Genomic DNA, 56,677 nt, shown 5'->3' with positions numbered 1-56,677 from the left:
CACTTTCGTGTCGATCCGATCGAGCTGCGCATGCGCAGCCATTACGAAGAACGCTACGGCAAAAGCTTTATCCCCAAGGACATGACCATCCAGGACTTCGGCGTCAGCTATGAAGAGCTGGAGCCGTTCTTCGATTTCGCCGAGAAAGTCTTCGGCACCTCCGGTCAGGCCTGGACCGTGAAAGGCCAACTGGTTGGTCAGGGCAAAGGCGGCAACCCGTACGCACCGGATCGCTCGAATCCGTTCCCGCTGGAGGCACAGAAGAACACCGTTTCCGCACAACTGTTCGGCAAAGCGGCGGCAGAGGTCGGTTACAAACCCTACAACCTGCCCTCCGCGAATACTTCAGGCCCGTACACCAACCCCTACGGCGCACAGATGGGCCCGTGCAACTTCTGCGGATTCTGCAGTGGCTACGTGTGCTACATGTACTCCAAGGCTTCGCCGAACGTGAACATCCTGCCGGCGCTCAAACCGCTGCCTAATTTCGAGCTGCGCGCCAACGCCCATGTGCTGCGGATCAACCTCGACAGCACGAAAAGCAAAGCCACCGGCGTCACCTACATCGATGCTCAGGGCCGCGAGATCGAGCAACCGGCGGATCTGGTGATCCTCGGCGCGTTCCAGCTGCACAATGTGCGCCTGATGTTGCTGTCGGGCATCGGCAAACCCTACGACCCAATGACTGGCGAAGGCGTGGTCGGGCGCAACTTTGCCTACCAGAACATGGCGACCATCAAGGCGTTCTTCGACAAGGACACCCACACCAACAACTTCATCGGTGCCGGCGGCAACGGCGTGGCGCTGGACGATTTCAACGCCGACAACTTCGACCACGGCCCGCACGGCTTCGTCGGTGGCTCGCCGATGTGGGTCAACCAGGCCGGCAGCCGACCGATTGCCGGCACTTCGAACCCGCCGGGCACCCCGGCCTGGGGCAGCGCGTGGAAACGCGCGACCGCCGATTACTACACCCACCAGGTCTCGATGGACGCCCACGGCGCACATCAGTCCTACCGTGGCAACTACCTCGATCTCGATCCGGTGTACCGCGACGCCTACGGCTTGCCGCTGCTGCGGATGACCTTCGACTGGCAGGAAAACGACATCAAAATGAACCACTTCATGGTCGAGAAAATGGGCAAGGTTGCCCAAGCCATGGGCCCCAAAGCCATCGCGGTGATCGGCAAGCAGGTCGGTGATCACTTCAACACTGCGGCCTACCAGACCACCCACCTCAATGGTGGCGCAATCATGGGCACCGACCCGAAGAAGAGCGCGCTGAACCGCTACCTGCAGAGCTGGGATGTGCATAACGTCTTCGTTCCGGGCGCGTCGGCGTTCCCGCAAGGGCTGGGTTACAACCCGACCGGGTTGGTGGCCGCGTTGACCTATTGGTCGGCCAAGGCGATCCGCGAGCAGTATTTGAAAAACCCCGGCCCGCTGGTTCAGGCATAAGGAGCGATGACCATGAAAAATCTCGTTATCGCCACCTTGGCCCTGCTCGGCAGCGCCTCAATTCAAGCGGCCGAAGTTGATCAAGCGTTGATCAAACAAGGCCAATACCTCGCCCGCGCCGGTGACTGCGTGGCCTGCCACACGGCCAAGGGCGGCAAGCCGTTCGCCGGCGGCCTGCCGATGGAAACCCCGATCGGCACGATCTACTCGACCAACATCACGCCGGACAAAACCGGCGTCGGTGATTACAGCTTCGAGGATTTCGACAAAGCGGTGCGCCATGGCGTCGCCAAAAACGGCAGTACGTTGTACCCGGCGATGCCGTATCCGTCCTACGCCCGTGTCAGCGCAAGCGACATGCAGGCGCTGTACGCCTACTTCATGCACGGCGTCGAACCCGTCGCGCAGGAGAACAAGGCCAGCGACATTCCATGGCCACTGAGCATGCGCTGGCCACTGATGGGCTGGCGCTGGATGTTCGCGCCGAAGGTCGAAGACTACAAGGCAACCTCGGATGATCCGGTGATCGATCGCGGCGCCTATCTGGTCGAAGGCCTCGGCCATTGCGGCGCCTGCCATACGCCTCGTGCCCTGACCATGCAGGAAAAATCCCTGAGCGCGGCTGACGGGAAAACCTTCCTCGCCGGCAGTGCGCCGCTCGAAGGCTGGATCGCCAAGAGCCTGCGCGGTGATCACAAGGACGGTCTCGGCGGCTGGAGCGAAGCGCAACTGGTGCAGTTCCTCAAGACCGGACGCAGCGACCGCAGCGCGGTATTCGGGGGCATGAGCGATGTGGTCACCCACAGCATGCAATACATCACCGACGCCGACCTGACCGCGATTGCTCGCTACCTCAAATCGCTGCCGGCAACCGATCCAGACGATCAGCCGCACCAGTACGACGAGAAAGCGGCAAAAGCCCTGTGGAATGGCGACGACAGTCAACGCGGTGCAGCGGTGTACATCGACAACTGCGCGGCCTGTCACCGCACCGACGGCCACGGCTACACCCGAGTGTTCCCGGCGCTGGCGGGTAACCCGGTGCTGCAATCGGAAGACCCGACCTCGCTGATTCACATCGTGCTCAAGGGCGGCACCCTGCCCGCCACACACACAGCGCCATCGACCTTCACCATGCCGGGCTTTGCCTGGCGCCTGTCGGATCAGGAAGTGGCGGACGTGGTGAGCTTCATCCGTGGCAGTTGGGGTAACAAAGGGGCGCCGGTCAAGGCTGATGAGGTCAGTCATTTGCGCACCAGCGACATGACGACCACCTCGGCAGATGATCTGGGTCAGATCACCCACAGCCATTAACTAAAAAAGCCCTGCGCGCATTAATTCGCACAGGGCTTTTTATTTAACGCCACAACCAGTGCAGCCATGAATTTATATTACGGATTCATGATACTTACATAAGCCTTGGCCAGTGCCAGCAACTTGGCCTTGTCATCTGCATCAATATCACCGTCGCCATCGATATCCTTTTCATTGCGCATATCGAAGGTTTTACCACCATCGTAAGAAGCGGCAATGATGATCTGCGAATCCAGCAGGGACTCAGTCGGTACGGCATTCTCTGCATCCCAGCCAGATTGTTTCAGGGCAAACTGCATGGACACCAGCACTTCATCTGGATCAACCGGAGTTGGGCCAAGTTTCTGCAGAAAGATGCCACGATGATTGAAGTTCGACACATTTAATTCCTTTTAAATATTGAATAGCAGAAGTGCAACAGGGCGAATACTAACGACATCGCGAGTTTTACTGCTACTTGAAAGATGTGTCCCCGGGTTGCAATAAAAACTGCAATCAATAACCGGAATGACGTGTATCTGACACCCCGAGTCGCCGAACGGCACTGGCTGTTTACTCGCGCCAGCGATACTGTATGTGCATACAGCCATAAGGACACCTGCGATGCACACGCCCTTGCCACCACGCGGTCGCGGCACCGCCACCAACCCGCACAACCGCTTCGCGCCAAACCGTTCGGTGGCCGAGGATGACGGCTGGTATCAGGAAGTACCCGAGACGCAGAACACCGAGGTGATGATCGAAACCGCGAAAACCATCATCACCCGCAACACCTCGCCGGACCTGCCCTTCGATCGCTCGATCAATCCCTATCGCGGCTGCGAGCACGGTTGCATCTATTGCTATGCACGGCCCAGCCACGCCTATTGGGACATGTCGCCGGGACTGGATTTCGAAACCAGGCTGATCGCCAAGACCAACGCCGCCCAGGTGCTGGAAGAACAGCTTGGGAAAAAAGGCTACCAGTGCGCGCCGATCAACCTCGGCTCCAACACCGACCCGTATCAGCCGATCGAACGCGAACACAAAATCACCCGTCAAATCCTGGAAGTGCTGCTGCGCTATCGTCACCCGGTGACCATCGTCACCAAAGGCTCACTGATTTTGCGCGACCTCGACCTGCTCACTGAACTGGCGCAGCAACGGCTGGTGGCGGTGATGATCAGCCTGACGACGCTGGACGACGAGCTCAAACGCATCCTCGAACCCCGCGCAGCAGCGCCCAAGGCCCGGTTGCGGGCGATCCGGGTGATGCGCGAAGCGGGGATTACGGTGGGGGTGCTGTGTTCGCCGATGATCCCGATGATCAACGACAGCGAGATCGAAAGCCTGCTGACCGAGGCGCATGCCGCCGGTGCGCAAAGCGCCGCCTACATGATGCTGCGCCTGCCGCTGGAGGTGGCGCCGCTGTTCGAAGAATGGCTGCAGGCGCACTACCCGCAGCGCGCGGCCCATGTGTTGAGCCTGGTGCGCCAGAGCCGGGGCGGCGAGCTCTACGACAGCCGTTTCGGCGCCCGCATGCGCGGTGAAGGACCGTTCGCCGACCTGCTGGCGCAACGTTTTGCCAAAGCCATTAAACGCCTCGGCTTGAACCACCGTGAGGGCTATGAGCTCAATTGCACTGCCTTCTGTCCGCCGGGTCGCCAGATGTCGTTGATTTAGCGACAATTAGCCTATGGTTGAGGGGTTGGAATCCTTCCGTCGAAATGTCCCAGTCACGTTTTTTGTGACCTGGAACACACGTTCTAGAGCGCTTGATTCAGTTTGAGTTAAGTTTCGGCGGCTACCTTGTTCATCGAGTGACTGATGGGTCTGGATGACCCGGATGTTTTAAACAGCCACTGGCTTCACACCGGAATACACGGGAATGACTCCCCGAATCCGCCAAAGAGGATGAATCATGAGTGACAAGGATAAACAGCCGTTGGCTGCGTCGGCGCAAGCCGTCCCTGGGGCGGAATCCGCCGATGCAGCGCTGCGACAGATCGTTGACGGCTTTTTGCATTTCCATCATGAGGTCTTCCCGCAGCAGGAAGAACTCTTCAAGAAACTCGCCACAGCCCAGGCACCAAAGGCGATGTTCATCACCTGTGCCGACTCGCGCATCGTGCCGGAACTGATCACCCAGAGTTCGCCGGGCGATCTGTTCGTGACCCGTAACGTCGGCAACGTTGTACCGCCTTACGGCCAGATGAACGGCGGCGTTTCCACCGCCATCGAGTACGCGGTACTGGCGCTGGGCGTGCAGCACATCATCATCTGCGGCCACTCCGATTGCGGCGCCATGCGCGCAGTGCTCAATCCGGACAGCCTGGAAAAAATGCCGACGGTCAAAGCCTGGCTGCGTCATGCGGAAGTGGCGAAGACCATGGTGCATGACAACTGCAACTGCACCGACGAAAAAGAGAGCATGCCGATCCTCACCGAGGAGAACGTCATCGCCCAACTGCAGCACTTGCGTACCCATCCTTCGGTAGCTTCGCGCATGGCGAACGGTCATCTGTTCATCCATGGCTGGGTCTACAACATCGAAACCAGCGAAATCAAAGCTTACGACGCGGATCAGGGACGCTTCCTGCCGCTCGATGGCAGCCATCCGATTCCGGTGGCGACGCCCAAAGCGCGCTTCTAAATCCTCCTAAAAATCTGTGTGGTTTGACGCCGGCCGCTGTTTCAGCGGTTCGGCGAAGCCATGCCTGAAGAAAACGTCGGGAGAGTCACCATGCGTGCTGCTCAATTGAAAGCGGTTCTGCCACGGGAGCTGCTGGCTTCGGTGGTTGTGTTCCTGGTCGCCCTGCCGTTGTGCATGGGTATTGCGATTGCTTCAGGGTTGCCTCCGGCCAAAGGTCTGATCACCGGGATCATCGGCGGTCTGGTGGTGGGTTGGCTGGCGGGCTCGCCGTTGCAGGTCAGCGGGCCGGCGGCGGGGCTGGCGGTGCTGGTGTTCGAGCTGGTGCGCCAGCACGGTATCGAGATGCTCGGGCCGATTCTGTTGCTTGCCGGTTTCCTGCAACTGGTGGCCGGACGTTTGAAGCTCGGATGCTGGTTTCGGGTGACGGCGCCAGCGGTGGTGTACGGCATGCTTGCCGGCATCGGTGTACTGATCGTGCTCTCGCAAGTGCACGTGATGCTCGATGCCAAGCCACAGCCCTCCGGCCTGGATAACCTCACAGCCTTCCCCGGCGCGGTGGCGCAAGCGTTGCCGTCGTTCGGCTGGCAGGCCGGGTTGCTCGGGCTGGCAACCATCGCGGTGATGTGGCTGTGGGAGAAATTTCGTCCGCACTCGCTGCGCTTCATTCCCGGTGCGTTGCTCGGCGTCGGCCTGGCCACAGGTGCCAGCCTGCTGCTGGCGTTGCAGGTCAAACGGGTCGAGGTGCCAGCGAATCTGGCCGAAGCCATCGACTGGCTGAAACCGGCGGACTTGCTGAGCCTGGCCGATCCGACACTGCTGATCGCCGCTTTCGCCGTGGCGTTTATCGCCAGTGCGGAAACCCTGCTGTCAGCGGCGGCGGTGGACCGCATGCACAACGGCGTGCGTTCGGACTTCGACCGCGAGCTGTCGGCGCAGGGCGTCGGCAACATGCTCTGCGGTCTGGTCGGTGCGCTGCCGATGACCGGAGTGATCGTGCGCAGCTCGGCCAACGTTCAGGCCGGTGCGACCACCCGTTACTCGACAATCTTCCATGGCCTGTGGCTGCTGGCGTTCGTGCTGCTGCTGTCGAGCGTGCTGCAAAGCATTCCGGTGGCGAGTCTGGCCGGGGTGCTGGTGTATACCGGCTTCAAACTGGTCGACCTCAAGGCCTTTCGCGGTCTGGGCCGTTACGGACGGATGCCGATGTTCACCTACGCCGCCACGGCGCTGGCGATCATTTTCACAGACCTGTTGACCGGTGTGCTGATCGGTTTCGGTCTGACCCTGGTGAAACTGGCGTTCAAGGCTTCGCGCCTGAAGATCAGCCTGATCGACCTGCCGCAGGACGGCGAGATGGAGTTGCGCCTGATCGGTGCGGCGACCTTTCTCAAGGTTCCGGCACTGACCCAGGTGCTGGGCAGCATTCCCGCAGGTACGACGGTGCATGTGCCGCTCAATAACCTGAGCTACATCGACCATTCGTGTCTGGAGTTGCTGGAGGAGTGGGGCCGGGCGAATGCGGCGAAGGGGTCGAAGCTGTTGATCGAGTCGCGTGGGTTGAAGCGACGGCTTGAAGGAAGGGTTCGCACTAACACCGGCATCGGCGCGGCCGGATAAATCCCGCGCTGGCAAAGAAACCCTGTGGGAGGGAGCAAGCCCCCTCCCACAATTGGGATTTGTACCGGGCGTTGAATCAAGCGGCGGGTTGATCCAGCTCCAGGCCCACACCCAGGCGGCGGCCCATGCACGGCCAGCGCTTCCACGCGGCACCGGTATCGGGGCTACTCAATTTGTCGCGATAGGCCTCTACCGACTCCAGCGCAAAACTCTCGTCGTCGAGCATCTCGTCGATAGTGTGATGCACGACTTCGTCCAGTTGATTGGCAAATTCCTCACCGAGCAATTGGTGAGCAATCAGATTGGCGACCGTCATGTCCAAGGGGATCAGTGGCTGGCCGAGATGCTTGATGTACAGGTCATTGACCTCTTCGACAAAGCGATGCGCCAGATAGGCTTCGTCCAGCAGGCTGTCCAGGCCGACCGGCGGCTGGAGGAAGTACTGCTCGGCGATTTTCAGCACCGGTTTGATCTGCGACTCGATTCCCGCTTCCCTGGCGACTTCATTGGCTGCATCCAGCATGTCTGGTACTTCGTCGATATAAGCGGTGACGAAACTCGTCAACGCTTCTTCGCGGTTGGCGTCCGGCAACTGGATGGCCGAATGCAGATGAGGCAACTTGGCTTCAAGCTGACGCTTGAGCCGTCCGGTTTCGTTTTCGGTTTGTCGGGCTTTTTGGATCTGCTCGCGCAATGCGGCGGTGTTCATGAAAACTCCAGGGTACAAGGCAATGAAATAGGGAAGACATAACTTAGCTGGCTTACGAAAAATGCTAAGACGCATTTGTCATAATTATTTCATCCTTGATGCACCGGCGTTATATCGGTTTGCCACCACTCGTCTGCATCCTTCTCCATTCGTGGTCCGGAACGCAAGTGCCAGCTGTTTCAGATGATTTACGCGATCGCGTTGCAATTCCCGGTGGCTGTCTATACTCGCCATTGAATGGAGTTAGCTGATGACGCCCGACTGCACCCGCAGCAAGGCCCGGCGATTCAAGTTCGTAGTCTGATGCAGCCGCTCCCTTGCCGCAGGCGAAAGCCGGCGGGATAACAAGAACGATAAGGGGAACCCGCAATGATGCGACATCCACACGTCTGGATGGGCCTCCTGTTGTGGTCGATTTTCAGCCAGGCCAACGCTGCCTGGACTGTGAATATGGCGCCTGGAGCGACTGAAATCAGTCACGCAGTATTCGACCTGCACATGACCATTTTCTGGATCTGTGTGGTGATCGGGATCATCGTCTTCGGCGCCATGTTCTGGTCGATGATCGTGCATCGCCGCTCCACCGGGCAGGTCGCCGCAAAATTCCACGAAAGTACCACCGTCGAAATTCTCTGGACCGTCGTGCCACTGCTGATTCTGGTGGCGATGGCCGTTCCGGCGACCGCCACCCTGATCCGCATGTACGACACCAGTGAGCCGGATATCGATATCCAGATCACCGGTTACCAGTGGAAGTGGCACTACAAATACCTGGGCCAGGACGTCGAGTTCTTCAGCAACCTGGCAACCCCCGCCGAACAGATTCACAACAAGGAAGCCAAGGGCGAGCACTACCTGCTCGAAGTCGACAAGCCGCTGGTGCTGCCGGTCGGCGCCAAGGTGCGCTTTCTCGTGACCTCCGCCGACGTCATTCACTCGTGGTGGGTGCCGGCGTTCGCGGTCAAGCGTGATGCGATCCCGGGGTTCGTCAACGAGGCCTGGACGCGTATCGACAAGCCCGGCATCTACCGTGGCCAGTGCGCCGAGCTGTGCGGCAAGGATCACGGTTTCATGCCGATCGTGGTCGACGTCAAGGAGAAGCCCGACTACGAAAAATGGCTGGCCGACCGCAAGGCTGAAGCGGCGCAGCTCAAGGAGCTGACCAGCAAGGAATGGACACTGGACGAGCTCAAGGAGCGCGGCGACAAGATCTACCACACCACCTGCGTGGCCTGTCACCAGGCCGAAGGCCAGGGCCTGCCGCCGATGTTCCCGGCGCTCAAAGGCTCGCCGATTGCCACCGGCCCCAAAGCCGACCACCTGCACCGCGTGTACTTCGGCAAGCCCGGCACCGCCATGGCGGCGTTCGGCAAACAGTTGTCGGAAGTCGATATCGCAGCGGTCGTGACCTACGAACGTAATGCCTGGGGCAACAACAAGGGCGACATGGTCACGCCAAAAGAAGTGCTGGAGCTCAAACAGGCGGAAAGCAAATGAGCCGGTCCATCGCGTACTTCGTGAACCGGCCGGGGCAGCGCGCCCCGGCCAGCCCAGCCCACTCACGTAAAGGAGACCGGCCATGAGCGCTGTAATCGATGACCACGGTCATGCCGACCACGCCCACGGCCCCGCCAAAGGCCTGATGCGCTGGGTGCTGACCACCAACCACAAGGACATCGGCACGCTGTACCTGTGGTTTGCGTTCTGCATGTTCCTGCTCGGCGGCTCGTTCGCCATGGTGATCCGCGCGGAGCTGTTCCAGCCCGGCCTGCAGATCGTCGAACCGGCGTTCTTCAACCAGATGACCACCATGCACGGCCTGGTGATGGTCTTCGGGGCGGTGATGCCGGCGTTCGTCGGTCTCGCCAACTGGATGATCCCGTTGATGATCGGCGCGCCGGACATGGCCCTGCCGCGGATGAACAACTTCAGCTTCTGGCTGCTGCCGGCGGCGTTCCTGCTGCTGGTCTCGACCCTGTTCACCGCCGGTGGCGGGCCGAACTTCGGCTGGACGTTCTACGCCCCGTTGTCCACCACCTACGCGCCGGAAAGCGTCACCTACTTCATCTTCGCCATCCACCTGATGGGGATCAGTTCGATCATGGGCGCGATCAACGTGATCGCCACCATCCTCAACCTGCGCGCCCCCGGCATGACCCTGATGAAAATGCCGCTGTTCGTCTGGACCTGGCTGATCACCGCGTTCCTGCTGATCGCAGTGATGCCGGTGCTGGCCGGGTGCGTGACGATGATGCTGATGGACATCCACTTCGGCACCAGTTTCTTCAGTGCCGCCGGTGGCGGTGACCCGGTGTTGTTCCAGCATGTGTTCTGGTTCTTTGGCCACCCCGAGGTGTACATCATGATCCTGCCGGCCTTCGGCGCCGTCAGCCAGATCATCCCGACCTTCTCGCGCAAGCCGCTGTTCGGCTACACCTCGATGGTCTACGCCACGGCGAGCATCGCGTTCCTGTCGTTCATCGTCTGGGCGCACCACATGTTCGTAGTGGGCATTCCGCTGGTGGGCGAACTGTTCTTCATGTACGCGACGATGCTGATCGCGGTGCCGACCGGGGTGAAGGTGTTCAACTGGGCGAGCACCATGTGGCAAGGCTCGCTGACCTTCGAGACGCCGATGCTGTTTGCCGTGGCGTTCGTGATCCTGTTCTCGATCGGTGGTTTCTCCGGACTGATGCTGGCCATTGCCCCGGCGGACTTCCAGTACCAGGACACCTACTTTGTGGTGGCGCACTTCCACTACGTGCTGGTGCCGGGGGCGATCTTCGGAATCTTCGCCTCGGCCTATTACTGGCTGCCGAAGTGGACCGGGCACATGTACGACGAAACCCTCGGCAAGCTGCACTTCTGGCTGTCGTTCGTCGGCATGAACATGACCTTCTTCCCGATGCACTTCGTGGGACTGGCGGGGATGCCACGGCGGATTCCGGACTACAACCTGCAGTTCGCCGACTTCAACATGGTCTCCTCGATTGGCGCGTTCATGTTCGGCGCCACGCAGATCTTCTTCCTGTTCATCGTGATCAAGACCATTCGTGGCGGCCCGGCGGCCCCGGCCAAACCCTGGGATGGCGCCGAAGGCCTGGAGTGGAGCGTGCCGTCACCGGCGCCGTATCACACCTTTACTACGCCACCGGAAGTGAAATGAAACGCCTGGCCTTTGTAGGAGTGAGCCTGCTCGCGATGAGCTGGACGCGGTGTGTCAGGCACACCGCCATCGCGAGCAGGCTCACTCCTACAGGGGGTGGTGTAGAGGGTTGGAATCATGGCTGACTCGATCTCGCTGAAAAAACTGGTCACCCGGCTGCTGGGCGTCGTCGTCGCAATGTTTGTCTTCGGCTTCGCCCTGGTGCCGATCTACGACGTGATGTGCAAGGCGTTCGGCATCAACGGCAAGACCGCCGGGCAGTACGAGGGCGAGCAGGTGGTGGATAACACGCGCCAGGTGCGCGTGCAGTTCCTGTCGATGAACAACGCCGACATGCCGTGGGAGTTCTACCCCAAGGGTGAGGAGTTGGTGACCCACCCCGGCGGCGTCAACGAGATGATCTTCATCGCGCGCAACCCCACCGACAAACCGATGAGCGCCCAGGCCGTGCCGAGTATCGCGCCCAGCGAAGCAGCGGCGTACTTCCACAAGACCGAATGCTTTTGCTTTACCCAGCAGGTGCTGCAGCCGGGTCAGCAGATCGAAATGCCGGTGCGTTTCATCGTTGACCGCGACATGCCCAAGGACGTGAAGCACCTGACGCTGTCCTACACGCTGTTCGATATCACCGCCCGACATCCTCCGGTGGCTGCAAACACTGGCGGTTAAGCGTGCCCGATAAGGAGAACAATAAATGGCAAGTCATGAGCACTATTACGTCCCGGCCCAGAGCAAATGGCCGATCATCGCCACGTTCGGCATGGTCATCACCGTGTATGGGCTGGCCACCTGGTTCAACGATCTGAAGGCTGCGCGCCCGGAATCCCACGGCCCGTACATCTTTTTCGTCGGCGGGCTGTTGCTGGCGTACATGCTGTTCGGCTGGTTCGGTGCGGTGATCAAGGAAAGCCGCGCCGGGCTGTACAGCCCGCAGCTCGATCGCTCGTTCCGCTGGGGCATGAGTTGGTTCATCTTCTCCGAGGTGATGTTCTTCATCGCCTTCTTCGGCGCGCTGTTCTACGTGCGGCACATTTCCGGCCCGGCGCTGGGTGGCGAAGGCCCGAAAGGCATCGCGCACATGCTCTGGCCGAACTTCCAGTTCACCTGGCCGCTGCTGCACACGCCTGACCCGAAACTGTTCCCGCCGCCCAAGGAAGTCATCAGCCCGTGGGGCCTGCCACTGATCAACACGATCCTGCTGGTCAGCTCCAGCGTGACCATCACCATCGCCCACCATGCCTTGAAGAAGGGCCATCGCGGTGCGCTGAAAATCTGGCTGGCGATCACCGTGTTGCTGGGCTGCGGCTTCCTCGCCCTGCAGGCCGAGGAATACATGCACGCCTACCACGAACTGGGGCTGACCCTGGGTTCAGGCATCTACGGCGCGACGTTTTTCATGCTCACCGGTTTCCACGGCGCCCACGTGACCATCGGCACGATCATTCTGTTCGTGATGCTGATGCGCATCATGAAGGGCCATTTCGATGCCGAGCATCAGTTCGGTTTCGAGGCGGCGAGCTGGTACTGGCACTTCGTCGATGTGGTGTGGATCGGCTTGTTCATCTTCGTTTATGTGCTCTGAGGATCGGACAGAGCTACCAGGGCGCGTGCGACACCAATTGGCCGCTGTAGAAACCCCAGGCAATCAAGCCGACGGTGCAAGCGGCCAATGCCACCCGAACACTCAAGGCGACGACCAGGCGATTTGAACTGCTGTCGTCCTTGACCAGGAAAAACAGGCCGCTGAACAGGCTGATCACCGTGGCAATCAGCATCAGGACGATCGCTGCTTTGAGCATGGGAAGACTCCGGGGGTACAGGCGATGCAATCAAGTATAGCGGTCGCATTCACTGCTTTTCTGGCGCGGCCATGAAGCGCTTCCGGCCGGGCGTCGTGCCGACGCTGGTGGTGGCGTTGTTGCTGCCGCTGCTGGTGTCGCTGGGCTTCTGGCAACTGGGCCGGGGCGCGGAGAAAACCGCCCTGCTCGCCAGTTACGCCGAACGCCGCGCCGCCGAACCGATGGCCAGCAGCGAATTGCTGCACAGCGCCGACCCGGCCTATCGCCGGGTGCATCTTTACGGCCAGTTCGATGGCGCCCACAGCCTGTTGCTCGATAACCGCCAGCGCAACGGCAAGGTCGGCATCGAACTGCTGCAACCGTTTCAGGACCGCGCCAGCGGCCTGTGGTTGCTGGTCAATCGTGGCTGGCTACCGTGGCCAGACCGCCGCATAACCCCGCAATTCACCACACCGACTGCCGCGCTGAGTCTCGACGCCTGGGTCTACGTCGCCCCCGGCGCCACCTTCCAGTTGCACGCCGACCCGGCCAGCAGCACCTGGCCGCAAACCATCACCGCCGTCGAACCCGCCAAGCTGTGGAAAACCCTTGAGCGCGACGGCTTCGCCTACGAACTGCTCGCCGAACCCGGCCCTGCCAGCTATGAGGCCGACTGGCCGGTCGTCGCCATGGGCCCGGAAAAACACCTCGGTTACGCCGTGCAGTGGTTCGCCATGGCCACCGCCCTGCTCGGCCTCTACCTCTACCTTGGATTGCACAACGCAAAGGAGAAAACCCATGGGAACGGCCATGAATCCACCCAGCATGTCTGAGGCGAAACCTGCCGCCACCCGCCGCCGTGGACGGATCCAGCTGCTGCTGATTCTGCTTGGCGTGGTCGGCCCGATGATGCTCGCCACCGGCATGTACAAACTGCAGTTCTGGGTGCCGGACGGCCGCAGCTACCACGGCGAACTGATCGGCAATGGCCAGTCCCGCGCCGACCTCGGGGTGCAGGCCGATGAACAGCGCTGGCAGATGCTGGTCACCGCGCCCAAGGACTGCGCGGTTGATTGCCAGCAGTTGGTGTACCTCGCCCGGCAGATCCAGATCGGCCTCGGCCGCGATGCCGGGCGCGCCAGCCACGCCCTCGCCGCCGCGCAACCGCTGAACGCCGACTACGAAGCCAAGCTGAGCCGCGAGTACCCGCAGTTGCAACGCTATCCGCTGGACGCCGCAGCCTTCAGCAAGACCACCGGCGACAAGGCCACACCACAACTGTGGATCATCGACCCGCACGGCAATCTCGTGCTGCGCTACGACCCGAGCGTGAAAGGCAAGGATCTGCTCAACGACCTGCGCCACCTGCTGAAACTGTCGAACATCGGATAAGGGCATCGTCATGGCCAAACCTGGATTTCGCCTCGCGCTGTTTGCCACCCTGCTGGCACTGATCGTCGTGCTGCTCGGCGCCTACACCCGCCTGACACACGCCGGCCTTGGGTGTCCGGACTGGCCAGGTTGCTATGGCTTTATCAGCGTGCCGAAAAGCGAAGCCCAGCTGGCCCATGCCGAACTGCATTACCCCGATTCGCCGGTGGTGGCGCACAAGGGCTGGAACGAGATGATCCACCGCTACTTCGCCGGCACCCTCGGCCTGCTGATTTCGATTTTGGCCGGGCGCGCCTGGGTCAATCGCCGGCATCCGGGACAGCCGCTGAAGCTGCCGCTGTTTCTGCTGGCCGTGGTGTTCGCCCAGGCGGCGTTCGGCATGTGGACGGTGACGCTCAAACTCTGGCCGCAAGTGGTGACCGGGCATTTGCTCGGTGGCTTTGCGACATTGAGCCTGCTGTTCCTGCTGACCTTGAGATTATCCGGCGTGTTGCCGGCGCTGACCGTGCCCAGGCGCTTGCAGTATTGGGCGACTGCCGGGCTGTTGCTGGTGATCGGCCAGATCGCCCTCGGTGGCTGGGTCAGCTCCAACTACGCGGCGGTGGCCTGCATCGACTTCCCGACCTGTCACGGTCAATGGTTGCCGCCCGCTGATTTTGCCAACGGCTTTCACCTGACCCAGCACATCGGCCCGAATTACCTCGGCGGCCAGCTCGACAGCGATGCGCGCACGGCCATTCACCTGACCCACCGCATCGGCGCCCTGTTGGTCACGCTGGTGCTGCTCGGTCTGGCCTGGCAACTCAGGGGCGTCGGCATGACCCGGCTCGCCGGGCTGGTGCTGGTCGCCCTCGGCGCGCAAATCACCCTTGGCATCAGCAACGTGCTGTTTCACCTGCCGCTGCCGGTGGCCGTGGCGCACAACGCCGGCGGCGCAGCACTGCTGCTGACCATGGTGCTGGTCAATTACCACGCGCGAACCAGTCTGGTCCGGGTCAAACAGCCGGTGCTCGCGCGCTGGCGCCTCAGCCCGCGCAAACACGTGGCCGCGCCTATAACGATAAAAGGAGAAACGCCATGGCGCTTCTGATCGGCGAACGTCCCGCGCAAGCGCTGTGGCGTGACTATCTGGAGCTGACCAAGCCGAAAGTGGTGGTGCTGATGCTCATCACCTCGCTGGTCGGCATGTTCCTCGCGACCCGCGCCGGGGTGCCGTGGGCGGTGCTGGTGTTCGGCAATCTGGGTATTGCGCTGTGTGCCGGCGGGGCGGCGGCGGTCAATCATGTGGTCGACCGGCGCATCGACGCGGTGATGGCGCGCACGCACAAACGGCCGCTGGCCGAAGGCCGTGTTTCGCCCGCGGCGGCACTGACCTTTGCACTGGTATTGGCGCTGCTCGGGCAGGCCTTGCTGCTGACCTTCACCAATCCGCTGACCGCCTGGCTGACCCTCGCCTCCCTGCTCGGCTACGCGGTGATCTACACCGGCTTCCTCAAACGTGCGACGCCGCAGAACATCGTCATCGGCGGCCTTGCCGGCGCAGCACCACCGCTGCTCGGCTGGACCGCCGCCACTGGCCATGTCAGCGCCGAACCGTTGCTACTGGTACTGATCATCTTCGCCTGGACCCCGCCGCACTTCTGGGCGCTGGCGATTCATCGCAAGGAGGAATACGCCAAGGCCGACATCCCGATGCTGCCGGTCACCCACGGCGAGCACTACACCAAAGTGCACATTCTGCTGTACGCCTTTGCCCTGCTGGCGGTCAGCCTGCTGCCGTACGTGATCCACATGAGCGGCGTGCTCTACCTGATTTGCGCCCTCGCCCTCGGCGCAAGGTTTCTGCAATGGGCCGTGGTGCTGTACCGTGGCACTCGGCCGCACGCGGCGATCAACACCTTCAAGTACTCTATTTATTACTTGTTCCTGCTGTTCATCGCCCTGCTCGTAGACCACTACTTACTGTTGAACCTATGACTCGAACCCAGAAAACCGTCTTCATCCTCGTCGCCGTGATCGCGCTGATCCTGGGACTTACCGTCAACAAAGTGCTGAGTGGCAAAGGCCAGGGCGACCCCACCGCGCTGATCGACGCCGGCATCATCCTGCTGCCGCAGAGCCGTACCCTGCCGGGCGTGACGATGACCAATCAGGATGGCCAACCGGTCGCCATCGACGAGTTGAAAGGCAAGTGGAGCCTGCTGTTCTTCGGCTACACCTTCTGCCCGGACATCTGCCCGACTACCCTCGCGCAACTGCGGCAGATCAAGAGCGAGTTGCCAAAAGACGCTGTGGATAAATTGCAGATCGTGCTGGTCAGCGTCGACCCGAACCGCGATAGCCCGCAGCAGTTGAAGCAGTACCTGGGCTACTTCGACCCGCAGTTCATCGGCCTGACGCCGAAGTCGATCGAAGAACTGCAGAAGGTGGCGAACGCGGTGAGTATTCCGTTCATTCCGGCCGATACCAGCAAGCCGAATTACACGGTGGATCACAGCGGCAACCTCGCGGTGATCGGGCCGGACGGGACGCAGCGCGGGTTTATTCGGGCGCCGTTGAACAACACCAAACTGGTGGCGCAACTCCCGGTAATGCTCAACCGCAAGTAAGAGCAGGCTGTCCCAAAGTGGGAGCGGGCTTGCTCGCGAATGCGGTGGGACAGATAAAGATATGGCGACTGACACACCGCATTCGCGAGCAAGCCCGCTCCCACAGGGGATTTGTGTCAGGCCAAAAAAAGGGAGCCGCCAGGGCTCCCTTTTTGTACACAACCAACCGAATCAGAACGCCGGCAATACCGCGCCTTTGTACTTCTCGGTGATGAACTTCTTCACTTCCGGGCTGTGCAGGGCGGCAGCCAGTTTCTGCATCGCGTCGCTGTCCTTGTTGTCCTCGCGGGACACCAGGATGTTCACGTACGGCGAGTCGTTGCCTTCGATCACCAGCGCATCCTTGGACGGATCGAGCTTGGCTTCCAGCGCGTAGTTGGTGTTGATCAGCGCCAGATCGACCTGGGTCAGCACGCGCGGGATGGTCGCAGCTTCCAGTTCACGGATTTTCAGGTCTTTCGGGTTCTCGGCGATGTCTTTGACAGTCGACAGGATGTTCTTCGAGTCCTTGAGCTTGATCACGCCAGCCTTGTCCAACAGCAACAGCGCACGGCCGCCGTTGGTGGCGTCGTTCGGGATCACCACGTTCGCGCCACTTGGCAGGTCCTTCAGGTCTTTGATCTTGTTCGAGTACGCACCCAGTGGCTCCAGGTGCACACCGGTCACCGCGACCAGATGGGTGCCCTTGGCCTTGTTGAACTCATCAAGGTACGGCTGGTGCTGGAAGAAGTTGGCGTCCAGACGCTTTTCAGCGACCTGTACGTTCGGCTGAATGTAGTCGGTGAACACCTTGACCTTCAGATCCACGCCTTCTTTGGCCAGAGCCGGCTTCACGAATTCGAGGATTTCTGCGTGCGGCACCGGAGTGGCAGCAACGGTCAGGGTTTCAGCGTGGGCCGAAAAAGCAGCTACGGCAGCGAAAGCAGCGATCAGTTTTTTCATTCAGCTAACTCCTTTTCAAAGCGCCCGTATGGCGCCTGCCAGCGAATGGCCGGCTCATCTCTTGATTACAAAAAACCGGTTATTTGCGCGAGAAATGCACGACCAGGCGGTCGCCCACCATCTGCAGCACTTGCACCAGAATCAGCAGCAACACCACGGTGACGATCATCACGTCGGTCTGGAAACGCTGATAGCCGAAACGGATCGCCAGGTCACCCAGACCACCGGCGCCGACCACACCGGCCATTGCCGTGTAGGACACCAGTGTAATCGCCGTCACCGTAATCGCTGCGAAGATGCCGGGACGGGCCTCTGGCAGCAAAGCGTTCATGATGATCTGCCGGGTGGTCGCGCCCATCGACTGGGTCGCTTCGATGATGCCGCGATCGACTTCACGCAGCGCGGTTTCCACCAGACGCGCGAAGAACGGGGTCGCCCCCACCACCAACGGCGGGATCGCACCGGCCACGCCAAGCGAGGTGCCAGTGATCAGCACGGTGAACGGGATCATCACGATCAACAGAATAATGAACGGCAGCGAACGCAGTATGTTCACTGCCAGCGACATGAAAGCGTAGAGGCCACGGTTTTCCAGGAGCTGACGCGGGCTGCAGAGAAACAGCAACACACCCAGCGGCAGACCGAGCAGCACGGTGAACAGCAGCGAACCGCCGAGCATCAGCATCGTGTCGCCGGTGGCCAGCCAGATTTCGTACCAGTCGATATTGGTGAAGAAACTCATCAGGTCTGCCATTAGCGCAACACCTCCATGTGAACGTCAGCGGCGGTGAAGCGGGCGAAGGCCGCTTCCATGTCGCCACCGGTGACGGCGAGGGTCAGTTGCCCGTAAGGAATGTCTTTGATCCGGTCGATGCGACCGGCGAGGATGCTGTAGTCGACGCCGGTTTCCCGGGCGACAGTACCGAGTAGCGGCGCGTAGGTCGCTTCGCCCTGAAAGGTCAGACGCACGATGCGACCCGGCACGTGAGCGAAGTCATCGCGCTGTTCGCTTTCGTCGATCTGCTCGCTTTCCTGCACAAAACGCTTGGTGGTCGGGTGCTTCGGATGCAGGAACACATCGGCCACCGAACCTTGCTCGACGATCACGCCGGCATCCATCACGGCCACCTGATCGCAGACGCGACGGATCACGTCCATCTCGTGGGTGATCAGGACGATGGTCAGTTTCAGTTCGCGGTTGATCTCGGCCAGCAGTTGCAGGACCGACGCGGTGGTCTGCGGGTCGAGGGCGCTGGTGGCCTCGTCGCACAGCAGAATCTTCGGCTTGGTCGCCAGGGCGCGGGCGATGCCGACGCGCTGTTTCTGGCCGCCGGACAATTGTGCCGGGTACTTTTTGGCATGATCAGACAGACCGACCCGTGCCAGCAACTCGGCGACGCGCTGGTTGATCTCGCTGGTGGACAGTTCACCGGCCAGGGTCAGCGGCAGCGCGACGTTGTCGGCCACGGTCTTGGAGGCGAGCAGGTTGAAGTGCTGGAAGATCATCCCGACTTGCTGGCGGAAACGGCGCAGGCCGTTGGCGTCCAGCGCGGTGACTTCTTCGCCGTCGACGATGATCTTGCCGCCGCTGGAGTCTTCCAGGCGATTGATCAGACGCAGCAGGGTACTTTTCCCCGCACCGGAATGGCCGATCAGGCCGAAGACCTGACCGTTTTCAATCGAAAGACTGGTCGGGTGCAGGGCGGGAATGTCCTTACCGGCGACGCGGTAAGTTTTGTGGACGTTTTGAAACTCGATCACGTAGCGAACCTTGTGGGGCGCGTTAGAAAAGGATCAGCGGTTAGCCGGGCGCGCATTTTAGCCTGTCCGTATAGAGGTTCTTAGCATTTATTTCGCAATTAACCTTCGATTTGGCAATAACAAGATCAAAGGTCATAAAAAAGGAACGCCCCGAGACCCTCATCAGTCACTAAGTAAGCGACTTGAAAACCCTGGGTACCGTGCCCGGGAACCACTCAAGAGTCCCCGACACGTATCGGGGTCAAACGAGGAGTTTACGTCTGATGAGCAGCAAGAAACCTACGACCGACAAAAGCCAGATGGCCGGAACCGATACCCAGGATCGCGCCAACACCAACGCCAAACTCGACAGCCTGGAGAAATTTCGCTCCGACGCCACTGGCCAGGCCCTGCGCACCAATCAGGGAGTCAAGGTCGCCGATAACCAGAACACCCTCAAGGCCGGCCCGCGCGGGCCGTCGCTGCTGGAAGACTTCATCATGCGTGAGAAAATCACGCACTTTGACCATGAACGCATTCCGGAGCGCATCGTTCACGCGCGCGGCACCGGCGCCCATGGCTTCTTTCAGGCGTACGAGAACCATTCGGCGCTGACCAAGGCCGGTTTCCTGCAGGATCCGGGGAAAAAGACTCCGGTGTTCGTGCGTTTTTCCACAGTGCAGGGGCCGCGCGGCTCTGGTGATACCGTGCGCGACGTGCGCGGTTTCGCCGTGAAGTTTTTCACCGATGAAGGCAACTTCGACTTGGTCGGTAACAACATGCCGGTGTTTTTCATCCAGGATGCGATCAAGTTTCCCGATTTCGTCCACGCGGTTAAACCCGAGCCGCACAACGAAATACCCACCGGCGGCTCGGCCCACGACACGTTCTGGGACTTCGTCTCGCTGGTGCCGGAATCGGCGCACATGGTGATCTGGGCGATGTCCGACCGGGCGATCCCGAAAAGCCTGCGCAGCATGCAGGGCTTCGGCATCCACACCTTCCGCCTGATCAACGCCGAGGGCAAATCGCGCTTCGTCAAATTCCACTGGCGTCCGACCGCCGGCACCTGCTCGCTGGTGTGGGACGAAGCGCAGAAGCTCGCGGGTAAAGACACCGACTACCATCGCCGCGATCTCTGGGAAGCCATCGAAATGGGCGACTATCCGGAGTGGGAACTGGGGGTGCAGATCATCGAGGAGGAAAACGAGCATGACTTCGATTTCGACATCCTCGACCCGACCAAACTGATCCCCGAAGAAATCGTGCCGATCACCCCACTGGGCAAGATGACCCTCAACCGTAACCCGGACAACTTCTTCGCCGAGACCGAGCAGGTCGCATTCTGTCCCGGTCATATCGTGCCGGGCATCGACTTCTCCAATGACCCGCTGCTGCAAGGTCGGCTGTTTTCCTACACCGATACGCAAATCAGCCGACTCGGCGGACCGAATTTTCATGAGTTGCCAATCAACCGCCCGGTGGCGCCGTTCCACAACGGTCAGCGTGATGCGCAGCACCGCTCCGTAATCGATAAGGGCCGCGCCTCTTATGAGCCGAACTCGATTGATGGCGGCTGGCCGAAAGAAACCCCTCCGGCGGCCAAAGACGGCGGCTTCGAGAGCTACCCTGAACGCATTGATGCGAACAAGATCCGCCAGCGCAGCGAGTCGTTCAGCGACCACTTCTCTCAGGCACGGCTGTTCTTCAACAGCATGAGTGAGCACGAGAAGGAGCACATCATCGCCGCCTACAGCTTCGAGCTGGGCAAGGTCGAACGTGAGTTTATCCGCGCGCGGGAGGTGAACGAGATCCTGGCCAACATCGACCTGGAGCTGGCCAAGCGTGTCGCGGTCAATCTGGGGTTGCCGGCGCCAGCCAAAGGCACGGTCGAGGTGCGTCGAACCTCGTTCGATCATTCGCCGGCGCTGAGTCAGGCCAATCTGCTGCCGGAAAACATCAAAACCCGCAAAGTGGCGATTCTTGCAGCCAACGGCGTCGATGGTGCTGCGATTGAGGCGATGAAGAAGGCGTTGGCGGCTGAAGGTGCGCACGCCAAGCTGCTGGGGCCAACCTCAGCGCCGGTGAAGACTGCCGACGGCAAAACCCTGGCGGTGGATGCATCCATGGAGGGCATGCCTTCGGTGATCTTCGATGCGGTGTTCGTGCCGGGTGGCGCGGCGTCGATCAAGGCGTTGAGCGGCGACGGCGTGGCGTTGCACTACCTGCTGGAGGCCTATAAGCATCTGAAGGCGATTGCGCTGCACGGCGAGGCCAAGCAGCTGCAGGACCTGTTGAAGCTGGAGGCGGATGCAGGGTTGCTGCAGGGCAAGGATGTGCCGGGGCTGACCAAGCCGTTCTTTGCCGCGATCGGGCAGCATCGGGTGTGGGCGCGGGAGCCTAAGGCCAAGGCCATTCCGGCCTAAAGGTCTTCGCTGACTGGCAGGATGCCTTCGCGAGCAAGCCCGCTCCCACATTATTGGATTGGTGTACGACACAGATCCAGTGTGGGAGCGGGCTTGCTCGAGAAGCTTTCAGGGCTTGGCAGGAATCAGAACCATCTGCGCCGGGACTGTACGCACGATCTGCTTCTCGATCTGCAGATCGAAATCCGGATTCAGTTTCTTCACACGCTTGGTCAGCAACGTCGCCAGCCAAGGGTAATCATTGGTCCGTGGCGCCTGAATGGTCACGGCACATTCGTAATTCACCACATCGGCGGCGATCGCATCCAGTTGGCGGCGAAGTTTGCGGCTATCGGTGATGTTCAGCGCCACCGTGGTGCTCTCGGCGGTCGGATCGATCACCTTGGCTTTCGGTTTGGCTTCAGCTGCCAGCAACGCCGCTTCGGCTTTTTCCAGCTCGGCTTTACGGGCTTCGGTGATGGCGCCGTTGACCCCGCCGGTCAGCGCCGGGGCTTTGGGCATCAGGGCGCGGGCACGGCTCAGCGCGGTGGCTGCGGCGTTCACATCACCCTTTTGCAACACGATCTGGCTGCGACGCAGGTAGGCTTCGGCCAACTGGCGCTGGTATTGCTCCAGGGACTGATCGTTGGGAGTTTCAGTCTGCAAGGCCGCCAGCTGGTCTTCGGCGGTGGCCAGTTCGCTGCTGGCCAGGCTTTGCTCCAGCTGTGCGATGGCCGTGGCCCGCGCGTCGGGGGCTTCGGCCACCGGCGGCGTGCTTTGGCAGGCGCCCAGCAGCACGGAAAATGCGACAAGGAGCAGATAACGGGAGGCGAACGGCTTCATTCCTGCGACTCTCTAATTGCGCAAAAAGCGAGCAAGTCTACACCCCTCGACGGGGCAGAACAAAACTCAGCAGAAACAGTGCGGCCGCCGTCACAACGATTGACGGCCCCGCCGGGGTGTCCTTGAACCATGACAGCGTCAGCCCGCCACACACCGCGAGCATGCCCAGCAGGCTCGCGCCCAAGGCCATCTGCTCCGGCGAGCGGGCGTGACGTTGTGCCGCAGCCGCCGGGATGATCAACAGCGAGGTAATCAGCAACACGCCGACGATTTTCATCGCCACCGCGATCACCACCGCGATCAACAGCATCAGCGCCATGCGCAGGCCCGCCACCGGCAGGCCTTCGACCTTGGCCAATTCCTCATGCACAGTGATCGCCAGCAGCGGCCGCCACAATGTCACCAGCAACACCAGCACCGCCGCGCTGCCGCCGAGGATCCACATCAGATCGGTCGGGCTGATCGCCAGCAAGTCGCCGAACAGATAGGCCATCAGGTCGATCCGCACTTCATGCATGAAGCTTAGTACCACCAGCCCGAGAGAGAGCGTGCTCGGTGCAAGAATTCCCAACAGCGTGTCGGAGGCCAGCGGCTGACGCTGTTGCAGGGTCACCAGCAGCACCGCCAGCAGCAGGCAGCCAACCGTGACCGCAACGGTCGGGCTGACATCCAGCAGAAAGCCCAGCGCCACGCCAAGCAGTGCAGCGTGGGACAGGGTGTCGCCGAAATAGGCCATCCGTCGCCAGACCACAAACGAGCCCAACGGCCCGGCGACCACCGCCAGTGCCAGACCTGCAAGCAGGGCATACAACAGAAAATCAGCCATGCTTGCAGTTGTCTCCGTGAACGTGGGTGTGGCCCGCGCCGGGCGCCTTGACCACCGAACCGTGCAGGTCGTGGGCGTGGTCGTGATGGTGGTGATAGATCGCCAGACTCGGCGCATTCTTGCCGAACAGCTCGACGAACGCCGGATCGCCGCTGACTTGCTCCGGATGCCCGGAGCAGCAGACGTGACGGTTCAGGCACACCACCTGATCGGTGGTGCTCATCACCAGGTGCAAATCGTGGGAAACCATCAACACGCCGCAGCCGTGACGGTCACGCAGGCGGGTAATCAGGCTGTACAGCTCGGCTTGCCCGGCGACATCGACGCCTTGCACCGGCTCATCCAGCACCAATAGTTCCGGCTCGCGCAGCAGCGCCCGCGCCAGCAGCACCCGCTGCATCTCACCACCGGAAACGCTTTGCACCGGGCTGTCGATCACGTGTTCGGCGCCGACTTCCTTGAGCGCCGCCAATGCACGCGGGCGGTCTACACCGGGCACCAGACGCAGGAAGCGCAGCACCGACAGCGGCAAGGTCGGATCGACGTGGAGTTTTTGCGGCATGTAGCCGACGCGCAGTTTCGGCTTGCGCCAGACACTGCCGCTGTCCGGCTTCAACAGCCCGAGCACGGCGCGCACCAGAGTAGTCTTGCCGGCGCCGTTGGGGCCGATCAGCGTGACGATCTGCCCCGGCTCGACGCTCAGCTCGATGTTGTCCAGCACGGTCTGCCCGGCAAAGGTGACGGCGACGTGCTGAAGACGGATCAACGGGTTGCTCATCAAGCCCCCTGGCAACCGGAGCACAGGCCGACCACTTCAACGGTCTGCGCTTCGACGATGAAACCGACGTCTTTGGCGCTGTTGATGATCGCGTCGCTGATGGCTTTCTGTTCCAGCTCGATGGCGGCGTGGCAGTCGCGGCAGATCAGGAACTGGCCCTGGTGCGCATGCTCGGGGTGCACGCAACCGACGAAGGCGTTGAGCGACGAGATGCGGTGCACCAGGCCGTTTTCCAGGAGAAAATCCAGCGCGCGGTAGACGGTTGGCGGCGCGGCGCGGCGGCCGTCCTGCTCGCTCAGCACCGCGAGAATGTCATAGGCGCCCAACGGCTTGTGGCTCTGCCACACCAGTTCCAGCACCCGCCGGCGCAACGCAGTCAGGCGCAGGCCTTTCTGGGCGCACAAGGCATCGGCCTCGGTCAGTGCGCTGTGCACGCAATGAGAGTGGTCGTGGGGACGGCTGGCAATCGGTGTAATAGGCATGGGCGGCGACGAGTTTTGATAGAGACGTTATTATGTTACCCGTTCTCGCCTCCTTGAGTGGTCATCGTGTCCCGACTTTTTTCTGTTTTTGTGGCTTTTGTCGCCAGTTTTCTGCTGATCGGTTCGGCCCAGGCCGAGGTCAAGGTCCTCACCAGCATCAAACCGTTGCAGTTGATTGCAGCGGCGGTGCAGGACGGCGTGGCGATTCCCGAAGTGTTGCTGCCGCCGGGCGCTTCGCCGCACAACTACGCGCTGCGCCCCTCGGATGTGCGCAAGGTGCAATCGGTGGACTTGCTGTACTGGATCGGTCCGGACATGGAAGGTTTCCTGCCGCGCGTGCTCAACGGTCGGACCCTGCCGAGCGTGGCCGTGCAAGATCTGCCGGACATGAAACTGCGCCGCTTTGCCGAAGACAGCCACTCCCACGCCGAAGACGCCGACGAGCATGACCACGACCACCGCCCGGGCACCCTGGACGCGCATCTGTGGTTATCGCCGGTGAATGCGCGGGTGATTGCCGACAAAATGGCTGCCGACCTGAGCGCCGCCGATCCGGCCAACGCCGAGCGCTATCAGAGCAACGCCAAGGCCTTCGATGAGCGCCTGGATGCGCTGGATGCACGCTTGAAGAAGCGTCTGGCCGGTATTGAAGGCAAACCGTACTTCGTGTTTCACGAAGCCTTCGATTACTTCGAGGACGCTTACGGCCTGAAGCACACCGGCGTGTTCAGCGTGGCGGCGGAAGTGCAGCCGGGCGCGCAGCATGTGGCGGCGATGCGCAAACGCCTGCAGGAAGTGGGCAAGACCTGTGTGTTCAGCGAGCCACCGCTGCGTCCGCGCCTGGCGGAGACACTGGTAGCGGGTCTGCCGGTGAAGCTGGCGGAGCTGGATGCGTTGGGTGGTTACACGCCAGCGACGGCTCAGGGATATGAGCAGGTGCTGGAGAAGCTGGGCAATGATCTGGCCGGGTGCCTGGAATCGCTGTAACCCCCGACTCCTGTGGGAGCGAGCCTGCTCGCGAAAGCGGTGTGCCAGTCAACATAGATGCTGAATGTGCCGCCCCATTCGCGAGCAAGCCCGCTCCCACAGGTTCGTGGTGGCCTCCAGAATTAACTCAGAGGGCAAACGGCAGCGGTGTATGCACCTGCTGCCGCTGCGCCAATCGCTGCTCGAACTCCCGCGGATCGTGAATCAGCACGTCCTGCCCGGCAAACTGCTCGGCGGCGATCAATCGCGACAGCCAGAACCGCACACACGCCACACGCAACATGGTCGGCCACAACTCGGCCTCCGCTGCCGTGAACGGCCGCAACGCGGCATAGGCGCCGAGAAATGCGCGGGCACGCGGCCCATCGATCAAACCGTCCTCGTCCGAACACCAGTCGTTCAAAGCAATCGCCACGTCGTAGAGCATCGGCCCCGAGCAGGCGTTGTAGAAGTCGATCAACCCGGTCAGGTGCGTGCCTTCGAACATCGCGTTGTCGCGGAACAGGTCGGCATGGATGTTGGCCCGTGGCAACGCAAGAATCCTGTCTTTCTGCGCAGTGATTTCCTCCAGCGCCTTGTGCAACAGCGCACGCGGCTCGTCGCTCAGGTGCGAGAGAAACTCCGTGCCCTCCTCCAGCATCCAGTCCAGGCCACGATCGGTCTTGCGCTTGATCATGCGCTCGCCCTGGGTCGCCAGGTGCAGATGCGCCTGCAACTCACCGACCTGCGCGCAATGCTGGGCGTTGGCGACCTTGATGTGTTTGCCGGACAGGCGCGGTTGCAGCAGCGCCGGCTTGCCCTTGAGCTCACGCAGCGCCACACCGTCAGTGGTGCGCAGTGCGTAAGGTACCGGCAGATCGGCCTCGTGCAGCACATCGAGCAGGTTGATGAAGAACGGCATCTCCTGCACCGGACCGCGCTCGACCAGGGTCAGGACGAACTCGCCCTGCTCCAGGCTGACAAAGAAATTGGTGTTTTCGCTGCCGGCGGCGATCCCCTGGAAATCAAGCAGACGGCCGAGCCCGTAAGGGGCGAGAAAGGTTTCCAGCTCGGGCCGAGCCAGGGGGGTGAACACAGACATGGTTAAAAACTGCTCAGTTCGGGCGCCGCCAGCACAGCAGCGCCGATTAAAATTAAGAGACTACTTCCATTCGAAAATCTTCCACGACGGGATCAGCATATCCGGCTGATCCGAGCGGATGAAGTTTGCATCGGTACCGTCCGCACGCACCAGAAAATAGGGAGGAAATCCCTTCTGGGTAACCTTGATCGCATACAGGAAACCGTTTTGGCGGTATTCCTGAATGGTCTTGTCGCCTTCCGTGCGGATGGTAACTTCCGGATCGGCCGACGGCGCATCATCCGCGGCCATCGCCGCCAACGGTGAGATTGCAATCAAACTGACCAGCAGCAAGCGATTTAACGTACGCATGATAACCTTGTCCCTTTGTCGTCAACGGTCCCGCTATTCTAGCGCCGGGCCCGCCGAAAAGGTTGATTCTGCTCATGAGCCAAGCCCCCCTCGTCCTGGTGGACGGTTCGTCTTACCTGTACCGCGCTTTCCACGCACTGCCACCACTGACCACCTCCAAAGGCCTGCCGACCGGCGCGGTCAAAGGTGTGCTGAACATGCTCAAGAGTCTGCGCAAGCAGTACCCGGACAGCCCGTTCGCCGTGGTCTTCGACGCCAAGGGCGGGACGTTTCGCGATGAGATGTACGCCGAATACAAGGCCAACCGGCCGAGCATGCCCGACGACATGCGCGTGCAGATCGAGCCGCTGCACCAGAGCGTGATCGCCCTCGGTTTTCCGCTGCTGTGCGTGGAAGGCGTCGAGGCTGACGACGTGATCGGCACCCTGGCGCGCAGCAGCGCGGCGGCGTATCGCCCGGTGATCATCTCCACCGGCGACAAGGACATGGCGCAACTGGTCGACGGCCACATTACCTTGGTCAACACCATGTCCGGCAGTTCGATGGACGTCGAGGGCGTGAAGGAGAAATTCGGCGTCGCTCCGGAGCAGATCATCGATTATCTGGCGCTGATGGGCGACTCTTCCGACAATATCCCCGGCGTTCCCGGTATCGGCCCGAAGACCGCATCCGGCCTGCTGGTGGGCGTCAACGGCGGCCTGACCGAGCTCTATGCGCAGCTCGACATCGTCCCGACCTTGCCCATTCGTGGGGCCAAGACCCTGCCGGCCAAGCTCGAAGAGCACAAGGAGATGGCGTTCCTCTCCTATCAACTGGCGACCATCAAGGTCGACGTGCCGCTGGACGTCGAACTCGACGATCTGCAAATGGGCGCGGAAGATCCCGCCAAACTCTACGAGCTCTACACCCTGCTGGAATTCAAGAGCTGGCTGAATGACCTCGACCGCGACGCCAAGCGCCAGGAACTGAGCGCGGCCATCGAGCCTGCGCCGGCTGGCGATCTGTTCAGCGCACCTGCGGCCCAAACGCCAGCCGCCCCCGCTGAAGCCGCTTATGAAACCATCCTCGATCAGGCGCGTTTCGACGTCTGGCTGGAAAAACTGCAGAACGCCAAGCTGTTCGCCTTCGACACCGAAACCACCGGCATCGACGCGCAACAGGCGCAACTGGTCGGCCTGTCGTTCGCCGTGCAGGCCAACGAAGCGGCGTATATCCCGCTGACCCACTCCTACATCGGCGTGCCCGAGCAACTGGATCGCGACACCGTGCTGCGCGCGCTGAAGCCGATTCTCGAAGATCCGAACAAACTCAAGGTTGGCCAGCACGCCAAGTTCGACATGAACATCCTGGCCAACTGCGCCATCGGCGGCGATCAGAACAACGGCATCAGCGTGCGCGGCATCGCCTTCGATACGATGCTTGAGTCCTACGTGCTCAACTCCACTGCCACCCGCCACGACATGGACAGCCTCGCGCAGAAGTATCTGGATCACACCACCGTGAGCTTCCAGGACATCGCCGGCAAAGGCGCCAAGCAACTGACCTTCGACCAGATCGCCCTGGAACAGGCCGGGCCGTACGCCGCCGAAGATGCCGACATCACCTTGCGTCTGCACCAGACCCTGTTCGAAAAGCTCAGCGCGATCCCGAGCCTGGCCAGTGTGCTGACCGACATCGAAATCCCGCTGGTGCCGGTACTGGCGCGCATCGAACGCCAGGGCGCATTCGTCGACGCCGCACTGCTGGGCGTGCAGAGCATCGAACTGGGCGAAAAGATGGTTGCGCTGGAGCGCGAAGCGTTCGAGATTGCCGGGGAAGAGTTCAATCTCGGCTCGCCGAAACAACTGGGCGTGATCCTCTACGAAAAACTCGGCCTGCCGGTGCTGAAGAAAACCGCCAAGGGCCAGCCATCGACCGCCGAGGAAGTGCTGGCGAAACTCGCCGAGGACGATCACCGCTTGCCGAAAGTGCTGATGGAGCACCGCTCCATGAGCAAGCTGAAAAGCACTTACACCGATCGTCTGCCGGAGCAGATCAACCCGCGCACCGGGCGCATCCACACCTCGTACCATCAGGCTGTGGCGTCCACCGGTCGCCTGTCTTCCAGCGATCCGAACCTGCAGAACATTCCGGTGCGTACCGCTGAGGGCCGACGCATCCGTCAGGCCTTCGTCGCACCAAGAGGCTACAAACTGCTGGCGGCGGACTACTCGCAGATCGAACTGCGGATCATGGCCCACCTGTCCAGGGACGAAGGCCTGATGAACGCCTTCCGCAACAACCTGGACGTGCACACCGCGACCGCTGCCGAAGTGTTCAAGGTCGAACTCGACGAAGTGACCTCCGACCAGCGCCGTGGCGCCAAGGCGATCAACTTCGGCCTGATCTACGGCATGGGCGCGCAGAAGCTCGGCAAGGACATCGGCGTCGACACCAAGACCGCCAAGGCCTACATCGACACCTACTTCGCCCGCTACCCCGGCGTGCGCGAATACATGGAGCGCACCCGCAAGCAGGCTGCCGATCAGGGCTACGTCGAAACGTTCTTCGGTCGCCGCCTGTACCTGCCGGAGATCAACTCCAACAAGCCGCAAGAGCGCGCCGCCGCTGAACGCACAGCGATCAACGCGCCGATGCAGGGCACTGCAGCAGACATCATTAAGAAAGCCATGGTGGCGGTGGATAATTGGCTGGCATCGTCCGCACTGGACGCCAAAGTCATCCTGCAGGTGCACGACGAACTGGTTCTGGAGGTTCGCGAGGATCTGGTCGATCAGGTGAGCCAGGAAATCCGCCTGCACATGAGCGAAGCGGCGAAGCTGGACGTGCCGTTGCTGGTGGAAGTCGGCGTCGGCAACAACTGGGATGAGGCGCACTAAGGCGTCTGGGCCGGGCGTTTGCCGCGACACACTGTCGCGGCAAACGCCTGAAGAGGGCTTATTTCGAAACGCGCTTGCTCTTATTCCAAAGCTTTTTGAAAAAAATCTGAACTAATCTGACAGCTCACTACTCAGAGTTACTGAATGGCTGGTGAAGCCCTTCGATGCTCCTATGTTGTGTTAAGTGTTGGCAGATATCTGAACCCCGCCCTAGCGGTTCGGAACTTGAACCCCGGAACTTCTCCCTCCCCAAACGAAGTCCGGGGCTTTTTTTTGCCTCAAAACTCGCTGTGGCGACGTCAGACTGCGTTAAAAGCGCAGTTGAAAATGCTCATTCAGGTCCCCCTGAACTCTGCTTTTTAACCGCACTTTTGCCTTGCCTGACAGCACCACAGACAGTTTTGAAATCCCCTTACTCTGCCTCTGGCGGCACTTCCGTGCCTTTGTCTGCCAGTTCCATCCAGCCTGCCAGCACAGTGTAGGCCTCTTCCAGGCCCATGCGTTTTGGCGCCGAGAACAGCTGGATCGTCACCAGATCACCCCAGCCCTTGCGGATTTCCGACTGCACCTTCAGCAGCGTGTTCTTGGCTGCGCCGTAGGTCAGTTTGTCGGCCTTGGTCAGCAGGATGTGCATCGGCATGCCGGCGGCAACGGCCCAGTCGAGCATCAGCAGGTCGAAGTCGGTCATTGGATGACGGATGTCCATCATCAGAATCAAACCCTTCAAACTCTCCCGGCCACCGAGGTAAGCCTCGAGGTGACGCTGCCAGTGTTGCTTGAGCGGGATCGGTACTTTTGCATAACCGTAGCCCGGAAGGTCGACCAGACGCCGTTCATCGTCTAGCTTGAAGAAGTTCAACAGCTGTGTGCGACCCGGGGTTTTCGAGGTGCGCGCCAGGCTGGCGTGAGTCAGGGTGTTCAGTGCGCTGGATTTACCGGCGTTGGAACGACCGGCGAACGCCACTTCGAAGCCTTCGTCGTCAGGGCATTGATCGACTTTGGCGGCACTGAGCATGAACGTGGACTGTTGGCACAGGCCGAGGATGGGATTCTTGAGTTGCATGGGATTTCCGATGTGGGCGGCGCCGGGATTGGGCGCGGAACGCGGTGTCGCTTCCGTTTCAGTGACGCCAGTATATAATGCCGCAGATTTTGTGTGTGCTTTGTCCCAGCGAAGGATGAAGTTCACGAGAGCCAAAGACCTTGATTGCGCATCAGAACGCAGAACGCTCTCAACCCTGAAAAGGTCGTTTTATGACGAAATGGCTGCTGGCTGCCGGAGTCCTGATACCGCTTTACAGCGCACAGGCTACACAGGAACCGGAAGCCGTGTACAACCGTGTTTGTGGTGCCTGTCATTCCGGCCAACTACCCATGGCGCCCGAAAGAGGCGATCAGGAAGCTTGGACGCCGAGGTTGGCGAAAGGTATGGAGACGCTGGTGCAACACGTGACCCAGGGTTTCAAGGCGATGCCGCCGCGTGGTTTGTGCATGGACTGCAGTGCCGAGGATTACCAGGCCATCATCCTTTGGATGAGCGAGAGTAAACCCGGTCCATAACTCTTAACCCTTAGCCGTAGTTGGATTAGCTGATGAACAAATTGATCGTGAGTCTGCTGTTGACCGTGGGAATCTCCGGCATGGCCCATGCTGCAGGTGATGCAGCAGCCGGCCAGGCAAAAGCCGCCGTATGTGGAGCCTGCCATGGCCCGGACGGGAACAGCATGGCACCCAACTTTCCGAAACTGGCAGGCCAGGGTGAACGCTACCTGACCAAGCAACTGCACGACATCAAGTCGGGCAAGCGCACCGTTCTGGAAATGACGGGCCTGCTGACCAACCTGAGCGATCAGGACCTGGCCGACATCGCCGCCTACTTCGCCAGCCAGAAAGGCAGCGTCGGCGCAGCTGATCCGAAAATAGTCGCCCGTGGTGAGGCGCTGTTCCGGGGCGGTAATCTGGCCAAGGGCCTGCCAGCCTGCACCGGCTGCCACTCGCCCAATGGCGCCGGCAACGCTGCCGCCGGCTTCCCGCACCTGGGTGGCCAACACGCTCAATACATCGCCAAGCAACTGACCGATTTCCGCAAGGAAGAAGGCGGCCGCAATAACGACGGCGACACCATGACCATGCAAACGATCGCCAAGCGTCTGAGCGACGAAGACATCGCCGCGGTCTCCAGCTACATCCAGGGCCTGCACTAAGCAGCCTGAATCGAGCGTTGCCGGTGATGGACATCTCCTGCAACGTTAACGCTCGATTAATCCGTCGCAGCAAGTATAAAAAGGGTGGCTTTGGCCGCCCTTTTTTGTGGCCGCTGCCGTTACACTATAGAACTCATGCCCGCCAGGATCTGTCTGAAAACAGGTCGCGCGAGGCGACCAAAATTGTCCAGGAGTAAAGCATGCGTAATCTGATCATCAGCGCCGCTCTCGTCGCTGCCAGCCTGTTCGGCGTGACCGCCCAGGCCGCTGAAGCACCGGCCGCCCCTTACGTCGAGCTGGCCAACCCGGTGCCGGTGGCAGAGCCTGGCAAGATCGAAGTGGTCGAGCTGTTCTGGTATGGCTGCCCACACTGCTACGCATTCGAGCCGGTGATCAATCCATGGGTTGAGAAATTGCCATCCGACGTCAACTTCGTGCGTATTCCTGCGATGTTCGGCGGCCCGTGGGACGCTCACGGCCAGATGTTCCTGACCCTCGAAGCGATGGGTGTCGAGCACAAGGTTCACGCCGCCGTGTTTGAAGCCATCCAGAAGCAGCACAAGCGCCTGACCGACAAGAACGAGATGGCTGACTTCCTCGCCACTCAGGGCGTGGACAAGGACAAGTTCCTCGCCACCTTCGACTCGTTCGCCATCAAGGGTCAGATCGTCAAGGCGCGTGAGCTGGCCAAGAAGTATGAAATCACTGGCGTGCCAACCATGATCGTCAACGGCAAGTACCGCTTCGACATCGGCTCTGCCGGTGGTGCCGAAGAAGCCTTGAAACTGGCTGACCAACTGGTCGCCAAAGAGCGAGCGGCCAACAAGGCAGCTGCCAACTAAGCGCGGTAATCGCCATGCGCCGCTGGGGAACCGAACGCATCGTTGGCCTGCATGATCCGCAGGTCAACGAGCATCACCTGGAGTCCACGGGCCTGCCCGCAGACCATCGTCTGCGCCTGCTCAGCTTCAACATCCAGGTCGGCATCAGCACCGAGCGCTATCGGCATTACCTGACCCGAAGCTGGCAGCACCTGCTGCCGCACACCGGGCGCTCAGGCAACCTGCAGAAGATCGGCGACCTGCTTGGCGACTTCGATCTGGTCGCCCTGCAGGAAGCCGATGGCGGCAGCCTGCGTTCAGGCTACGTCAATCAGGTCGAACATCTGGCCCACCTCGGCGCCTTTCCCTACTGGTATCAACAACTCAATCGCAACCTCGGTCGACTGGCCCAGCACAGCAATGGCGTGCTCAGTCGCCTGAAGCCGTGGGCGATCGAAGATCATCCGCTGCCCGGCCCGAAAGGTCGCGGCGCCATCCTGCTGCGCTTCGGCGAAGGCCCGGAAGCGCTGGTGGTGGTGATGATGCATCTGGCCCTCGGCGCCCGGGTGCGCAGCCTGCAACTGGCTTACATTCGCGACCTGATCAGTGGCTACAAGCACCAGGTATTGATGGGCGACATGAACACCCATGCCAGCGATCTGCTACAACAGTCACCGTTACGCGATCTCGGCCTGTTGGCCCCGCAGCTGGAAGCGACCTTTCCCAGCTGGCGCCCGCAGCGTTGCCTTGATCATATTCTGCTCAGCCCGACCCTGACCCTGGAAAAGGTCGAAGTGCTGGCGCAGCCGATTTCCGATCACCTGCCGGTCGCGGTAGAGATTCGTCTGCCGGGTTCGCTCACGGCCGATGCATTGCCCGCGTTGAGTCCTGCCCCTCGCGGAACCCCTGAATGAGCGACGAAGCCCAGCGCTGGAAAGAGAAATACCTCAAAAGCATCGAACAGCAGGACAAGCTCGAACGGCGCTGGGCCGCAAGGCTCGACTTGCTGCGTCGCGGCCTGGTGCGCAGCACCCTGGCAGCCGAAGGCACCGACAAGGTCGTCGATCAGTGCATGAAAGAGATGCGCGATGTGGTGCGCACGGACGACATGGACGCCGGCCTCGCCGCCCTGTTGCCGCGCTTGGAAAAGGCTGTGCTCGACTCCGAACAGCGGCGCGAGACCCGCATCGATCAGGTCAGCACCGCGCTGACCGCGCTGGTCAGCCAACTGCAAGCCCTGCCATTGCCTCGAGAAGTGGCGCAGCCGCTGAAAAAATTTGCCAAGCAACTCGACAGCCGGGTCGGCCAGGCGCGGGAGATGCCACTGCTGCTGAGCGAGCTCAGTGGTTTGCAGGGCAAGGCGTTGCACCAGCTGGAAACGCCCGCCGAACCAGATCGCCCGGGTTTTCTGCAGCGTTTGTTCGGCAGTCGCGACAATGAAGAGACTCCCGCAACACAAGAAACGCCGCCGGTAGCGGATCAGCCTCAAGCACCTGTGCCAACACCAACCGGCGCTGAACACATGGCGCCCGAAACTGTGCAGACAGCCCCCCTCGAGCCGACTCCGCCCGCACCGAACCTGGCAGCCCCCGTCGCGCAAACGCCGGAGGCCAACCCTCGGCAGGCGCCCGCCGAGCAAGCTCACACCGAACCGCCCATTGTTTCTTTCGTGCCGCCGGTCATTGCTGTCGAGACGGTCACCCAACCCGTTGTCGCCCCCACGCTCTCGGCACCCGAGCCGGAAGCCGAGGCCGAAGCACCAGCCGCCCCGATTGCAGCGCCAATCCCTGCGACTGCGATCAATCCCGACGAGTTGATCCACCCCGCAGACCATCCGATCCCGACACCGCTGCTGCTCGACAGCCTGCCTCTGCCCGAACCTATTGCCCAGGCACTGGCCGCCATCGATCCGGAGCAGTCCGAGCAGGACATCCTCTACGCCCTGCCCGACTCGCCCGAACCGTCGTACAGCTCGGTGGCCAAGCACATCGAAGACACACTGATCGGGTTACTCGACGACCTGACCCTGCCCGAGCGCCATCGCCCGCAGGCAGAGGCAATGCGCGATCGATTGAAAAATGGTCTGAACTGGTACGAACTGCTGCCGATTCTCGACGATCTTGCGACGTTGATGCTGGCAATCACCGACAGCGGCCAGCATGAATTCGAAGTCTATCTGCAACAGCTCAATGAACGCCTCGAAGCATTCCAGAGCAATCTGCAGGCCGCCAGTGAAGGCCACGCCGACAACAGCTCGGCGGCACGGGCGATGGACACGCAGATCCGCGAACAGGTCGACGGCCTGCAGACCAGCGTGCAGGAAGCCGCCGATCTGGATGACCTCAAGCAAGTGCTGGAGAACCATCTCGAAGGCCTGCTCGGCACCATGGACCAGCACCAGAAACAACGCGATGCTCGCGAGCAGGAAGTGGCTGCACGCCTCAAGGGCCTGGCCGAGCGCGTGGCGCACATGGAGCAGGAAGCCCTGGGTTTCCGTGAGCACCTGGAAGAACAACGCCAGAAAGCCTTGATCGACCCGCTCACCGGCCTGCCCAACCGCGCCGCGTGGAGCGAACGGCTCGAACACGAGATCAAGCAGTGGCAGCAACACGGCAACACCTTGAGCCTGGCGATGCTCGACCTCGATCATTTCAAGCGGATCAACGACAACTACGGTCATCTGGCCGGTGACAAGGTGCTGAAGATCATCGCCACGGTGTTGCGCAAACGCCTGCGCGGCTCAGACTTCATTGCCCGCTTTGGCGGTGAGGAGTTTGTCTTGCTGTTGCCGGCCACCCCCCCTGCCGTAGGCGCCAAACTGCTGGAAACCCTGCGCGCAGCAATCGAGGCCTGCCCGTTTCACTTCAAGGGTGAACGGGTGACGATCACCATTTCCATGGGGCTGGCGTCATTCCGGCCGGGAGAACACAGCGATCTGGTGCTCAAAAGAGCCGATCAGGCGCTGTATCGGGCGAAAAATGCCGGGCGCAACCGGGTCGAGCTGGGCTGAGCAATTGTTCCATTTTGTTTAAATCAGCCCGTTGGCCGTCGATAGGCAAGGCAGTACGTTACACTGTTGCATTATTGTCTTGCGTGTACTGCCTTCCGCCATGAAATTTTTTGCCCTCCTCGCGTCGCTGCTCGTCCTGGCCGGTTGTGCCAGCGGCCCGCGTTACGACACCAGCCATCCTTCGGCCAATCACGACAGCCGCGTCCAGTTCGTGATCGTGCACTACACCTCCGCCTCCCTCGCCCGCTCGCTGCAACTGCTGACCCACGGCGAAGTCAGCAGCCACTACCTGATCGGCGACGACGAGAGCGGCACCATCTACCAACTGATGGATGAAAACCTGCGCGCGTGGCACGCCGGAGAGAGCGAATGGCAGGGCCGGACCTGGCTCAACTCCAGCTCGATCGGCATCGAAATCGTCAACCCGGGCTTCAAGGACACGCCGACCGGGCGCCTGTGGTTCCCGTACAGCGAAGCGCAGATTCAATCGCTGATCGTCCTGCTCAAGGACATCAGCAAGCGTCAGGGCATCAGCCCGCGCCACATCATCGGCCACAGTGACATCGCGCCGCTGCGCAAACTCGACCCGGGCCCATTGTTCCCATGGAAACGCCTGGCGGCCGAAGGCCTGGGTGTTTGGCCCAATGAACAAGCGGTGGCGCGTCAGCAGGCGCAGTTCAACGCCGAGCTGCCGAGCATCAGCTGGTTCCAGGCGCAACTGGCGCGCGTCGGTTACGACACCCCGCAAACCGGCGAGCTGGACGTCGCGACCCGCCACGTACTGGCTGCCTTCCAGATGCACTACCGCCCTTCGCGCTTCGACGGCACGCCGGACGCGCAAACGGCCGCGTTGTTGCTGGTACTCAACCAGACAAAATAATGACGCCCGCCCGACGGTCAGGGCGAAAACGCAATCAGCAGCTATAACTCATTGGTAATTCTTCGGATATTCCATGATGGTTGCTACCCGAGAGACGCTGCGTAGCTGGTTTTATCGCCCCTGGTTTTTGGCGATGATCGCGGCTGTCCTCAGTGCTGCGCTGTTGATCGCCGGCGGAACGTTCTTCGCCATGCGCCAGATAGAACAAAACGAAAGCCAGGAGATGAACGCTCAGGGCGAGCGTTTTCTGGCCCGCCTCGAACAATTGTTCGGGCAGTTGCGCGAAAGCCTTGATGACCTTGAAGCGCAGCCGTTGCGCAGTTGCGATGACGAAATGATCGCCACCCTGCAACAGGTCACCTTCAATTATCGCTTCGTCTATGAAGCGGCCTACATGGACGGCACACGAATCTGCTCCAACCGCCCCCGGCAAGAGGGGCTGTCGGTCGTCCGTGCGCCGGACATCAAAGGTCCGACCTACAGCTACTGGCTCAACACCACCACCGAACCCGATGAAAACCGTGCCGCCCTGATGCTCGGCCGCGGCAATTTCCGAGTAGCGACCTCCCGCGGGCATTTGACTGACATGGTCGACCTGCCACCGGACAGCAGCCTGCTGGTCGTACTGGATCACGGCAAGCGGGCGATTCCGGTGCTGGGCATTGCTCAGGCGTGGCCACCCACCGAGGTCTGGCCACCGAAGAGCCGCGAGGCCCTGCAGGTCACTCAATCACGGCTGATCTACCGCATGCCCACCAACAACCCGGAATACCAGTTGGTGCTGATCACCCCGCGCAGTGGCATGCACATTCCGACGGTGTGGTGGTGGATGGTCCCCGGCTGCCTGCTGTTGGGAGCATTTTCCGGGTTCTTCGTGTTTTTGCTGGTGCGTCAGCGCCAGTCGCTGGACGCCGAGCTCCAGGGCGCGATCCGTCGTGGCGAGCTGCAGGTGCTGTATCAACCGATTTTCGATCTCGACAGCCGCAACTGCGTGGGCGCCGAAGCCCTGCTGCGCTGGCGCCGTCCGGACGGCACGCTGACCAGCCCCGATCTGTTCATTCCCATGGCGGAAAACACCGGACAGATCCGCCAGATGACCGACTTCGTCCTGCAGCGGCTGCTGGAGCAACTGGGGCCGGTGCTGCGTGCCAACCCGCAGTTGTACATCTCGGTCAACCTCGCCGCATGCGACGTGATGGTGCCGCGCATCGGTCAGGTCATGGCCAAACTGTTGACCCTGCACCGGGTCGCGGCACGGCAGATTGCCTTCGAAGTCACCGAGCGCGGGTTGATCGACGTGGTGGTGGCACGGGAGAACCTGCAAGCCTTGCGCGACGTCGGCCATCAGGTGCTGATCGACGACTTCGGCACCGGCTATTGCAGCCTCGCCTACCTGCAGACGCTACCGGTGGATTGCCTGAAGATCGACAAGGCCTTTATCGACGCACTCGGCCATGACGCGGCCAGCAGCGGCGTGGCGCCGCACATCATCCACATGGCGCAGGCACTGGATCTGAAAGTGATTGCCGAGGGTATCGAGCACGAAGCGCAAGCCGTGTTTCTCAGCAGTGAAGGCGTGAAATTCGGTCAGGGATGGCTGTTCGCCCAGGCCCTGAGTGCGGTGCAGTTCATCGAGCTGATCACCCGTGGACGGCGCCTTGCCGGCCGTCGACTGGACGACGAAGCCTAGACCGCCAGCGCCATGTAGAACTGCGTGCCCTGCCCCGGCCGCGAATACACGCCCATCCGCCCGCCGTGCAACTGGACGATTTCCTTGCACAGCGCCAACCCGAGCCCGGCGCCGCCCTTCTTGCGCCCGACCTGCACGAACGGCTCGAAGATCCGTCCTTGCTGACCGTAGGCAATGCCTTCGCCGTTGTCCTCGACGCTGATGATCACCCGTTCGCCATGCCGACGCGCCTGCAGGCGAATCTGCCCGTCGCGGGCAGTATGGCGCAGTGCGTTGTCGATCAAATTGTCGAGCACCCGGTCGAGTTGCGTCTGATCGGCCTGCAAGCGCGGCAACGGTCCCTGCACTTCGACGTTCAGGGCAATGCCTTTGCCCGCGGCCGAATCGGCAAAACGCAATTGCGCCTGCGCCAGCAAGTCTTCGATGGAACATGGCGCCAGCGTGAGTTTCTGCAAACCGTTCTGATAGCGCGAGAAGTTGAGCAGGTCGTTGATCAACTGCATCAGGCGCTGCATCTCTTCGTTGACCGTGTCGAGCAGATCCGCCTCGCGGGAATCCGCGGGAAACTTCGCACGTTCGCGAAACAGGCCGAAGGCCATGTGCATGCCGGTGACCGGTGTGCGCAACTCATGAGAGGCCCGCAGCACGAACTCACTGCGCACTCGCTCGAAAGCACGTTGTTCGGTGACGTCGTGCAGCACCATCACCGCGCCGAGGATATGCCCCTGGGTGTGGCTGACCGGGGTCAGGCTGTAAGTCAGCAGGCGCGATTCGCCGTCGACTTCGATGCTCAAATCTTCCGGGGCACGCTCCAGCGTGCCACCGCGCAGCACCAGTTGCAGCTGCGCGTCGAGTTCCGGTCGCTCAAGCGCTGTGCCCAAGCCCTGCCCCAAGCGATCACTGTCCCAGCCCAGTTGGCGCTGGGCAACCGGATTGAGGTGCTCCAGACGCCCATCGCGATCGATCATCAGCAAGCCATCGTCGATGCTGTCGAGCACCGCCTGCAAACGCTGCTGGCCAGCCAGCAGTTCGTCGACGTTGGTCGCCTGATGCTCACGCAGCGCCTCGGCCATCAAGCCGAAGCGCTTGGTCAGCTGGTTCATTTCCATCGCCGAAGAAATCGGCAGGGTCACGTCGAAATTACCCTGGCCGATGTTGTCCGCGGCCTTGGCCAGCGCCTCGATCGGCGCACCAAAGCGCCGGGCAATGGCATGCGCCGTGACAAAACCGATGATCAACACGGCCAACCCGACCAGTCCAAGCAGGCCGGCAACCAACAGCGCACGGTCGCGAGCGGCGTGCTGCACCGAGTTGATGTTGTCGAGCGCATGCTTGTGTTCGGCAATCAGGCCGTTGCGCAGCGTGTTGAAGCGCTCACGCAAATCGCCGGTGCCACTCAACGCAGTGGCCGGGTCACGTACCTGATCGAACGCCTGAAGGAAACGTTGGTAATCGGCCTTGGCCTGACTGAAGCTGTATTGGCGACCATCACCGACTTCCTCCTGGGCAATGCCTTGATCGAGAAGCTGTAAATAATGCTGCTTCGAGGCTTCGAACGCAGCGTTATCGGGCTTTTCGGCAAGCATCATGATCAGTTGATCGCCGAGGGTCTGGCGCAGCTTGAGTCCCAGATCGAGGGTGACGAAGTTGTTGCGGATCAGCGCTTCCTGAGTCCCGGCCATCTGCATGACACTGACCAGCCCGAGCAACAGCCCGAGCAACGCCACCGTGATCAACGCGGAGATGCTCAGGAACAAGCGCGTGCGCAACTTCATCGCCAGTTTCATCGCCGCGCGCTCACAGGTTGTACTGCTTGCGCTTGCGGTAGAGGGTCGAGGCGTCGATGCCGAGGGTCTTGGCCGCTTGATCGAGGGTGCCAGCCGTCGCCAGTACCGCGCCGATGTGGGCTTTTTCCAGTTCATCGAGGCTCAGTGCCGCGCCGACCCGTGGTGCGTTGTTCGCCGGTTGTTCGGCCATGCCCAGGTGACTGATTTCCACGCGTTCCTGCGGGCAGATGATGCTTGCCCGCTCCACCACGTTGCGCAGCTCACGGATGTTGCCCGGCCAGCGATAGCCCAGCAACGCTTCACGTGCCTCGTCGCTGAAGCCCCGAGCCGGACGCGCATATTCTTTGACGAAACGGGCGAGGAAGCGATCGGCCAGGGTCAGGATGTCTTCGGCACGCTCGCGCAGCGGCGGCAGATGCAGGGTGATCACGTTCAGGCGGTACAACAGGTCCTCGCGGAAACGCCCGTCGCGCACCATGTCTTCAAGGTTGAGGTTGGTCGCTGCAAGAATGCGCACATCGGCGCGGCGAGTCACCGGATCCCCTACCCGTTCGTATTCCTTGTCTTGAATGAAACGCAGCAACTTTGGCTGTAATGTCAGGGGAAAATCGCCGATTTCGTCGAGAAACAGCGTGCCACCGTCGGCCTGATTGACGCGACCCAAGGTGCTTTCGCTGGCCCCGGTAAATGCGCCGCGGCTGTGGCCAAACAGCTCGCTTTCCATCAGCTCGGCGGTCAACGACGGGCAGTTGATGGTCACGCAGGATTTTTTCTCGCGCTTGCTCCAGCCATGAATGGCCCGGGCCAACTCGCCCTTACCCGTGCCGGACTCGCCCAGAATAAGAATGTTGGCGTCGGTGCTGGCAACCTGGCGTGCGGTTTCCAGCACGACTTTCATCGCCGGACTGTGAGAATCCAGACCGTCCCTGGGTTTGCGGATCTCGCCTTCGAGGGCTTCGAGACGCGCCGAGAGTTGACGCACTTCCAGTTGCTTGGCGGTGGCCAGACGCAACTGGTCGGGGCTGCACGGCTTGACCAGATAGTCGGCGGCGCCAGCCTGGATCGCGTCCACGGCGGTGTCGACGGCCGAGTGCGCGGTGACGATCACCACGCGCATCCACGGCGCCTGGATACGCATCTGTGCCAGCACGTCGAGACCGTTGTCTTCGCCCAGCCGCAAGTCGAGGAAGCACAGGTCGAAGACCTGGCGTTGCAGCAAAGCGTCGGCCTGCGCCGCGCTGTTGGCAGTGGCCACCGTATAGCCTTCGTCTTCGAGGCAGTAACGGAAGGTACGCAGGATGGCGGACTCATCGTCCACCAGCAGAATGCGGCCTTGATGCTCAGTGGCAGATTCCATTTTTCCTACGCTCCTTATGTGATTGGTCTTGGATTAGTCCCGGAAAAATCGGGCAAGTTGCATGGTCGATTCTGAACGATGTCAGCCATAGCAGGGTAGCTCTCTCCTGCCCTGACAGCCAATCCATTGATTTTGTTGAGTTTCTAAACAATTACCGACCTGCCGATGGTTGCCCGCGTACTTTTCTGACCTCCGAGACGTGCTCTCAATTCAATAAGAATGAAATCTGCTACGAAATAATCGTGCATTACGCACGACCGTAGATGACTCATCGTGCAGGATGCGTCCAAGCAGATTTTTCATTCAGCCATAACACATTGATTTTATTGAATATTTTTCAAATAAAAAACTGGCATGCAGGCTGCAATAACTCATTCAGCCCGGGCAGATCCGACTGCCCCAACCGAATAAGAGTGAGGAACCCAGGATGACTCGCCAACGTGCCGCCCAAGTGCGTATCTCGCCACTGCATATCCAACAAGGTCTGTTTGGCGTACTTGCTCTGTTGATCACCCTGATCGCCTGCCAGCAATACCTGAGCTGGGAGAACAGCCAGAAGCCTGAGCCGCTGATCTCGATTCAACACAGCACGCAGACGCACTTCAGCGCCGTCAGCAGCCAGGCCGAGAGCACCTCGATGCGCATGATGGAAGTCGACCAGGCGCAGCCGCTCGATCAACTGCCACGTGAAGAGCGCTGGGTTTTCTGACGAACCGACGAATTCGGGCGCATCGCGCCGGGACACGCAACACCCCTAAATAGAGAAGTAAGGAGAATCACCATGTTGAGCTGGGCAATTACATTCTTGATCATTGCCATCATCGCCGCCGTACTGGGCTTCGGTGGTATCGCGGGCACCGCCACGGGTATCGCCAAGATTCTCTTTGTCGTGTTCCTGGTGATGTTCATCGCTTCCTTCTTCTTTGGCCGTCGCGGCCGAGGTTAACGATGACTGGTTTAAAGACACTGGCAGCCGCCCTGCTTCTGGGCGGTAGTGCCATGGCGATGGCGGCCAATGATGGCCAGGCGCGGGTCAACGAGCTGCTCAGCTCCGACCCGCAATACCGGGAAACCTGGCAAGGCGTGGTAAAGCATGAAGAGCGCCTGCCGGAATGGGTGATGAACCTGTCCGGGACACCAGACCAGCAGATGAATGCCGTGACGGAAGATGGCGACAAGTATCTGGTCGGGCCGCTCTGTGAATCCGCAGACAAGTGCCTGAACCACCGATTGATCGTAGCGTTCAGCTTCGACAAGAAAGATGCCTACGCCATGCTCGTTGATGTGCCCGAAGGATTGCCGGCCGACAAGTCGCCTACGCGACATGCCACCTACCGCTTCCTCGGCAAACCCAATCAGGGCATGCAGAACCTGTTGATGGAAACGCTGAAGAAAGATCCGAACTGGTACTGATTCGAACATGAGGGCAGCGCCCCGCTGCCCTTTATTGCGCCCGCCCGAGGAAGGTCGGCGCATGACCAGGGGGCCGGGACGTTCTGACTGTTACAGGGTCGGAGTGACCTACGGGTACAGGGAGTGCCTGCGCAAGGGCCGGGTCAGGGTAAAAGCTGCGACGCAGGTTCGCCGGCCCCCAGTGGCTCGACGGACTTGCGCTGAGCTTTTCGCGATACAAAACATTGATCCAGAGCGTCCTGCTCGCCTTTTTATGGTTCAGACTGCGCGCGAAAACATTTCGCCGTGTTTCCTGTCGACCGTATATCGAGAAAGAGTCCTTTCAAACAGTGGGACTTCTAGTCTGCAAATGCAGGCTTTTTCTTGAATTTTTCGCCGAATTCACTCGTTCAAAAAATAACCAACCTAAGCTGTAATGGCCGGTTCACGGCACTTATGCCGGCTGAAATGTCGTAATCGAACCGGTTGGGACGCCAGTTTCATTTAAAAAAGCTCATGCCGATTCGGCATAGGGTAGGCGTTTACGGCATTAGACGGCGCAACCTTGCATCGGAATAGTTGCGCCTTTTTTCGCCTGCCGAAGAGCCGTAAACACGCGCTTCGGGGCACCTTATACGGAGGCAGATGCACAGACTTTTCCGCTAAAGAGCGTTCCAGTTCCTGCATGTGCCTGAGTCAAACGCAAGTAAGGGTAAAGATAATGAAGAAGGCAAAACTCAGCCTCGCCTGGCAGATCCTCATCGGTCTGGTTTTAGGGATTGCAATTGGTGCGTTGCTCAACCATTTCAGTGCCGAGAAAGCCTGGTGGATCAGTAACGTCCTGCAACCGGCAGGCGATATCTTTATCCGTCTGATCAAGATGATCGTGATCCCGATCGTCATCTCCTCCTTGATCGTCGGCATTGCCGGCGTGGGCGACGCCAAGAAACTCGGGCGTATCGGCCTGAAGACGATTATCTACTTCGAAGTCGTCACCACCATCGCTATCCTCGTCGGTCTGGTGTTGGCGAACGTGTTCCACCCGGGCGCCGGCATCGACATGAGCACCCTGGGCACGGTGGATATCTCCAAGTACCAGGCGACCGCTGCCGAAGTACAGCATGAACACGCGTTCATCGAGACCATCCTCAACCTGATCCCGTCGAACATCTTCGCGGCCATGGCCCGCGGCGAAATGCTGCCGATCATCTTCTTCTCCGTGCTGTTCGGTCTCGGCCTGTCGAGCCTGCAGTCGGACCTGCGCGAGCCGCTGGTGAAGATGTTCCAGGGCGTTTCGGAAAGCATGTTCAAGGTCACCCACATGATCATGAACTACGCCCCGATCGGCGTATTCGCACTGATCGCCGTGACCGTCGCCAACTTCGGCTTCGCCTCGCTGCTGCCGCTGGCCAAGCTGGTGATCCTGGTTTACGTCGCCATCGCCTTCTTCGCCTTCGTGGTGCTGGGCCTGATCGCCAGGCTGTTCGGCTTCTCGGTGATCAAGCTGATGCGCATCTTCAAGGATGAGCTGGTCCTGGCCTACTCCACCGCCTCCTCGGAAACCGTGCTGCCACGCGTGATCGAGAAGATGGAAGCCTACGGCGCACCGAAAGCCATCTGCAGCTTCGTGGTACCGACCGGTTACTCGTTCAACCTCGACGGTTCGACCCTGTACCAGTCCATCGCAGCGATCTTCATTGCCCAGTTGTACGGCATCGATCTGTCGATCAGCCAGCAACTGCTGCTGGTGCTGACTCTGATGGTCACCTCCAAAGGCATCGCCGGCGTACCGGGCGTGTCCTTCGTGGTGCTGCTGGCGACGCTGGGCAGCGTCGGTATCCCACTGGAAGGTCTGGCGTTCATCGCCGGTGTCGACCGCATCATGGACATGGCGCGTACCGCACTGAACGTGATCGGCAACGCTCTGGCAGTACTGGTTATCGCGCGTTGGGAAGGCATGTACGACGACGCCAAGGGCCAGCGCTACTGGAACTCCCTGCCGCACTGGCGCAGCAAGGAAAAACTGCCGGCTGGCGAAATCTCGAAGCAGTAATGCAACCCCCTTGTGGGAGCGGGCTTGCTCGCGAAGAGGCCGGCACATTCAACATTCCTGTTGATTGACCCACCGCTTTCGCGAGCAAGCCCGCTCCCACTTTGGATCGGCGCATGCCGAATAGACAAACCCCGGAGAAATCCGGGGTTTGTCGTTTCTGGCGACACCGCTATCATTCGCCGCATCTTCCGGGGGATTTGACTGATGCTTAATGGCCTGTGGCTTGGCTTCTTTGTCGTGGCAGCAATATCTGCGCTGGTGCAGTGGCTGGTCGGCGGCAACGCCGGGATTTTCGCGGCGATGGTGGAAAGCATTTTTGCCATGGCCAAGCTGTCGGTCGAGGTGATGGTACTGCTGTTCGGCACCCTGACCCTGTGGCTGGGCTTTCTGCGCATTGCCGAGAAAGCCGGGATCGTCGAGTGGCTGGCCAAGGTCCTCGGGCCGCTGTTCCTGCGGCTGATGCCGGAAGTCCCGGCCGGGCACCCGGCGCTGGGCCTGATCACCCTCAACTTCGCCGCCAATGGCCTCGGGCTGGACAACGCCGCCACACCGATCGGCCTCAAGGCGATGAAGGCGCTGCAGGAACTCAACCCCAGCGCGACCATCGCCAGCAACGCGCAAATCCTGTTCCTGGTGCTCAACGCCTCGTCGCTGACCCTGCTGCCGGTGACGATCTTCATGTACCGCGCCCAGCAAGGTGCGCCGGACCCGACCCTGGTGTTCCTGCCGATTCTGCTGGCGACCAGTTGCTCGACCATCGTCGGCTTCCTCTCGGTGGCGTTCATGCAGCGCCTGCGCATCTGGGACCCGGTGGTGCTGGCCTACCTGATCCCGGGAGCGCTGATCCTTGGCGGCTTCATGGCGCTGCTGGCGACGATGTCGGCCACGGCGCTGGCCGGGCTGTCGTCGATCCTCGGTAATCTCACGCTGTTCGGCCTGATCATGCTGTTCCTGGTGATTGGCGCGTTACGCAAGGTCAAGGTCTACGAGGCCTTTGTCGAGGGCGCCAAAGAGGGCTTCGACGTCGCCAAAAACCTGCTGCCGTATCTGGTGGCGATGCTCTGCGCCATCGGCGTGCTGCGCGCCTCCGGGGCGCTGGACTTTGGTCTGGATGGTATCCGCCATCTGGTGCAATGGGCCGGGTGGGACACACGCTTCGTCGATGCGTTGCCAACGGCGATGGTCAAACCGTTTTCCGGCAGCGCCGCGCGGGCAATGCTGATCGAGACCATGAAGACCTCGGGCGTCGACAGTTTCCCGTCGCTGGTGGCGGCGACGATTCAGGGCAGTACAGAAACCACGTTCTATGTGCTGGCGGTGTATTTCGGCGCAGTAGGGATTCAGCGGGCGCGGCATGCGGTGGGGTGTGCGTTGCTGGCGGAGCTGGCCGGCGTGCTCGGCGCGATTGGCGTCTGCTACTGGTTCTTCGGTTAACCACAAATCAAAATGTGGGAGCGGGCTTGCTCGCGAAGAGGGCGTGTCAGTCGACCAATACATTGCCTGACACACCGCCTTCGCGAGCAAGCCCGCTCCCACAGGGGTTATGCATAAGGTTTAAGGTCTGGGTTGTGGGGCGAGTTTCTGGCCTTGCTGAACGGCCCACGCCACGACTTTCGCAGTAAGGCGATCACTGGCCTGTCCAAACCCCGCAACCACCGCCGGCACCTGCACATCGCTCAGTGGCTGGCGCTCTTCGAAGCGCTGGCTGGCGAGAATCTTCTGGTCATAGCCGCGCACCAACAACGCATCGACCCGCACCACGACGCTGGCCTGATTGCCCTGGTACTCGGTCTGAAACGCCTGCAAGCTGCCGCCCAGCTCCAGATCCGCCGCAAAATTGCTGTCATCGGTACTGAGCAACGTCACCCGGCCATCACGCGCAAAGCCATCGAGCAGCCGATTGCGTACCAGCACCGGCGCCGGATCGCTCCAGCGCGACGCCTTGTAGCTGCTGATCACGTCACCCTGTGCGATCACCGCGATGTTCGGCCGGTTCAGCGCTTCGCTGGCCTGCAATTTGTTCAACCGCAGCGACCAGTGCTGAGTCGCGGCCGAACCGGCCGAGGCGGGCGCCTGAGTCGATGGCAGGCGGTACACATCCGACGGCTCGGCCTTGGGCAGAATCGAGCACGAGCAGAGCAACGTCAGGCTGGCGGCGAAGAGGGCGAGGCGAGTCAGCTTCATGGCGTGAACTCCTTGTTCTTGTCACTGCCCAGCAGGTAACCGCTGGGGTTGGCCTCCAGGCGTTGAGAAATGGCGCGCAGCGAGGTCAGGGTTTCGCGCAGTTCGCGGATGGCCGGGGCCAGGCCGTTGAGGCCCTGCATGCCGTTGTCGAGGGAGTTCTGGTTCTTGCTCAGCAGGCCGTTGATGGTGGCGCTGCTCTGCTCCAGCGACTTCATCGCCTGCTCGGCACTGCCCAGCGCCCGTTTGCCTTGATCGTTGAGCAGGCCGTTGGCGTTGCGCATCAGCAGCGATGTCTGTTCGAGCATGCTGCCGGCCTGTTTGCCGACGCTCGCCAGTTGCTGCATGGCCTGGCGCAGGTCGCCGCGCTGATCGTTGATCGAGCCGGTGGTCTGCTCCAGATGCGCCAGGGTGCTGCTCACACGCTCGACGTTCTCCGGGGAGAACATCTGATTGGCGTTGCTCAGCAGCGCGGTGATGCCGCTCATCAAGTCGTTGCTGTCGTTGAGCAGGCGCGAGATCGGCGAAGGTGCCGCGACGATGGTCGGCAGTTCGCCGTCATGCCCGCGCAGTTTCGGGCTCTGCGGGGTGCCGCCGCTGAGCTGGATGATCGAGGTCCCGGTGATCCCGGCCAAGGCCAGTTTGGCCTGGGTGTCTTCCTTGACCGGGGTGTCGCCGCCCAGACGAATCCGCGCCAATACCCGCCGTGGGTCCTTCGGATCGAGGCGCAGGCTGACCACGTCGCCGACCTTGATCCCGCTGTACTGCACCGGGCTGCCCTTGGACAGGCCGCTGACCGCCTCGTTGAAGACGATTTCGTAATCCTTGAACTCGGTGTCGACGCTGGACTTGGCCAGCCACAGGCCGAAGAGCAGGGCGCCCGCCACGACAATCACTGAGAACAGGCCGATCAACACATGATGGGCTCGGGTTTCCATGTCAGACCTCGTTGAGCAATTTGGCGGCGTCCAGCGCCGAGCGGCCGCGCGGGCCGTGGAAGTATTCGTGAATCCACGCGTCATCGGTTTCCGAGACCACGTCGATCGGACCGGCGACCAGCACCTTCTTCTGCGCCAGCACCGCCACACGGTCGGTGATGGTGTAGAGCGTGTCGAGGTCGTGGGTCACCAGAAACACGCTCAGGCCCAGCGCGTCGCGCAGGGTCAGGATCAGTTGATCGAACGCCGCCGCGCCAATCGGATCGAGGCCGGCGGTGGGTTCGTCGAGAAACAGGATGTCCGGATCCAGCGCCAGCGCCCGGGCCAGTGCAGCGCGCTTGATCATCCCGCCGGACAGCGAGGCCGGGTATTTGTCGGCCGCCGACAGCGGCAGCCCGGCCAGCGCCAGTTTCACCGCCGCCAGATGCTCGGCGTCGTTGCGGCTCAGGCCGGCGTGTTCGATCAGCGGCAGGGCGACGTTCTCGGTCACCGTCAGCGAGGAGAACAGCGCGCCTTTCTGGAACAGCACGCCGAAGCGTCGCTCGACCAGCGAGCGCTCGTGTTCGGACAGGCTCGGCAGATTCTGGCCGAACACCTTTACGTTACCTTCGCTGGGCCGACGCAAACCGACAATGCTGCGCAGCAGCACCGATTTGCCGCTGCCGGAGCCGCCGACCACGGCGAGGATTTCGCCTTTGTACAAGTCAAGATCGAGGTTCTCGTGCACGCTCTGGCTGCCAAAGCGATTGCACAGGCCACGGACTTCGATCACCGCCTCCGAGGGCGCGCGGGGTGGACGACTCACCAGCCCATCTCCATGAAGAACAGCGCAGCCACCGCATCGAGCACGATCACCACGAAAATCGACTGCACCACGGCGGACGTGGTGTGCGCGCCGACCGACTCGGCGCTGCCGCTGACCTTGAAGCCCTCCAGGCAACCAATCGTCGCGATCAGGAAGGCAAAGATCGGCGCCTTCACCAGGCCGACCAGAAAGTGCTGGATACCGATGTCGCTTTGCAGCAGCGAGAGGAACATCGCCGGCGAAATCCCCAACGACACCGCACACACCACGCCACCGCCGATGATCCCGCAGAGCATCGCCAGAAACGTCAGCATCGGCAGCGCCACGAGCATCGCCAACACGCGCGGCACCACCAGCAGCTCCATCGGGTCGAGGCCCAGGGTGCGGATCGCGTCGATCTCCTCGTTGGCCTTCATCGAGCCGATCTGCGCAGTGAATGCGCTGGCAGTGCGGCCAGCCATCAGGATCGCCGTGAGCAACACGCCAAACTCGCGCAGAAACGAGAAGCCCACCAGGTCCACGGTAAAGATCGTCGCGCCGAAGCTGGCCAGCACCGTCGCACCGAGAAACGCCACCACCGCGCCGACCAGAAAGGTCAGCAGCGCCACAATCGGCGCAGCGTCGAGGCCGGTCTGTTCGATGTGCGCAACGACTGGCGTGACCCGCCAGCGCTTGGGCCGGAACAGGTTGCGGGCGATGGTTTCGAGGATCAGGCCGATGAAACCCAACACCTGCAGAGTGTCCTGCCAGACCGTTTCCACCGCGCGTCCGATGCGGGTCAGCAGTTGCACACTGACGCTGACTTCCGGCTCCTTGATCGGCACGCAGAAGTCAGTCAGCGAGCGATACACGGTTTGCAGCAACGCGCGGTCAGCCTGGGAGATCGAGCAGTCGGGATGTTCGGCGGATTTGCCCAGGCGTTCGGACCCGAGCAGCTCAACCAGCAGGGACGCGCCAGCGGTATCGAGGGCACCAAGACTATTGAGGTCAACGACGGTATTGGCGTCGTACTGGCCGTGGAGTTGTTCGGTCAGGTGCTTGAGTTCGGCGTAATGGGCAAGCGTCCAGTCCCCGGACACCCGCAGGCGGGCAGGGCTGAGCGACGTGTCCAGTCGGGCATTACCGGTCATCGAGCTGCTGGTCATAAGCTCCGTGCTTGTTCGGCTAAATACGCAGGCATACGTAATAGCACGAACCGGATTACTTTTCTTTGATCGCTGTGCTGTCCGTCACTTCGAATCGCAGCACGCCAATCACCTGGCCGTCCTCGGTCAGCACTCGCACCTGCCACTTGCCCACCGGATTGGCGGGGAAGTTCTGCTTGTGCGTCCAGGCCCGGTAGCCTTCCTTGCGCCCGCCATGGATATCGAGGGCGATGCGGTCGACTTCCTGACCGTTGAACTGCCACACATGATAAATGCGCTCATCCAGCCCGCGCGGCGCGTTGATTGCGGTGTAGGCGTACAGCCCGCCGTTGCGGATCTGCTCGGCGCTGACCTCGTCGAGACTGGCGCCGGGGGTGCGGTCCTGCAACTGGGTACTGATTGCCACGTCGGTCATCCATAGCGTGGCCGGCGGCACCCACGAGCGCAGGGTCCAGCCGACCGCGCCGATACCGACGGTGATGCACAGGATCGCCAGCGCGTTGCGCACAGTGCGGATCGGGAAGATTGACGCCAGGCTCGGGAACGACAACACCACCGCCGTGCCCAGCGCCCATTTGAAACTCTGCGCGGTGGTCAGGTGCATGATCACCGGCAACGCGGTGAGCAGGGCGGCGAACAGGGTCAGGGTGTGCAGTGCGAGAAACGCCCAGCGCCGTGGCGCCAGCCATTTGTAGTAGAGCGGGTCGACAATCGAGATCAGCGCGGCGATGCACAGCAGGCCGGTGAAGATCAGTTGCCCGCTGTTCCAGGTGGTGGTGATGAAGAAGAACGGCAGAACGAAAAACAGGCTTTCCTGGTGGATCATCTGCGTCGCGTAGCGCAGCAGCGGCTGCGGAATTTCCCGCTTGAAGATACGCGTGAACAACCCGGTCAGGGTGTTTTCCAGCATCAGCCAGAGCCAGCTGAGCAGCATGATGATGGTGATCCAGCTCGCCAGGCCTTGCTGGCGATCGACCAGAATGAAACTGCCGACCCCGGAGATGAAACCGCCAAGCGCAATGACCCCGGGGTAGCGCTTCATCAGTTCGAGAATGCGCTGGATCAGGAGGGGTATTTTCGGCATGTGGACGGTTCACGACTGGAGAGGAAAAAACCCCGACAGAGTACCGTCCGCCGGGCGACGTGGCGAGGCTCCCGGTCAGTAAGTCAGCACAGATTCCACAGGTTCAGTGTTTGGCTGGCTTGCGGCGGTGCAGGCGCCAACCCACCAGGATGAGCAGCACGACGCCCAATCCGCCCGCCACCAGCCACAACACCTCATCATCACTGAGCAACGGCTTCTCGATCCGCAGATACCCCGGCTGCAACAGCAACTCGCGCATGGCCTTGTTCGCCGTGTCCAGCGTCACGCCTTGCAGCTCCCGGGCAGGGTTGGCAAAGCGGCCATCTTCGTAATCGCCCAGCGCGCTCCAGTAGTAATCGGCCATCGCGCTGTTGCCTTGCACCGCCCAGGCCTGATGGGCGATGGCGGCCTGTTTGATCCGGGCGAAGGTGTCGGGGTCGAGGCCGTTTTTCAGCAGGTCGGCCTTGAGGTCTTCCAGCACCTGCTTGGCTTCGGCAAGGTCATCGCGATCCACGTCGGCATTGAGGCTCATGAAGCCGACCCCGCCAAACACTTCGCGCTCGGCCCATGGCCCGTAGGACAAGCCGTGGTTCAGGCGGATCTGTCGGTACAGCGCCCAGTCGAGGTAGTCCTTGAGAATGTCGAAAGTCTCGTCGTACTGATCGTCCAGCATCGGCTCCGGCACCAGCCAGTGCAGCTTGGCGCTGTCGCCGATGAAGCCACGGGTGAGGGTGCGTTCATGGGCCGCGCTGGTGCGGATGTCCGGCAGCTCACGGTGCTCGGCCGGGTCGACTGCTTCGAGTGCGCCCCAGGTGCGTTCCAGATAGGCCGGCAGTAGTTTGTCGAGCTCGCCGACGACGATCAGGGTCATGTTGTTCGGCGCGTACCAGGTCTTGCGTACCTTCTCCAGTTGCTGCTGGGTCAAGTGACCGACCTCGGCCCGTTGCGGGCATTTCAGGCCCAGCTCCACCGCCAGTTGGTTGCTCGCGGTGTGACCCAGATCCTGACGGTCGAGAAAGCGCTGCAGGCGCGTGTAATGGCCGCCGTCCTCACGCTCGACCACGCGTTTGGCAGCGCTTATCGCATTGTCGTCGATGCGGGTCTGGGTCAGCAGGCCGAGCAGCAGGTCGAGGACCTTGCGCTGGTTCTTCGCCGGGGCTTCGATGACGAACGTGGTGTCGGCGTTGCTGGTGAACGCGTTCCACTCGCCGCCCAACGCCTGCATGCGCTCCTCAAGGCCGCCTTCGCCGGTGGCATCGACACCGCTGAACAGCAGGTGCTCGAGCAGGTGCGGCAGCTCTTTTTCATCGCAGTCGAAATCGTCGAGGCCGACGCCCACCACCAGGCGGATCGCCACATGCCCGCGTTCGGTGCCGGGCTTGAGCAATAGCTGCAAACCGTTGGGCAGCGCATAGCCTTCGACCTGAAATCGATCAACGGCGAAGACGGGCAGGGAACCGAGCAACAGACAGGCGAACAACAGGCAACGCATAACAGGCTTCCGTACGGCTGATTTGGAGATCCGTGTCGCTATTCAGACCGCTTTCGCGAGCAGGCTCGCTCCCACCTTGAAATTCATTCCCTGTGGGAGCGAGCCTGCTCGCGAATATCTTGCGGCTGAATCAATGGTACTGACTGACCTCAGCCACAGACGTTCAAGGCGAATGCGTAATGTCGGCAATATCATCCGCTTCCAGCGCCCCGGTATCCGCCGTTTCCAGCACCACATAAGCACTGCTGCAAAACAGCGAATTCAAGCGCTTCATATCCGCAATCAGCTCAAGGTGCAGCGAACTGGTTTCCAGACTCTGCACGATCTTGCGTTGCAAACGGCTGACATGGGCATGGGCCAAACGGCGTTCCTGTGCGCGGAAGCGACGTTTTTCGCGCAGCAACTGACGGGCGCTTTCCTTGTCGCCGCTGAGAAACACCGACAGCCCCAGCCGCAGGTTGGCGATCAGTTGCTGATGCAGCCCGGCCAGTTCCTCCAGGCCGTCCTCGGAGAACGAGCGCCGTTGCGAGGTTTTCTGCTGCTGCACCTTGCGCAGCATGCGTTCGATCAGGTCGCTGGCCAGTTTCAGGTTGATCGCCAGCTCAATGGTCTCTGCCCAGCGCCGACTGTCCTGCTCGCCGAGATCCTCGCGCGGCATTTGCGCCAGATACAGCTTGATCGCGCTGTACAGTGCTTCGACATCATCGGTCATGCGGCGCATTTCGAGGGTGACCGATGTCTGCTTGCCGCGCAGCACATCGAGCGTGGCATCGAGCATGTTGTCGATCAGGTCGCCCATGCGCAGGGTCTCGCGAGCGGCGTTTGCCAGTGCCAGACTCGGTGTGACCAGCGCTGTCGGGTCCAGATGCCGGGGTTTGGCGGTGCCATTGACCTCCGGACGCTCCGGCAGCAGCCAGGCACACAGCCGCGCCATCGGCCCGACACTCGGCAACAGGATCAGGCAACGCGCGGTGTTGTAGAGCAGGTGGAAGCCGATGACCATTTCCTGCGGGCTGAAATCGAGGCTGTCGATCCAGTGCACCAGCGGATCGAGTACCGGAATGATCAACAGCAGGCCGATCAGTTTGTACAGCAGGCTGCCCAACGCCACTTGCCGCCCGGCCGCGTTCTGCATGCTGGTGCTCATGAACGCCAGCACGCCGCTGCCGATGTTGGCGCCAATCACCAGACCGATCGCCACCGGCAGGCTGATCACACTGGCGCCGGCCAGCGTGGCGGTCAGCAGCACGGCGGCGAGGCTGGAGTAGGAAATCATTGCGAACAGCGCGCCCACCAGGGCATCGAGCAGGATGTCACCGGTCAGCGAGGCGAAGATGACTTTCACCCCTTGGGCGTGGGTGATCGGTGCGGCGGCTTCGACGATCAGTTGCAGCGCGAGAATGATCAGCCCCAGACCGATCGCCACCCGGCCCATCTGGCCGAGCCGCGTCTGTTTGCGCGACAGGAAGAAAATCACCCCGAGAAAAATCAGCAGCGGCGACAGCCACGACAGGTCGAACGTCAGCACCCGCGCCATCAGCGCAGTACCGACGTCGGCGCCGAGCATGGTCGCCAGCGCCGGGGTCAGCGCCATCAAGCCCTGGCCGACGAAGGAGGTGACGAGCATGGCGGTGGCGTTGCTGCTCTGCACCATCGCGGTCACGACGATACCGGCCACGAACGCGAGCCAGCGTTTGGACATATTCTGGCCAATCACATGGCGCAGGTTGGTGCCGTACACCCGCAGGATGCCGGTTCGGACGATGTGCGTGCCCCAGATCAGCAGGGCCACGGCAGAAAGCAGATTGAGCAGGGTGAGCATGCAGACCCCCTGTAGTTGCAGCGCCCCAGAGGAGCAAGTTGACGGTACCGCGCGGTTTCTACGTTTTTGATACTTAAGCTGTAGTTGGCTAACGGTCTGGGCGCCAGCATTGCACAGCTAAACAGTGGATTGAAACAAAAGTGTCATGAAAAACACTTCAGCCGAACACCCGGAATGAACCCGATCCGGCAACACCACAAAACAATGTGGGAGCGGGCTTGCTCGCGAAAGCGGTGGGTCAGTCAACCTCATCGTCGACTGATCCCGCGTCTTCGCGAGCAAGCCCGCTCCCACAAGGGTGTTGCGGATTACCGGATTACTGCCCCGGGATGTCCTTGCGCAGCTTCACCGGGTCTTGCTGTTTTCTCTTCTTGGCGATCGCGGTGCGCATCTTGATGTTGATCGCTTCCACCGCCAGTGAGAACGCCATGGCGAAGTAGACGTAACCCTTCGGTACATGCACGTCGAACGACTCGGCAATCAGCACGGTACCGACCACCAGCAGGAACGACAGCGCCAGCATCTTCAGCGACGGGTGCTTGTCGATGAATTCGCTGATCTTGCCCGAGGCCAGCATCATCACCAGCACCGCAACGACGATCGCCGCCACCATCACCGGCACGTGGGAAACCATGCCGACAGCGGTAATCACCGAGTCCAGCGAGAACACGATGTCGATGATCGCGATCTGGATGATGGTGTAGAGGAAGTTGCCGCCCTTGCCCGAAGGCTCGTCGCCACTTTCGTCTTCGCCTTCCAGCGCGTGGTACATCTCCTGCGAGCTCTTCCACAACAGGAACAGGCCACCGAAGAACAGGATCAGGTCGCGACCGGAAATGCCCTGGCCGAACACCACGAACAGGTCGGCCGTCAGGCGCATGACCCAGGTGATCGACAGCAGCAACAGGATCCGCGTGATCATCGCCAGACCAAGCCCGAAGATCCGCGTGCGCTGCTGCATATGCTTGGGCATGCGGCTGACCAGGATCGAAATCATGATGATGTTATCGATGCCCAGAACGATTTCCAGGGCGGTCAGGGTAAAGAAGGCAACCCAGATTTCGGGGTTGGTCAGCCAATCCATGTGTATTCCTTTGAGCGAGTGTTAAACCATGACGCCAGCAAGCAGCTGGCGTCAGGGTGAGTTAATGCCGTTACAACGTGCTGAACAGCGGGAAAGTCCCCAGCAGCAAGGCGGCCACCAGTATGCACAGGCAGACCAGCACTGCCCACTTCAGGGTGAACCGCTGGTGATCACCGAATTCGATACCGGCCAACGCCACCAGCAGGTAAGTCGACGGAACCAGTGGACTCAGCAGGTGGACGGGCTGACCGACGATCGAGGCACGGGCCATTTCCACCGCGGTGATGCCGTAATGGCTGGCCGCTTCGGAGAGCACCGGCAACACGCCGTAGTAGAACGCGTCGTTCGACATGAAGAAGGTGAACGGCATGCTCACCAGCGCCGTGATGACCGCCAGGTACGGGCCGAGGAAGTCCGGAATCACCGCCAGCAGACTTTTCGACATGGCGTCGACCATGCCGGTTCCGGACAGGATACCGGTGAAGATGCCCGCAGCGAAGATCAGACTGACCACCGACAGCACGCTGCCGGCGTGGGCCGCAACGCGGTCCTTCTGCATTTGCAGGCACGGGTAGTTGACGATCATCGCGATGCTGAACGCCACCATGAACAGCACCGGCAGAGGCAACAGGCCCGCGATCAGGGTGCACATCAGCGCCAGGGTCAGCAGGCCGTTGAACCAGATCAGCTTCGGACGACGGGCATCCGGGAACTGCGACACGCTGATTTCGCTGTGGTCGATCTCGTCGCCGATCAGGTGCAACTCACCCAGACGCGCACGTTCACGTTTGCCGTAGAAATAGGCAATGATCAGGATCGCCACCACACCGGCGGCCATCGCCGGGATCATCGGCACGAAGATGTCCGACGGATCGACATGCAGCGCGCTGGCGGCACGGGCGGTCGGGCCGCCCCAGGGGGTCATGTTCATCACGCCACCGGC

Annotated in this window: 53 protein-coding genes (2 of these 53 cut by a window edge); 29 read left to right on the top strand and 24 right to left on the bottom strand. The window is 61.2% G+C overall.

Annotated features, from left to right (window positions below):
• On the top strand, nt 1–1,458 hold the 3' portion of the coding sequence (locus AC0J41_RS27160) for a GMC family oxidoreductase (RefSeq protein WP_473014069.1). 327 nt of this gene lie to the left of the window's left edge; the window shows 1,458 of its 1,785 coding nt (coding positions 328–1,785); its start codon lies off the left edge, out of view; it ends in the stop codon at nt 1,456–1,458.
• 12 nt (nt 1,459–1,470) lie between these two features.
• Complete coding sequence (locus tag AC0J41_RS27155; RefSeq protein ID WP_473014068.1) at nt 1,471–2,772, top strand: c-type cytochrome; 1,302 nt, start codon at nt 1,471–1,473, stop codon at nt 2,770–2,772.
• A 77-nt stretch (nt 2,773–2,849) separates the two neighbouring features.
• Here the strand turns inward: AC0J41_RS27155 and AC0J41_RS27150 are convergent, their stop codons facing one another.
• Nucleotides 2,850–3,152 carry a hypothetical protein gene (locus tag AC0J41_RS27150; protein WP_473014067.1) on the bottom strand — a complete coding sequence of 101 codons (303 nt, stop codon included), beginning with the start codon at nt 3,150–3,152 and terminating at the stop codon, nt 2,850–2,852.
• Between the two features lie 223 nt (nt 3,153–3,375).
• Between AC0J41_RS27150 and AC0J41_RS27145 the strand changes: the two genes are divergently transcribed.
• The 3 genes from AC0J41_RS27145 (at nt 3,376) to AC0J41_RS27135 (ending at nt 7,021) form a co-directional block, all read left to right on the top strand.
• The gene (locus AC0J41_RS27145) at nt 3,376–4,434 is read left to right on the top strand and encodes a PA0069 family radical SAM protein (RefSeq protein WP_473014066.1); all 1,059 of its coding nucleotides are present in this window, start codon (nt 3,376–3,378) and stop codon (nt 4,432–4,434) included.
• 238 nt (nt 4,435–4,672) lie between these two features.
• Nucleotides 4,673–5,404: a carbonic anhydrase gene (locus AC0J41_RS27140; RefSeq protein ID WP_473014065.1), complete on the top strand. Its 732-nt coding sequence runs from the start codon at nt 4,673–4,675 to the stop codon at nt 5,402–5,404.
• Between the two features lie 90 nt (nt 5,405–5,494).
• Nucleotides 5,495–7,021 (top strand): SulP family inorganic anion transporter, encoded by a 1,527-nt coding sequence (locus tag AC0J41_RS27135; protein WP_473014064.1) that lies wholly within the window; start codon nt 5,495–5,497, stop codon nt 7,019–7,021.
• A 76-nt stretch (nt 7,022–7,097) separates the two neighbouring features.
• Here AC0J41_RS27135 and AC0J41_RS27130 read toward each other — a convergent pair whose 3' ends face one another.
• A complete protein-coding gene (locus tag AC0J41_RS27130; protein ID WP_007962790.1) occupies nt 7,098–7,730 on the bottom strand; it encodes a hypothetical protein in 633 nt (210 codons plus the stop codon).
• 369 nt (nt 7,731–8,099) lie between these two features.
• On the opposite strand from AC0J41_RS27130, the gene coxB reads away from it, so the two are divergent.
• The 4 genes from coxB (at nt 8,100) to AC0J41_RS27110 (ending at nt 12,478) form a co-directional block, all read left to right on the top strand.
• Entirely contained in the window at nt 8,100–9,227 is a 1,128-nt protein-coding gene (gene coxB, locus AC0J41_RS27125) for a cytochrome c oxidase subunit II (protein WP_025112324.1), read from the top strand.
• 82 nt (nt 9,228–9,309) lie between these two features.
• Nucleotides 9,310–10,896: a cytochrome c oxidase subunit I gene (gene ctaD, locus AC0J41_RS27120; RefSeq protein WP_025112323.1), complete on the top strand. Its 1,587-nt coding sequence runs from the start codon at nt 9,310–9,312 to the stop codon at nt 10,894–10,896.
• A 117-nt stretch (nt 10,897–11,013) separates the two neighbouring features.
• Entirely contained in the window at nt 11,014–11,565 is a 552-nt protein-coding gene (locus AC0J41_RS27115) for a cytochrome c oxidase assembly protein (RefSeq protein ID WP_473014063.1), read from the top strand.
• Nucleotides 11,566–11,590: 25 nt separating this feature from the next.
• The gene (locus AC0J41_RS27110) at nt 11,591–12,478 is read left to right on the top strand and encodes a cytochrome c oxidase subunit 3 (protein WP_102355453.1); all 888 of its coding nucleotides are present in this window, start codon (nt 11,591–11,593) and stop codon (nt 12,476–12,478) included.
• Between the two features lie 13 nt (nt 12,479–12,491).
• Here the strand turns inward: AC0J41_RS27110 and AC0J41_RS27105 are convergent, their stop codons facing one another.
• Nucleotides 12,492–12,695 (bottom strand): twin transmembrane helix small protein, encoded by a 204-nt coding sequence (locus AC0J41_RS27105; RefSeq protein WP_025112320.1) that lies wholly within the window; start codon nt 12,693–12,695, stop codon nt 12,492–12,494.
• A 71-nt stretch (nt 12,696–12,766) separates the two neighbouring features.
• On the opposite strand from AC0J41_RS27105, the gene AC0J41_RS27100 reads away from it, so the two are divergent.
• Genes AC0J41_RS27100 through AC0J41_RS27080 form a run of 5 tightly spaced genes read left to right on the top strand, consistent with a single transcriptional unit; the run spans nt 12,767 to nt 16,675 of the window.
• Nucleotides 12,767–13,507: an SURF1 family protein gene (locus AC0J41_RS27100; RefSeq protein WP_473014062.1), complete on the top strand. Its 741-nt coding sequence runs from the start codon at nt 12,767–12,769 to the stop codon at nt 13,505–13,507.
• Nucleotides 13,473–14,066 carry a hypothetical protein gene (locus AC0J41_RS27095; RefSeq protein WP_025112318.1) on the top strand — a complete coding sequence of 198 codons (594 nt, stop codon included), beginning with the start codon at nt 13,473–13,475 and terminating at the stop codon, nt 14,064–14,066. Before AC0J41_RS27100 ends, AC0J41_RS27095 begins: the two co-directional genes overlap by 35 nt.
• Nucleotides 14,067–14,076: 10 nt before the next feature.
• On the top strand, nt 14,077–15,156 hold the full coding sequence (locus tag AC0J41_RS27090) for a COX15/CtaA family protein (protein ID WP_473014061.1): 1,080 nt from the start codon (nt 14,077–14,079) through the stop codon (nt 15,154–15,156).
• Nucleotides 15,144–16,043, top strand: a complete 900-nt coding sequence (cyoE, locus tag AC0J41_RS27085) for a heme o synthase (RefSeq protein ID WP_473014060.1) — start codon at nt 15,144–15,146, stop codon at nt 16,041–16,043. Before AC0J41_RS27090 ends, cyoE begins: the two co-directional genes overlap by 13 nt.
• Nucleotides 16,040–16,675, top strand: a complete 636-nt coding sequence (locus AC0J41_RS27080) for an SCO family protein (protein WP_473014059.1) — start codon at nt 16,040–16,042, stop codon at nt 16,673–16,675. The genes cyoE and AC0J41_RS27080 overlap by 4 nt, the downstream gene beginning before the upstream one ends.
• 171 nt (nt 16,676–16,846) lie before the next feature.
• On the opposite strand, the gene AC0J41_RS27075 is transcribed toward AC0J41_RS27080, so the two are convergent.
• From AC0J41_RS27075 to AC0J41_RS27065, 3 genes are all read right to left on the bottom strand, one after another.
• Entirely contained in the window at nt 16,847–17,617 is a 771-nt protein-coding gene (locus AC0J41_RS27075) for a MetQ/NlpA family ABC transporter substrate-binding protein (RefSeq protein ID WP_025112315.1), read from the bottom strand.
• 79 nt (nt 17,618–17,696) lie between these two features.
• Nucleotides 17,697–18,371 carry a methionine ABC transporter permease gene (locus AC0J41_RS27070; RefSeq protein WP_025112314.1) on the bottom strand — a complete coding sequence of 225 codons (675 nt, stop codon included), beginning with the start codon at nt 18,369–18,371 and terminating at the stop codon, nt 17,697–17,699.
• Complete coding sequence (locus AC0J41_RS27065; protein ID WP_025112313.1) at nt 18,371–19,378, bottom strand: methionine ABC transporter ATP-binding protein; 1,008 nt, start codon at nt 19,376–19,378, stop codon at nt 18,371–18,373. Before AC0J41_RS27065 ends, AC0J41_RS27070 begins: the two co-directional genes overlap by 1 nt.
• Before the next feature lie 263 nt (nt 19,379–19,641).
• Between AC0J41_RS27065 and katE the strand changes: the two genes are divergently transcribed.
• Nucleotides 19,642–21,783 (top strand): catalase HPII, encoded by a 2,142-nt coding sequence (gene katE, locus AC0J41_RS27060; RefSeq protein WP_473014058.1) that lies wholly within the window; start codon nt 19,642–19,644, stop codon nt 21,781–21,783.
• 108 nt (nt 21,784–21,891) lie between these two features.
• Here the strand turns inward: katE and AC0J41_RS27055 are convergent, their stop codons facing one another.
• From AC0J41_RS27055 to AC0J41_RS27040, 4 genes are read right to left on the bottom strand one after another with little or no spacing between them, the layout of a single operon-like run.
• Complete coding sequence (locus tag AC0J41_RS27055; protein ID WP_473014057.1) at nt 21,892–22,605, bottom strand: PA5502 family lipoprotein; 714 nt, start codon at nt 22,603–22,605, stop codon at nt 21,892–21,894.
• A gap of 37 nt (nt 22,606–22,642) precedes the next feature.
• A complete protein-coding gene (gene znuB, locus AC0J41_RS27050) occupies nt 22,643–23,431 on the bottom strand; it encodes a zinc ABC transporter permease subunit ZnuB (RefSeq protein ID WP_473014056.1) in 789 nt (262 codons plus the stop codon).
• Nucleotides 23,424–24,209, bottom strand: coding sequence for a zinc ABC transporter ATP-binding protein ZnuC (znuC, locus tag AC0J41_RS27045; protein ID WP_025112309.1), 786 nt, complete (start codon nt 24,207–24,209; stop codon nt 23,424–23,426). The genes znuB and znuC overlap by 8 nt, the downstream gene beginning before the upstream one ends.
• Nucleotides 24,209–24,691: a Fur family transcriptional regulator gene (locus tag AC0J41_RS27040; protein ID WP_025112308.1), complete on the bottom strand. Its 483-nt coding sequence runs from the start codon at nt 24,689–24,691 to the stop codon at nt 24,209–24,211. Before AC0J41_RS27040 ends, znuC begins: the two co-directional genes overlap by 1 nt.
• Before the next feature lie 66 nt (nt 24,692–24,757).
• Here AC0J41_RS27040 and AC0J41_RS27035 point away from each other — a divergent pair, with 66 nt between their 5' ends.
• Entirely contained in the window at nt 24,758–25,678 is a 921-nt protein-coding gene (locus tag AC0J41_RS27035; protein ID WP_473014055.1) for a zinc ABC transporter substrate-binding protein, read from the top strand.
• A gap of 127 nt (nt 25,679–25,805) precedes the next feature.
• Here AC0J41_RS27035 and AC0J41_RS27030 read toward each other — a convergent pair whose 3' ends face one another.
• Together AC0J41_RS27030 and AC0J41_RS27025 are read right to left on the bottom strand one after the other, a co-directional pair.
• Nucleotides 25,806–26,759: a homoserine kinase gene (locus AC0J41_RS27030; protein ID WP_473014054.1), complete on the bottom strand. Its 954-nt coding sequence runs from the start codon at nt 26,757–26,759 to the stop codon at nt 25,806–25,808.
• Nucleotides 26,760–26,819: 60 nt separating this feature from the next.
• Entirely contained in the window at nt 26,820–27,110 is a 291-nt protein-coding gene (locus tag AC0J41_RS27025) for a DUF2782 domain-containing protein (RefSeq protein WP_025112305.1), read from the bottom strand.
• 74 nt (nt 27,111–27,184) lie between these two features.
• Between AC0J41_RS27025 and polA the strand changes: the two genes are divergently transcribed.
• Complete coding sequence (polA, locus tag AC0J41_RS27020; protein ID WP_473014053.1) at nt 27,185–29,989, top strand: DNA polymerase I; 2,805 nt, start codon at nt 27,185–27,187, stop codon at nt 29,987–29,989.
• Between the two features lie 412 nt (nt 29,990–30,401).
• On the opposite strand, the gene yihA is transcribed toward polA, so the two are convergent.
• Complete coding sequence (gene yihA, locus AC0J41_RS27015; protein WP_025112303.1) at nt 30,402–31,052, bottom strand: ribosome biogenesis GTP-binding protein YihA/YsxC; 651 nt, start codon at nt 31,050–31,052, stop codon at nt 30,402–30,404.
• Nucleotides 31,053–31,243: 191 nt separating this feature from the next.
• Between yihA and AC0J41_RS27010 the strand changes: the two genes are divergently transcribed.
• The 7 genes from AC0J41_RS27010 (at nt 31,244) to AC0J41_RS26980 (ending at nt 38,594) form a co-directional block, all read left to right on the top strand.
• Nucleotides 31,244–31,549: a c-type cytochrome gene (locus tag AC0J41_RS27010; RefSeq protein WP_025112302.1), complete on the top strand. Its 306-nt coding sequence runs from the start codon at nt 31,244–31,246 to the stop codon at nt 31,547–31,549.
• 32 nt (nt 31,550–31,581) lie between these two features.
• Nucleotides 31,582–32,193, top strand: a complete 612-nt coding sequence (locus tag AC0J41_RS27005; RefSeq protein ID WP_025112301.1) for a c-type cytochrome — start codon at nt 31,582–31,584, stop codon at nt 32,191–32,193.
• A gap of 200 nt (nt 32,194–32,393) precedes the next feature.
• Entirely contained in the window at nt 32,394–33,035 is a 642-nt protein-coding gene (gene dsbA / locus AC0J41_RS27000; protein WP_025112300.1) for a thiol:disulfide interchange protein DsbA, read from the top strand.
• Between the two features lie 14 nt (nt 33,036–33,049).
• Entirely contained in the window at nt 33,050–33,928 is an 879-nt protein-coding gene (locus tag AC0J41_RS26995; protein ID WP_025112299.1) for an endonuclease/exonuclease/phosphatase family protein, read from the top strand.
• Nucleotides 33,925–36,024 (top strand): GGDEF domain-containing protein, encoded by a 2,100-nt coding sequence (locus tag AC0J41_RS26990; protein WP_473014052.1) that lies wholly within the window; start codon nt 33,925–33,927, stop codon nt 36,022–36,024. Before AC0J41_RS26995 ends, AC0J41_RS26990 begins: the two co-directional genes overlap by 4 nt.
• A gap of 100 nt (nt 36,025–36,124) precedes the next feature.
• Complete coding sequence (locus tag AC0J41_RS26985; RefSeq protein WP_473014051.1) at nt 36,125–36,904, top strand: N-acetylmuramoyl-L-alanine amidase; 780 nt, start codon at nt 36,125–36,127, stop codon at nt 36,902–36,904.
• 76 nt (nt 36,905–36,980) lie between these two features.
• Nucleotides 36,981–38,594, top strand: coding sequence for an EAL domain-containing protein (locus AC0J41_RS26980; protein WP_025112296.1), 1,614 nt, complete (start codon nt 36,981–36,983; stop codon nt 38,592–38,594).
• On the opposite strand, the gene AC0J41_RS26975 is transcribed toward AC0J41_RS26980, so the two are convergent.
• Complete coding sequence (locus AC0J41_RS26975; protein WP_025112295.1) at nt 38,591–40,381, bottom strand: KinB sensor domain-containing domain; 1,791 nt, start codon at nt 40,379–40,381, stop codon at nt 38,591–38,593. The genes AC0J41_RS26980 and AC0J41_RS26975 overlap by 4 nt on opposite strands.
• A 10-nt stretch (nt 40,382–40,391) precedes the next feature.
• Nucleotides 40,392–41,738 (bottom strand): sigma-54-dependent response regulator transcription factor AlgB, encoded by a 1,347-nt coding sequence (gene algB, locus AC0J41_RS26970; RefSeq protein WP_096822414.1) that lies wholly within the window; start codon nt 41,736–41,738, stop codon nt 40,392–40,394.
• A gap of 427 nt (nt 41,739–42,165) precedes the next feature.
• Here algB and AC0J41_RS26965 point away from each other — a divergent pair, with 427 nt between their 5' ends.
• The 5 genes from AC0J41_RS26965 to AC0J41_RS26945 all read left to right on the top strand — a co-directional run bounded on the left by AC0J41_RS26965 (nt 42,166) and on the right by AC0J41_RS26945 (nt 46,617).
• Nucleotides 42,166–42,447 (top strand): hypothetical protein, encoded by a 282-nt coding sequence (locus AC0J41_RS26965; protein WP_473014050.1) that lies wholly within the window; start codon nt 42,166–42,168, stop codon nt 42,445–42,447.
• 72 nt (nt 42,448–42,519) lie between these two features.
• Nucleotides 42,520–42,684, top strand: a complete 165-nt coding sequence (locus AC0J41_RS26960) for a DUF1328 domain-containing protein (protein ID WP_003177151.1) — start codon at nt 42,520–42,522, stop codon at nt 42,682–42,684.
• A gap of 2 nt (nt 42,685–42,686) precedes the next feature.
• On the top strand, nt 42,687–43,151 hold the full coding sequence (locus tag AC0J41_RS26955) for an inhibitor of vertebrate lysozyme family protein (RefSeq protein ID WP_025112292.1): 465 nt from the start codon (nt 42,687–42,689) through the stop codon (nt 43,149–43,151).
• Nucleotides 43,152–43,851: 700 nt separating this feature from the next.
• Complete coding sequence (gene gltP, locus AC0J41_RS26950; protein ID WP_025112291.1) at nt 43,852–45,183, top strand: glutamate/aspartate:proton symporter GltP; 1,332 nt, start codon at nt 43,852–43,854, stop codon at nt 45,181–45,183.
• A 204-nt stretch (nt 45,184–45,387) separates the two neighbouring features.
• The gene (locus AC0J41_RS26945; protein ID WP_025112290.1) at nt 45,388–46,617 is read left to right on the top strand and encodes a nucleoside recognition domain-containing protein; all 1,230 of its coding nucleotides are present in this window, start codon (nt 45,388–45,390) and stop codon (nt 46,615–46,617) included.
• Nucleotides 46,618–46,737: 120 nt separating this feature from the next.
• Here AC0J41_RS26945 and AC0J41_RS26940 read toward each other — a convergent pair whose 3' ends face one another.
• The 9 genes from AC0J41_RS26940 to AC0J41_RS26900 form a co-directional block, all read right to left on the bottom strand.
• Entirely contained in the window at nt 46,738–47,367 is a 630-nt protein-coding gene (locus AC0J41_RS26940) for an ABC-type transport auxiliary lipoprotein family protein (protein ID WP_473014049.1), read from the bottom strand.
• The gene (locus AC0J41_RS26935) at nt 47,364–48,302 is read right to left on the bottom strand and encodes an MlaD family protein (protein WP_473014048.1); all 939 of its coding nucleotides are present in this window, start codon (nt 48,300–48,302) and stop codon (nt 47,364–47,366) included. Before AC0J41_RS26935 ends, AC0J41_RS26940 begins: the two co-directional genes overlap by 4 nt.
• Before the next feature lies 1 nt (nt 48,303).
• Nucleotides 48,304–49,107, bottom strand: a complete 804-nt coding sequence (locus tag AC0J41_RS26930; protein ID WP_473014047.1) for an ABC transporter ATP-binding protein — start codon at nt 49,105–49,107, stop codon at nt 48,304–48,306.
• Complete coding sequence (locus tag AC0J41_RS26925) at nt 49,104–50,252, bottom strand: ABC transporter permease (protein WP_473014046.1); 1,149 nt, start codon at nt 50,250–50,252, stop codon at nt 49,104–49,106. Before AC0J41_RS26925 ends, AC0J41_RS26930 begins: the two co-directional genes overlap by 4 nt.
• A gap of 55 nt (nt 50,253–50,307) precedes the next feature.
• Nucleotides 50,308–51,336, bottom strand: a complete 1,029-nt coding sequence (locus tag AC0J41_RS26920) for a DUF5924 family protein (RefSeq protein ID WP_025112286.1) — start codon at nt 51,334–51,336, stop codon at nt 50,308–50,310.
• A 103-nt stretch (nt 51,337–51,439) separates the two neighbouring features.
• A complete protein-coding gene (locus AC0J41_RS26915) occupies nt 51,440–52,828 on the bottom strand; it encodes a M16 family metallopeptidase (RefSeq protein ID WP_473014045.1) in 1,389 nt (462 codons plus the stop codon).
• 163 nt (nt 52,829–52,991) lie between these two features.
• Nucleotides 52,992–54,650 (bottom strand): Na/Pi cotransporter family protein, encoded by a 1,659-nt coding sequence (locus AC0J41_RS26910; RefSeq protein ID WP_473014044.1) that lies wholly within the window; start codon nt 54,648–54,650, stop codon nt 52,992–52,994.
• A gap of 316 nt (nt 54,651–54,966) precedes the next feature.
• Nucleotides 54,967–55,734, bottom strand: coding sequence for a TerC family protein (locus AC0J41_RS26905; RefSeq protein ID WP_473014043.1), 768 nt, complete (start codon nt 55,732–55,734; stop codon nt 54,967–54,969).
• A 70-nt stretch (nt 55,735–55,804) separates the two neighbouring features.
• A protein-coding gene (locus AC0J41_RS26900; RefSeq protein WP_007954069.1) for a CitMHS family transporter crosses the window boundary here: on the bottom strand, nt 55,805–56,677 show its 3' portion. The gene runs 435 nt beyond the window's last position; the window shows 873 of its 1,308 coding nt (coding positions 436–1,308); its start codon lies off the right edge, out of view; its stop codon occupies nt 55,805–55,807.

The sequence above is a fragment of the Pseudomonas sp. Arb-4-2C genome (genome assembly GCF_055755015.1).
Note: the sequence above shows the minus strand (reverse complement) of the source record. Positions and strands in the feature narration are given on the sequence as shown.

Excerpts from the sequence above, each read along its gene's own strand:
- AC0J41_RS27155 (WP_473014068.1), top strand. The coding sequence starts at position 1,471 with ATGAAAAATCTCGTTATCGCCACCTTGGCCCTGCTCGGCAGCGCCTCA.
- AC0J41_RS27145 (WP_473014066.1), top strand. The coding sequence starts at position 3,376 with ATGCACACGCCCTTGCCACCACGCGGTCGCGGCACCGCCACCAACCCG.
- AC0J41_RS27140 (WP_473014065.1), top strand. The coding sequence starts at position 4,673 with ATGAGTGACAAGGATAAACAGCCGTTGGCTGCGTCGGCGCAAGCCGTC.
- AC0J41_RS27135 (WP_473014064.1), top strand. The coding sequence starts at position 5,495 with ATGCGTGCTGCTCAATTGAAAGCGGTTCTGCCACGGGAGCTGCTGGCT.
- AC0J41_RS27130 (WP_007962790.1), bottom strand. The coding sequence starts at position 7,730 with ATGAACACCGCCGCATTGCGCGAGCAGATCCAAAAAGCCCGACAAACC.
- coxB (WP_025112324.1), top strand. The coding sequence starts at position 8,100 with ATGATGCGACATCCACACGTCTGGATGGGCCTCCTGTTGTGGTCGATT.
- ctaD (WP_025112323.1), top strand. The coding sequence starts at position 9,310 with ATGAGCGCTGTAATCGATGACCACGGTCATGCCGACCACGCCCACGGC.
- AC0J41_RS27115 (WP_473014063.1), top strand. The coding sequence starts at position 11,014 with ATGGCTGACTCGATCTCGCTGAAAAAACTGGTCACCCGGCTGCTGGGC.
- AC0J41_RS27110 (WP_102355453.1), top strand. The coding sequence starts at position 11,591 with ATGGCAAGTCATGAGCACTATTACGTCCCGGCCCAGAGCAAATGGCCG.
- AC0J41_RS27105 (WP_025112320.1), bottom strand. The coding sequence starts at position 12,695 with ATGCTCAAAGCAGCGATCGTCCTGATGCTGATTGCCACGGTGATCAGC.
- AC0J41_RS27100 (WP_473014062.1), top strand. The coding sequence starts at position 12,767 with ATGAAGCGCTTCCGGCCGGGCGTCGTGCCGACGCTGGTGGTGGCGTTG.
- AC0J41_RS27095 (WP_025112318.1), top strand. The coding sequence starts at position 13,473 with ATGGGAACGGCCATGAATCCACCCAGCATGTCTGAGGCGAAACCTGCC.
- AC0J41_RS27090 (WP_473014061.1), top strand. The coding sequence starts at position 14,077 with ATGGCCAAACCTGGATTTCGCCTCGCGCTGTTTGCCACCCTGCTGGCA.
- cyoE (WP_473014060.1), top strand. The coding sequence starts at position 15,144 with ATGGCGCTTCTGATCGGCGAACGTCCCGCGCAAGCGCTGTGGCGTGAC.
- AC0J41_RS27080 (WP_473014059.1), top strand. The coding sequence starts at position 16,040 with ATGACTCGAACCCAGAAAACCGTCTTCATCCTCGTCGCCGTGATCGCG.
- AC0J41_RS27075 (WP_025112315.1), bottom strand. The coding sequence starts at position 17,617 with ATGAAAAAACTGATCGCTGCTTTCGCTGCCGTAGCTGCTTTTTCGGCC.
- AC0J41_RS27070 (WP_025112314.1), bottom strand. The coding sequence starts at position 18,371 with ATGGCAGACCTGATGAGTTTCTTCACCAATATCGACTGGTACGAAATC.
- katE (WP_473014058.1), top strand. The coding sequence starts at position 19,642 with ATGAGCAGCAAGAAACCTACGACCGACAAAAGCCAGATGGCCGGAACC.
- AC0J41_RS27055 (WP_473014057.1), bottom strand. The coding sequence starts at position 22,605 with ATGAAGCCGTTCGCCTCCCGTTATCTGCTCCTTGTCGCATTTTCCGTG.
- znuB (WP_473014056.1), bottom strand. The coding sequence starts at position 23,431 with ATGGCTGATTTTCTGTTGTATGCCCTGCTTGCAGGTCTGGCACTGGCG.
- znuC (WP_025112309.1), bottom strand. The coding sequence starts at position 24,209 with ATGAGCAACCCGTTGATCCGTCTTCAGCACGTCGCCGTCACCTTTGCC.
- AC0J41_RS27040 (WP_025112308.1), bottom strand. The coding sequence starts at position 24,691 with ATGCCTATTACACCGATTGCCAGCCGTCCCCACGACCACTCTCATTGC.
- AC0J41_RS27030 (WP_473014054.1), bottom strand. The coding sequence starts at position 26,759 with ATGTCTGTGTTCACCCCCCTGGCTCGGCCCGAGCTGGAAACCTTTCTC.
- AC0J41_RS27025 (WP_025112305.1), bottom strand. The coding sequence starts at position 27,110 with ATGCGTACGTTAAATCGCTTGCTGCTGGTCAGTTTGATTGCAATCTCA.
- polA (WP_473014053.1), top strand. The coding sequence starts at position 27,185 with ATGAGCCAAGCCCCCCTCGTCCTGGTGGACGGTTCGTCTTACCTGTAC.
- yihA (WP_025112303.1), bottom strand. The coding sequence starts at position 31,052 with ATGCAACTCAAGAATCCCATCCTCGGCCTGTGCCAACAGTCCACGTTC.
- AC0J41_RS27010 (WP_025112302.1), top strand. The coding sequence starts at position 31,244 with ATGACGAAATGGCTGCTGGCTGCCGGAGTCCTGATACCGCTTTACAGC.
- AC0J41_RS27005 (WP_025112301.1), top strand. The coding sequence starts at position 31,582 with ATGAACAAATTGATCGTGAGTCTGCTGTTGACCGTGGGAATCTCCGGC.
- dsbA (WP_025112300.1), top strand. The coding sequence starts at position 32,394 with ATGCGTAATCTGATCATCAGCGCCGCTCTCGTCGCTGCCAGCCTGTTC.
- AC0J41_RS26995 (WP_025112299.1), top strand. The coding sequence starts at position 33,050 with ATGCGCCGCTGGGGAACCGAACGCATCGTTGGCCTGCATGATCCGCAG.
- AC0J41_RS26990 (WP_473014052.1), top strand. The coding sequence starts at position 33,925 with ATGAGCGACGAAGCCCAGCGCTGGAAAGAGAAATACCTCAAAAGCATC.
- AC0J41_RS26985 (WP_473014051.1), top strand. The coding sequence starts at position 36,125 with ATGAAATTTTTTGCCCTCCTCGCGTCGCTGCTCGTCCTGGCCGGTTGT.
- AC0J41_RS26980 (WP_025112296.1), top strand. The coding sequence starts at position 36,981 with ATGGTTGCTACCCGAGAGACGCTGCGTAGCTGGTTTTATCGCCCCTGG.
- AC0J41_RS26975 (WP_025112295.1), bottom strand. The coding sequence starts at position 40,381 with ATGAAACTGGCGATGAAGTTGCGCACGCGCTTGTTCCTGAGCATCTCC.
- algB (WP_096822414.1), bottom strand. The coding sequence starts at position 41,738 with ATGGAATCTGCCACTGAGCATCAAGGCCGCATTCTGCTGGTGGACGAT.
- AC0J41_RS26965 (WP_473014050.1), top strand. The coding sequence starts at position 42,166 with ATGACTCGCCAACGTGCCGCCCAAGTGCGTATCTCGCCACTGCATATC.
- AC0J41_RS26960 (WP_003177151.1), top strand. The coding sequence starts at position 42,520 with ATGTTGAGCTGGGCAATTACATTCTTGATCATTGCCATCATCGCCGCC.
- AC0J41_RS26955 (WP_025112292.1), top strand. The coding sequence starts at position 42,687 with ATGACTGGTTTAAAGACACTGGCAGCCGCCCTGCTTCTGGGCGGTAGT.
- gltP (WP_025112291.1), top strand. The coding sequence starts at position 43,852 with ATGAAGAAGGCAAAACTCAGCCTCGCCTGGCAGATCCTCATCGGTCTG.
- AC0J41_RS26945 (WP_025112290.1), top strand. The coding sequence starts at position 45,388 with ATGCTTAATGGCCTGTGGCTTGGCTTCTTTGTCGTGGCAGCAATATCT.
- AC0J41_RS26940 (WP_473014049.1), bottom strand. The coding sequence starts at position 47,367 with ATGAAGCTGACTCGCCTCGCCCTCTTCGCCGCCAGCCTGACGTTGCTC.
- AC0J41_RS26935 (WP_473014048.1), bottom strand. The coding sequence starts at position 48,302 with ATGGAAACCCGAGCCCATCATGTGTTGATCGGCCTGTTCTCAGTGATT.
- AC0J41_RS26925 (WP_473014046.1), bottom strand. The coding sequence starts at position 50,252 with ATGACCAGCAGCTCGATGACCGGTAATGCCCGACTGGACACGTCGCTC.
- AC0J41_RS26920 (WP_025112286.1), bottom strand. The coding sequence starts at position 51,336 with ATGCCGAAAATACCCCTCCTGATCCAGCGCATTCTCGAACTGATGAAG.
- AC0J41_RS26915 (WP_473014045.1), bottom strand. The coding sequence starts at position 52,828 with ATGCGTTGCCTGTTGTTCGCCTGTCTGTTGCTCGGTTCCCTGCCCGTC.
- AC0J41_RS26910 (WP_473014044.1), bottom strand. The coding sequence starts at position 54,650 with ATGCTCACCCTGCTCAATCTGCTTTCTGCCGTGGCCCTGCTGATCTGG.
- AC0J41_RS26905 (WP_473014043.1), bottom strand. The coding sequence starts at position 55,734 with ATGGATTGGCTGACCAACCCCGAAATCTGGGTTGCCTTCTTTACCCTG.